This is a genomic window from Methylobacter sp. Wu1 (assembly GCF_036553575.1).
Lineage (GTDB): Bacteria > Pseudomonadota > Gammaproteobacteria > Methylococcales > Methylomonadaceae > Methylobacter.
In genome coordinates this window covers 57,672-115,125 of record NZ_JAZHOC010000078.1, presented here as the reverse complement: position 1 = coordinate 115,125, position 57,454 = coordinate 57,672, and the positions used below count along the sequence as shown (strand labels likewise).

Genomic DNA, 57,454 nt, shown 5'->3' with positions numbered 1-57,454 from the left:
CCGAGCTGCATGAGGTCTGCTCGATGGGCATCAACCTGTTCCGCATGCTGGCTGCTTATCTGAAACCGGTCATCCCGGCGCTGGCGTCCGAAGCCGAACAGTTCCTGAATATCGCCTCGCAAGCTTGGCCGGCCGATGCGCAGCCGCTGACAGACCATGTCATCAACGACTTCAAACCGCTCATGACGCGTATTGAGCCTGATAAAATCGCGGCCATCATCGAGGCTTCCAAGGAAAGCCTGGAAAAAACTATCGAAGCACCCAAAGCCCGTACCTGTGAGCCGATCGCCGACACGATCGAGTTCGATGATTTCGCCAAGCTGGATCTTCGCATTGCGCGCATTGTCAAAGCCGACCATGTCGAAGGGGCCGAGAAGCTGCTGCAATTGACCGTCGATATCGGCGATGAGACGCGCAACATCTTCGCCGGCATCAAATCGGCTTATGCTCCGGAAGACCTGGAAGGCAAATTGACGGTCGTGGTCGCCAACCTGGCCCCGCGCAAGATGCGTTTCGGCGTCTCGGAAGGCATGGTGCTGGCGGCAGGCCCCGGCGGCAAAGACATATGGGTGCTGCACCCCGACGCAGGCGCGCAGCCGGGCATGCGCGTCAAGTAATTGAGTAAGAGAGTTAGATTAGATATGTTTTGTTACCACTGTCAGGAAGCCAAAAAAAACGTTGCCTGTGACTCGGCCGGCATCTGCGGCAAGAAAGAGGATGTGGCCAGTCTCCAGGATTTGCTGGTGTATGTGCTGAAAGGCTTGTCGTTTTATGCGCATCACGCAGGGCAACTGGGCATACGCGATGCCAGAAACGACCGGTTCACGGCTCGAGCGCTGTATTCGACCGTAACCAATGTCAATTTCGATCCGGCCGTGTTCGTATCCTTGATACAGGAGACCGCACAGCGCAGAAACCACCTGCGCCATCAGTTCAACGCTGCGTTTGAAGAAAAGAACGGCGCGCCTTTCAGTGAGCCCGTGCCCGAAGAAGCGTCCTGGCACTATACGGACGTATCGGAAGCGGCTTTTGTGGCCCAAGGCGAAGCCGTCGGCGTCACGCAGATTCCTGCGCTGGATACCGACTGCCATGCCCTGCGTGAATTATTGGTATACGGCCTGAAGGGTCTGGCTTCCTTGATCGAACACGCCGAAGTGCTGGATGTTTCCGATGACGCATTGTATGCCTTCATGCACGAGGCGCTGGCTTTCAGCCTGAAAGCCGACAGTTCCTTCGATGAGCTCATGGCTATGAACCTGAAATGCGGCGAACTCGGCATGGCCGCTTTTGCCCTGCTCGACAAAGCCAATACCGCGCGCTTCGGCGATCCGGTCCCGACCAAGGTCTATTTCGACAGTTGGGACAAACCGGGCATCCTGGTTTCAGGCCACGATCTGCGCGATATCGAAGACCTGTTGGAACAAACTGCCGGCACCGGCATTGACGTTTACACGCACGGCGAAGCCATTGCCGCGCACGCCTATCCGGCTCTGAAGAAATACTTCAATCTGGCCGGCAATTTCGGCGATGCCTGGCAGGAACAACGGACCGATTTCCAGAAATTCAACGGACCGATCCTGATCACGACCAACAGCATCCAGCAACAGAAAGACAAGTACAAAGACAAGATCTACACGACCGGCATGGTCGGCTGGCCCGATATACCGCATATCGCCGACCGCAAGCCCGGCCAGCGCAAGGATTTCAGCGCCCTGATCGAGCAGGCCCGCCAGTGCGAGCCGCCCAGCCAGCTCAGCGACAACACGACCACGCTCGGCTATGCGCATCAATCGCTGCATAGCTATCTGGACCCGATTGCCGCCGGCATCAAGGACGGTTCCATCCGGCGCCTGGTCGTGCTGGCCGGCGCCGACGGCCGCCACAAGGAGCGCCGCTATTACGCGCAGATTGCCGAGTTACTGCCTCAGGATACATTGATCCTGACCGCGGGCGACACCAAATACCGCTTCAACACGCTGGCTTTCGGCGAAATCAACGGCATTCCGCGCCTGCTGGACGCCGGCCAGAGCAATGACTTTTATTCACTGGTCGTGTTCCTGAAAGATCTGCAGCAGGCTTTGGGCCTTGCCGACCTCAACGCGCTGCCGGTGTCTTTCAATATCGCCTGGTATGAACAAAAAACCATCCTGATGACGCTGGGCCTGCTGGCGCTGAATGTTAAAAACGTACGTCTGGGCCCGACCTTGCCGCCGTTTTTCACGGCCAGGATCAAGGACAGGCTGACCGAGCAATTTGCGCTGAAAGGCATAGATAAGGCCGAAAACGACGTCACGGCGATGGTGGAAAGTAACTGAACGAAAACACCGTGATTGACCAAATAAACGCTTTACTGCCGCAAACCCAATGCGGCCAATGCGGCTTCAAAGGCTGCCGGCCTTACGCCGAAGCCATCGCCAGCGGCCAGGCCGACATCAACCAATGCCCGCCCGGCGGCGACGAAGGCATTGTCGAGATCGCGCATTTGCTGGGCGTGCCGGCCAAGCCGCTCAATACGCAATTCGGCCGGCACAAGCCCAAACAGGTCGCATTCATTATCGAAGAAGACTGCATCGGCTGCACGAAATGCATCGCGGCCTGCCCGGTCGATGCGATTTTGGGCGCGGCAAAATTCATGCATACCGTCATCGCTTCGGAATGCACGGGTTGCGAACTGTGCATCGCGCCCTGCCCGGTCGACTGCATCGTCATGAAGCCTGTAGAGCCGCAGCCGATGCCGGCGCAAAAATCCGCACAAAGGCAAAGGGCCATGCGCCGCTACGAAGCGCGCTGCCTGCGTCTGGCCCTGGAAGAAGCCGAAAAAGCCGAACGCGCGCGCAAGAAAAAAGAAGCTCTGCTCAAACTGAAACCGGCCAAGCTATGAACGCTGAAAAACGCCGCGCCATTTTTGATCGTTTGGCCGAAGCCATCCCAGAGCCCAAGACCGAACTCCAGTATACGACGCCTTTCGAACTGCTGATCGCGGTTGTGCTGTCGGCCCAGGCGACCGATAAAGGCGTCAACAAAGCTACGGCCAAGCTGTTTCCCGTCGCCAATACACCTGAAACGATCCTGGCGCTGGGCGTGGAGGGACTGAAGGACTACATCAAGACCATCAACTTATACCGAACCAAAGCCGCCAATATCATCACGCTCTGCCAGCAGCTGCTCGAGAGGCATGAAGGCCAGGTGCCGCAAACGCGCGAAGAACTGGAAGCTTTGGCCGGCGTCGGCAGAAAAACAGCCAATGTCATGCTGAACACCGCGTTCGGCCAGCATGTCATTGCGGTCGACACGCACATCTTCCGCGTCGCCAACCGCACGGGCATTGCTCCCGGCAAAAACGTGCGGGAAGTCGAGCAAAAGCTCGAAAAATGGGTGCCCAGGCAGCATAAAAAAGATGCCCATCATTTATTGATACTGCACGGCCGTTATACCTGTATCGCCAGAAAACCGCTCTGCCCCAACTGTGTCATTCAGGATTTGTGCGAATACCCGCATAAAACGACTTATTAGCTAAAAACTCAGTGGCAGGAACTTAGATAAGACTGTATAGTCTCTAGATGTTCAAAATTTGGACAAGCAGATATTCATCATTTGTTCATTTGTGCTTGATATCATAAGCTGCACTCAATGCTTATGATTCATTTTTTATAATACACGGGAGTCAATATGAAAAAAATTAATAAATCACCTTTCGCAGCGGCTATGGGGACCGCAGTCCTGTCTACTCTGGCTGTCACTGCAGCCCATGCGGAAGCCAACCCTTTCGCCATGAACGACATGAACAGCGGCTACATGCAATTGGCTGCGGCTGACACTGCCAAATCCGGCATGAAAGAAGGCTCATGCGGCGAAGGCAAATGCGGCGGTTCCATGATGAAATCTGCGCCTAAAACTGTGGAAGGCGCCTGCGCCGGCAACAAGCCAGCGGCAAAGCCCGCCAATAAAGCAGCGGAAGGCAAATGCGGCGAAGGCATGTGCGGTGCCATGATGGAAGGCGGCAAAATGAAAAAAGGCATGGAAGGCATGTGCGGCGCCATGATGAAAGGCAAAGAAGGCTCTTGCGGCGCCATGCAGCAAGGTACGGACGCTAAAAAAGGCGCAGGCCAGCAAAAAGTCAGCCCTAAAGACGCAGCCGGCGAATAAGCCTTGAGGACAGGCATAACCTGTCCTGACTGCAGAAAGAGGGCATGACTATCGTGCCCTCCCGCTTTAATCCAAAACACAGGTGTTCTTATGGACACAACGCTAAATCTCGTGCATGGTGCCGGCCTGGGCCTGCGCCGATCCTTTTTAACTGAAATCGTCGAAAACCCGCCCGAAGCCGTCGACTTTTACGAAGTCGCGCCGGAAAACTGGATCACGATAGGCGGCAAGCTGGGCAAGCAGTTCCGGGCCATGACCGAGCGCTTTGACTTTGTCTGCCACGGCCTGTCCCTATCTATAGGCAGCACCGATCCGCTCGACGAGAAATTCGTGCGTGACGTCAAAAACTTCATGACCGAGCACAAAATCAAATTCTACAGCGAGCACTTGAGCTACTGCAGCAACGAAGGTCATCTGTACGACCTGATGCCCATGCCGTTCACATCGGAGGCCGTCTCGCACGTCGCCTCGCGCATCCGGCGCGTTCAGGACATTCTGGAGCAAAGAATCGCCATCGAGAACATCTCCTATTACGCCGCGCCCGGCCAGGAAATGTCTGAAATAGATTTCTTCAACGCCGTCGTCGAAGAAGCGGACTGCGACGTGTTGCTCGACATCAACAACATCTATGTGAACAGCGTCAACCACGGCTATGATGCCGAAGCCTTCCTGAAAGCGATTCCGGCCGACCGCATCGCCTACGCGCATATCGCCGGACACTATGTGGAAGCCGAGGATTTCCTGGTCGACACGCATGGCGCCGACATCATCGATCCGGTCTGGAAGCTGCTGGGCAAAGCCTACGAGCTTTACGGCGTATTCCCGACGCTGCTGGAGCGGGATTTCAACATTCCCCCTCTGGAAGAACTGGTAAAGGAAGTCCGCACCATCCGGTTGATACAAAACGCCTGGAAAAGTCAGCATGAAAAACAGTCAGCCTGAAACCGCCGGCCGCATCGACTTCAAAGCCAAACAACTGGAATTTGCCGCCTATATCAGGGACCCCGAAAACAATCCCGCGCCGGCCGATGTCAAGGCTCAGCGCATGGCCATGTACCGCGAGTTGTTCTTCAACAATGTCGAGAGCTTCCTGTCCAGCAGTTTTCCGGTACTGCATAGTATTCTCGACGACTCGCAATGGTTCAGGCTGGCGCAGGATTTCTTCGCCAGCCACCGCTGCCAATCGCCCTATTTTTCCGAGATCCCGGAAGAATTCCTCGATTACCTGCAGAACGAACGCAACAACCCTGAAGATTTGCCGTTTCTGCTCGAACTGGCGCATTACGAATGGGTGGAAACCGCCTTGGCGATAGCCAAAGTGGAGGTGGTCGGCAATAGCCGCTACGACATCGACAATCTGCTTCACAAGCGTATCGCCCTGTCTCCGCTGGCCTGGCCGCTGGCTTATCAATATCCGGTCCATCAGATATCGCCCGATTTCCTGCCGACGGTGCCGCCGGATCAGCCGACATTTCTGATCGTTTACCGCAATATCGATGATGAAGTGCATTTTTCCCAAATCACGGGCATCACTTACAGACTGCTGCAACTGATTCAGGAAAATGAGGGGCTGACGGCTGAAGATTACTTAAAACAAGTGGCTCAGGAAGCCAATCATCCCGATCCGGCCCTGATCATGGAAGGCGGCCTGACAATCCTGAAAGAATGGGCCGAAAAAACGATTATTACGATAATCGCCTAAAACATAGCATTAAAGGGGCGGATTGGTCCGCCCCATCAATATCAGCTTTTATTGTTTTCTATTAAACAACTGTGGTCCTTTAGGCTGGGCTTTCTCCTGCAAACAATGGTAAGCCGCATTTTCATACTTGATGACCAAAGACTGAGTGCTTTTATGCTCGGTAATAAACTTCTTGGCTTCATCGGCCGTCAAGTCTTTCATTAAGAAAGTCGCGATGCACATGCAGGCATCTTCGAGCCGTCCCTTGTCGGACTCTTTATTGATTGAATTTTTCAGCTCTCTCTCTACGCATTGGTCCGCAAACTGATGCTCGAAAGTATGTTTCTGAACATCGGTCACGACCACATCATGCGAATGGTCAAAAGGATTATGCACTTCGGCGCTGGCCGGCTTTTGTTCTTCCTTATCATCCGAACAGCCCGCCATAGACAATGCCAGAACAGTGCCGGTCAAAGCCGCAAAAAAGAGATTTCTTGTAAAGATAAACGTTTTCATAAATTTGAGTCGTAATAGTTAAAATTCTAATCGGCTATTCAGGCAACCGGAAAAACCTTAAGGCTGGCCACGATAAATCTTGAACTTTATCATTTTATGCAGCCTCGTTCTACTGATCATCGGTTAAAGAGTGCGATTCAGCCAATACTCAGGTAAATGCCGCCAAGTGTTATTGCACCGCCGGCCAAACGCATCGCTTTTTCCGTGCTGAGTTTTCTCAGAATAACGCCCATAGCCATGCCGCCAGCATGCAGTAATATCGTCGCCAGCACAAAACCCAGACCATAGGGAACCGCATTGGCTGCCGATGGCATTTCAACGCCATGCATATAACCGTGGCACAGCGCAAAAACACCGATCATGCCCGCACTGAACGCCAGAGGCATCTCAAAAGCACCGGCAACCAACGCGCCTAGAACCAGCACCGACATCAGAATACCCTGCTCAGCATAAGGCAGGGCCACGCCTGCAAGGCCAAGCATGCCGCCAGCCATCATCATGACTACAAAAGCGCAGGGCATGGCCCATAGCGAGCGCCCGCCCTGCTGCACGGCCCACAATCCCACCGCAACCATGGCAAGCACATGGTCGGCGCCGCTTATGGGATGACTGAAACCGGGAACGAATCCCATCACATCATGAGCGCCCGTATGCGCCCAGGCAGAAACCGGCGCAAGAACGCACGATATCGGAACAAACAACTGCAGGACTGATTTTTTCATGGCATTTACCTTGTCTTGTAAGCGGCAGTTTTTTTATCTTTCAAGGCTAATCCGAGGCATTTTAATCAGCCGATCGGCCGCATGCCAGATAAAAAAATATTGGCATAAGCTCGTTAGCGCACATAACTGCGCAAAATCGATACGTAAGCTGTTAAAGACACAAGCGATCAGGAGAATGACATGGCCACCACCAAAAAAGACCAGCCCGATAAAAATACGCCCCGTAAATGCGCCCATCCCGGCTGTAATTGTCCGGCGCGACCGGGTGAACAATACTGCAGCGACTTTTGCGAAAACATCGTCGGCGCCGATGTCTGCGGTTGCGGACATACCGACTGCAAACCCCATACCCATGCAGAGGCCGGAACATGAAAGAAAACGTCAGCGATTTTTTATTGCGGCGCCTGTCTGACTGGGGCGTCAAACGCATCTATGGTTATCCGGGCGACGGCATCAACGGGATTATGGGCGCACTGAACCGGGCTAACGATATGATCGACTTTGTTCAGGTGCGGCATGAGGAGATGGCGGCTTTTATGGCCTGCGCGCACGCCAAATTCACCGGCGAGGTCGGTGTGTGCCTTGCCACCTCAGGCCCTGGTGCGATCCATTTGCTGAACGGCTTATATGATGCCAAGCTCGACCATCAGCCCGTGGTCGCCATTGCCGGCCAGCAGAAGCGGATGGCATTGGGAGGCAACTACCAGCAGGAAGTCGACCTCACATCGTTGTTCAAGGATGTCGCGCATGAATATGTGCATATGGTGACTACGCCCGCCCAAATGCGCCATATGGTTGACCGGGCCATGCGCATTGCCCAAGCCGAGCGTAATGTGTGCTGCATCATCATACCGAACGATATTCAGGAAATGGATGCCGAAAAGCCGCCGCGCGAGCATGGCACCGTGCATTCGGGCCTCGGCTACGCGGCGCCGCGCAACGTACCCCATACCGAGGAGCTGCAGCGCGCCGCCGACATCCTGAACGCCGGCGAAAAAGTCGCGATGCTGGTCGGCGCCGGTGCGCTGCATGCCACGAACGAAGTTCTTGAGGTTGCCGAACTGCTCGGGGCCGGCATTGCCAAGGCATTGCTGGGCAAAGCCGCCGTGCCGGATGATCTCCCTTTTGTGACCGGCTCCATCGGCCTGTTGGGCACTAAGCCCAGCTACGAGATGATGACCGATTGCGACACGCTGCTGATGGTCGGATCGAGCTTTCCCTATTCCGAATTCCTGCCCGAAGAAGGCCAGGCGCGCGGCGTGCAGATCGACATCAATGCCCGCATGATCAGTATCCGCTATCCGATGGAAGTGAATCTGGTCGGCGACAGCGCCGAGACGCTCAGAATGCTGATTCCGCTGCTGCACAAGAAAGAAGACCGCTCCTGGCGGCACCGCATCGAAAGGCATGTAAAATATTGGTGGGAAAAGATGGAGGAACGCGCCATGGAATCGGCCGACCCGATCAATCCGCAGCGCGTCTTTTGGGAACTTTCGCCGCGGCTGCCCGATAACTGCATCGTAACCTGCGATTCCGGCTCGGCGGCCAACTGGTATGCGCGCGATGTGAAAATCCGCCAGGGCATGATGGCCTCGCTGTCCGGGGGACTCGCGACCATGGGGCCGGGCGTGCCTTACGCGATTGCGGCCAAGTTCGCCCATCCCGAGCGCGTGGCGATTGCCCTGATCGGCGACGGCGCCATGCAGATGAACGGCATGAACGAAATCATCACGATCAGCAAGTACTGGCAGCGCTGGAGCGACCCGCGGCTGGTCGTGATGGTCCTCAACAACCGCGACCTGAACCAGGTGACCTGGGAGCAGCGCGCGATGGAAGGCGACCCGAAGTTCGAGGCCTCGCAAGACCTGCCGGATTTCCCCTATGCGCGCTTCGCCGAACTGAGCGGACTGCTGGGCATACGCGTCGATCAGCCTGAACAACTGGGCGATGCCTGGGACCGGGCGCTGAACGCCGATCGTCCGGCCGTTCTTGAGGTTTATGTCGACCCTGACGTGCCGCCTTTGCCGCCGCACATCACCTTCAAGCAGGCGAAGGCTTATGCCTCGGCCATCCTCAAAGGCGATCCGGATTCGATCGATATCATCAAGGCGTCCATGAAACAAATCTTTTAACCGGGACGACCATGAGCCGCCCCCGCTTCAGTGGCCCATCCATCACCAGCCTGCAAGGCTCGGCCTTTCGGATTCCGACCGCCACGCCGGAGTCCGACGGCACGCTAGAATGGACTTCGACCACGCTGGTGCTGGTTGAAGCCCAGGCAGGCGGCAAGACCGGCATCGGCTTCAGTTACGCGGACACAGCCACGGCAAAGCTGATTAATGACCTGCTTGCCAACGTTGTGGTTGGCTGCGATGCGCTGTCCGTGGCTTATTGCTGGAAGGTGATGATTGCGGCGATCCGCAATCTGGGCCGGCCGGGCATCTGTTCAATGGCGATCGCGGCCGTCGACAACGCACTGTGGGATTTAAAAGCCAAACTTCTTGAGATGCCTTTGGTTGCTTTATTAGGGCAGGTGCGCCCCGGGGTTAGAGCCTATGGCAGCGGCGGCTTCACCTCGTATTCGACGGAGCAATTGCAGGCGCAGTTAGGCGGTTGGACGGACCAGGGCATGACCATGGTCAAAATGAAGATCGGTCGAGAGCCGGACCGGGACATTGCTCGTGTCGATGCCGCGCGGCAGGCGATCGGCCAGAACAATGCGCTGTTTGTCGACGCCAATGGCGCCTATTCGCGCAAACAGGCGCTGGCCATGGCGCAGGCTTTTGCCAAGTTAGATGTGTCATGGTTTGAGGAGCCTGTCTCCAGCGATGACCTGGAAGGGCTGCGGCTGATACGCGACAGCGGGTCGCCGGGCATGAATATCAGCGCCGGCGAATATGGCTATGACAGCGTGTATTTCCGCCGCATGCTGGAAGCCGGCGCCGTCGATGTGCTGCAGGCCGACGCCACCCGCTGCGCAGGCATTACCGGCTTCATGCAGGCCGCCGCGCTCTGCCAGGCCTTCAATGTGCCGCTTTCCAGTCACTGCGCGCCCTCGATCCATGTACATCCCTGCTGCGCGGCCATACCGGTCCGGCATCTGGAGTTTTTTTACGACCATGTGCGCATCGAAAAAATGCTGTTCGACGGCGCGCTGGAACCAGTAAAAGGAGAGCTTGTGCCCGATCTTTCCCGGCCGGGCTTGGGATTAACCTTCAAGCGTGCGGATGCGTTGCGTTACGAGGTTTGAATAAACACCGTATCCGTTTCAAAAATCACGATTTCGTCGGGAGTTAGCCATGACGACCTCCACACTTGATGCGACCGCCCTCGCCGCCGAGCTCAGCCGAAGCATTCAGGGCGAAGTCCGGTTTGACAACGGCAGCCGCGCGCTTTATGCCACCGATGCCTCGAACTACCGCCAAGTGCCCATAGGCGTCGTCATTCCCAAATCGGTCGAGGATATCATTGCGACGGTTGCCGCCTGTCGCAGGCACAACGCCCCCATCGTCTCGCGCGGCGGCGGCACCAGTCTGGCAGGGCAATGCTGCAACGTGGCCGTGGTCATGGATATGTCCAAATACCTCAATCGCATACTCGAACTCGACCCCGACAGGAAAATCGCCCGGGTCGAGCCCGGCTGCGTCCTGGACGACTTGCGCGATGCCGCGGAAAAACATCATTTGACGTTCGCGCCCGATCCCTCGACGCATACGCATAACACTTTAGGCGGCATGATCGGCAACAACTCCTGCGGCGTGCACTCGCAAATGGGCGGCAAAACCGTCGACAACGTCATCGAGCTCGATATATTGCTCTATGACGGCACGCGTATGAAAGTCGGCAAAACCGATGCGCAGGAATTTGAGCGTATTGTGGCCGAAGGCGGGCGGTGCGGCGATATCTATGCGCGACTGAAGACGCTGGTTGACCAGCAGGCCGACCGCATCAGGGCGCGCTACCCGAAAATCCCGCGCCGCGTCTCCGGCTATAACCTTGACGAACTGCTGCCGGAAAACGATTTTAATGTGGCGCGCGCCCTGGTCGGTACGGAAGGGGCCTGCATGGTCATCCTGGAAGCCACGTTGCGGCTGGTCGACAGCCCCCCGTCAAGGTCGCTGCTGGTGCTGGGCTATCCGGACGTGTTCAGCGCCGGCGATCACGTGCCCGACATACTCCAGCATAACCCCATCGGCCTTGAAGGGCTTGATGACCGTCTGATCGAGGATATGAAAGCCATCAACCTGCACCCCCAGGACGTGCAGCTGCTGCCGGACGGCAACGGCTGGCTGCTGGCCGAGTTCGGCGGCGACAATAAAAACGAATCCGACGCCAAAGCCAACGCCTGCATGGAAGCGCTCAAGCAGTCAGGCAACCCGCCGACCATGAAATTGTTCGACAATCCCGTGGAAGAGAAAATGATCTGGACGGTGCGCGAGTCCGGATTGGGGGCGACCGCGCATGTGCCGAATAAAGAGATCACCTGGGAAGGCTGGGAAGACGCGGCCGTACCGCCCGACAAAGTGGGCGACTATCTGCGCGATTTCCGCAAGCTGCTGGAAAAATTCGGCTATGCCTGTGACCTGTACGGTCACTTCGGCGAAGGCTGCATTCATACCCGCATCGATTTCAATCTTGAAACCGAGGCCGGGATACTGACCTTTCACGCCTTTCTGAATGAAGCGGCCGATCTGGTCTTGAGCTACGGCGGCTCGCTATCCGGGGAACATGGCGACGGCCAGTCCAAAGCCGAATTCCTGCCGAAAATGTTTGGCGATGAATTGGTGCAGGCGTTCCGGGAATTCAAATCGATCTGGGACCCGGACGGAAAAATGAATCCGGGCAAGATCGTCGATGCCTACCTGCCGACGGAGAATCTGCGCCTTGGCACCGATTACAAACCGGAACTGCCCGTTACCCATTTCCAGTATCCGAAAGACAGAGGGCTGTTCAGCCGGGTCACCCTGCGCTGCGTCGGCATCGGCAATTGCCGCCAGCATCATTCCCAGACCATGTGCCCCAGCTACCGGGTGACGCGCGAAGAAAAGCATTGCACCCGCGGCCGGGCCCGGCTGCTGTTTGAAACCATGCGCGGCGAAGTCATTACCGAACGCTGGCAAAGCGAAGCGATGAAAGATGCGCTCGATCTGTGCCTGGCCTGCAAAGGCTGCAAGGGCGACTGTCCGGTCCACGTCGATATGGCGACTTATAAGGCCGAGTTTCTGGCGCATTACTACCGGCACAAGCGGCGCCCGCGCCAGGCTTACGTGTTCGGCTGGATCAACCGCTGGGCCGAGCTGACCTCCTATGCGCCAGGACTGGTCAATTGGCTGGCGCAGGCGCCGGGCTTCAGCGGTCTGATAAAGAAAGTGGCCGGCGTGCATCCACAACGCCGGCTGCCGCAGTTTGCTCCGGAAACGTTCCGGCACTGGTTCCAGCAGCGGGAACCGCGCAATCTGGACAAGCCGCTCGTTATTCTCTGGCCGGATACGTTCAACAATCATTTTCATCCGGAAACCGCCAAAGCCGCAGTCATGGTGCTCGAAGCTGCAGGCTTTCAGGTGCGCATTCCCGAGCGCCAAATTTGCTGCGGCCGGCCGTTGTATGACTTCGGCATGCTGGACCAGGCCAAGAAGCAACTGCAGCAAATCCTTACCGATCTGAGCGAAGCCATTAACAGCGGCGTTCCCGTCATAGGACTGGAACCTGCATGCGTTGCCGTGTTCCGCGACGAGCTGGTGAATCTCTTCCCCAAGGATGAACTCGCGCAAAAGTTGAACCAGCAAACGTATTTTTTCAGTGAATTCCTGCTGACGAAAGCGCCGGAATTTCCATTCCCGAAGCTAACGCGCAAAGCCCTGCTGCACGGACACTGCCATCAAAAAGCCATCGTTAAAATGGATCACGAACGAACCCTGCTCAACAAGCTTGGCTTGGACTGGCGCTATCTCGACTCGGGCTGCTGCGGCATGGCCGGCTCGTTCGGCTTCGAAAAAGAGAAGTTTGAGGTATCGAGCCAGATAGGCGAGCTGGTCTTGCTGCCCGAGGTAAGAGCCGCTCCGCCTGATACCCTGATTGTGGCTGACGGCTACAGCTGCCGCGAGCAGATTGCCCAGATGACCGAGCGGCGCGGCCTGCATATAGCCGAAGTCATTCTCATGGCAATGCAGAATCAAAAGAACGCCGAGATTTGACGAACCGAAACCCGCTGAAATTACGATTTCCCAATGAGAGGCAAGGAGATTTCATCATGACCAATAAGCATCTGAAACGAACCGGCACGGATCAAAAAGGCCAGGTTGTCGTAATCACGGGTGCAGGTGCCGGCGTAGGCCGCGCGACCGTGCGGGAATTTGCCAGAACCGGCGCCCGCATCGGCTTGCTCGACCGCGATCAACCCCGTCTCGAGCAGGCGGCCGGCGAAGTGCGCAGCCTGGGCGGAGAAGCTGTGATTTGTAAAACGGACGTCGCCGAAGCAACCCAGGTCGAAGCGGCAGCTGCGCATGTGGAAGCGGCCTTCGGCCCGATCGATATCTGGATCAACAACGCCATGGCGACGATCTATTCGCCCTTCCAGGAAATCGCCGCAGACGATTACAAGCGCGCGACCGAAGTCACTTATCTGGGCGCCGTCTACGGCACGATGGCGGCGCTCCGGCGCATGAAACCCAGGAACTATGGCATCATCATTCAGGTCGGGTCGGCTCTGGCCTACCGGGCGATTCCGCTGCAATCGCCCTACTGCGGCGCCAAGTTCGCAATTCGCGGCTTCACGGATGCCGTGCGTAGCGAGCTGCTGCATGACCGCAGCAGGATCAGACTGACAATGGTGCAGATGCCGGCGCTCAACACGCCGCAGTTCGAATGGGGCAAGAACCGCATGCCGATGCGGCCGCAGCCGGTGCCGCCCATTTTCGAGCCGGAGATGGCGGCCAAAGCCATCTTCTGGGCCAGCCGCCACAAACGGCGCGAAGTTTATGTGGGCTGGCCGACTGTCAAAGCCATCTGGGCGAACAAGTTCATACCCGGCCTGATCGATCGCTATCTGGCGCGCACGGGTTACGAGGGTCAGCAGAGCGAGCAGCCGGCCGATACCGCCGCTCCGGATAATTTGTGGCAGCCAGTGGCAGGCGATTTCGCCGCCCATGGCCGCTTCGACCGGCGCGCCAGACCCGGCACGCTGCAGCTTTGGGCCAGCCTGTACCGTGAACCGATCGCCCTGGGCCTGCTCGTAACCGGCCTATGGACTTTCAAGCGCCTACGCGGCAGGCATGAAAAAATGCTGACACAGCTGCACTGATGCTGACGCAGGCGCCAGTATCGGCGTCCGATGAACCCGACGATGGCATCGGGCTGATGATCAAACCCGACGCACTTCGGCTCATTTCCATTGTCATAGAAAAAACAATGCAATTGCCTTAACGCTCTGCGGCCAAGCGCCTGAACCGGTTAGCTAACCTGAAAAGACAACAGTATCCTCCTGGCGGCAGGACATCGTGGATACAAGGAGAGCAACGCATGCACACCAAGTCTGTAAAGTTGTTTACAGTTGCGGCACTCGCATACTTGCCGCTGCCGGTATGTTTGGCGCCCTTTACATCGGCTTCGGGAAGAATCTCATGCTGGCTTGGATAACCCGGCATTGGCATTCTCTTCTGCTCTGGGGGCTCGGGCTTTTTGCCGCGGGCGTTGCGCTTGCCTTCATTATCGCTTATTCCGGGATTTTCAACATCGCGGCGAGCGCGGGCCATCCCGCCTGGATGGAATGGTTTCTGCAGTTTGGCAAGGAGCGTTCGGTCAAAGTCAACAGCAGACCTATTGTACCGCCAGAGCTGGACTTTGCCGAACTGGTGCCGCTGGGCGCGGCACACTTTCAAGGCACCTGCGCCATCTGCCATGGCGCGCCGGGGCAACCGGTCAACCCGGTTTTCGATCATATGCTGCCGTCGCCTCCCGATCTGCAAAAGCATGTGCGCTACTGGAACCGCGAACAACTGTTCTGGATCGCGCGCCATGGCCTTCAGTTCACCGGCATGCCGGCCTGGAGCGGCGGCGACCGCGATGATGAAGTCTGGGCGGTCGTCGCCTTCCTGGAAGCCATGCCGTCAATGACCAAAGCGGATTACCACCGCTACGCCAGCGGCCATAGCGAGATACCAGGCGCTTCCGCTCAGGAGTTTGTGCACGAGGGCCGGCCCAGGCTCGATCTCACTGCATGCAACCGCTGCCACGATACCGCTGACGCATCCCCTACCAGCCTGCATATACCGCGCCTCGGCGGCCAGGATGAAGCTTATCTGAAAAGGGCGCTGCAGGAATATCGGGACGATTCCCGGCAGAGCGGCTTCATGGAGCCGGTAGCGGACGATCTCGATGATGAGCAGATTGACCGGCTGGCCGCCTACTACGCCACCTTAAAGCCATTCCCTCACAAGCAGGCGGCACCCTCCTCACCGGAAACGCGTGAGCTAGGGCGACGTCTGGCCGAGCAAGGCGACCGGGAGCGCAGGATTCCGGCCTGTCTCTCGTGCCACGGCGGCAAGGGGCGGGAAGATTATCCGCGCCTGGTCGGCCAGTCCGAGCCGTATATCAGGCAGCAATTGCAGGTCTGGCGCCGGGGCGGCCGCAACCAGACGCCGCACGGCGCCATGATGTCCGTCGTGGCCAGACGGCTGACGGATCAGCAGGTTGAAGCCGCGGCGGCGTTCTTCGCGAACCAACCGCCGCAGGCCGGGCGCGCCTCGTCAGGCAAAGAGGAAGAGGCGGCGCGGCCATGAACATCTTAAAACCGTTTTTGCTTATAGTGTTGCCGACACTGGCAAGCTGCGCCGGCGAGCAGTCGGCCTTCGTCGGCCTCGGGCCGGTCGCATCGCGCATTTCACTGCTGATGTGGATCATGTTCATTGCCGCCGCACTGATCACGGTGCTCATGTGCGTGCTGGTCTTCGTTGCCATCACCGGCTCCGGCAGTTGGCGCCAAACGCTGACCCGGGAAAAAACCGTGGTGCTGGGCGGCATTGCCTTCCCGGTCGTGACCTTGAGCGCGCTGCTGATTTACGGCTTTTCGGTATTGCGCGTCGGGGAGGAGCTGGTCCAGGCCGAAAATCCGGTGCGCATCGCCATGGTCGGAGAGCAATGGTGGTGGCGTGTGATTTACCGGCACGACGATGGCCGCACGACGGAAAGCGCCAATGAAATCCGCATCCCTACAGGCCGTCCTGTTGAAATCGAATTGACGACGGCGGACGTAATCCACAGTTTCTGGCTGCCGGCCTATGCAGGCAAGGTCGATATGATCCCCGGCCATACCAACCACCTGCATTTCATCGCCGACAAGCCCGGCGTCGTGCGCGGCCAGTGCGCGGAATACTGCGGCGGCGCCCATGCGCTGATGGCTTTTTACGCCATGGCGATGGCGCCGGCCGATTATGATGCCTGGCTCGCCAAGGAAAAGGCCGATGCGAAGCCGGGGCCCGACAAGGCAGGCGAAAGGCTGTTCCTGGCCAGCGGCTGCGGCGGCTGCCATACCGTTCGCGGTACTCAAGCCAATGGCACGGTAGGGCCGGACCTGACGCATGTCGGCGGCCGGCTGTCGCTCGGCGCCGGCATTCTGCCGAAAACGCCGGAAAATTTTGCCCGCTGGATCGGCCGGCACCAGCGGCTTAAACCGGAAAACCTGATGCCGCCGTTCGGCTTTTTTTCCGAAGATGAGCTTCGGTCCTTGTCGGCTTATCTGAACGGTCTGGAGTAAGCGCCATGTTTAATTTCAGTAGCTACGACCTGACGACCAACCTGTGGATCTTCGCAGCGGCCGCCGGCGCGGTCTGGATCGCCGGCACCAAGCTCATCGTTTATGCCGATGAACTGGCCGAGCGCTTCAGCCTTAGCCGGGCAGTGCTCGGGCTGCTGCTGCTCGCCAGCATGACCTCGCTGCCGGAAATCGCCGCCGGCTTCACCGCCGCCCGCAGCGGCTACCCCGAACTGTCCGTCAACAACCTGCTCGGCGCCATCGCCTTGCAGATAGCGCTGCTGGCCGTGGCCGACATGATCATCGACGAACAAGCGCTGACATCGATCATCCCCAATCCCATGGTGATGCTGCAGGCCGCGTTTAACGTCTGCCTGCTGGCTTTGGTCACGATCACCGTGCTTGTCGGCGACGCGCCGTTTCTCGGCGCCGGCGTCGGGTCATGGTTGGTTTTTGCGGTGGCCGTCTACAGTTTTATCAAAGTCCGTGAAGCCGACAGGAACTATCCCTGGGTGGTCAATAATCCCGACACTAATCATCTCGACCGGGAATACAGCCCGAATGCCGGAGCGCACGAGCGCTCGCTCGAAGACGACAGCACGGCCTGGCTCATGGCCAAAACCCTGTTCAGCGCACTGACTATCCTGCTGGCAGGCTATGTCGTGGCAAACGTCGGGGATGCAATCGCCAAACAGACCGGTCTGGGAGACTCGTTCGTCGGCTTTACGCTGGTCTCTATCGCTACGTCGCTGCCGGAAGCGAGCACGGTATTCGCCAGTGTGCGCCGCCGCCTCTACACGATGGCCATTTCCGAAATCCTGGGCACCACCGCTTTCAATGTAGCGCTGCTGCTAGGCGTTGACGCGCTGGCGGACGGCGAGCCGGTGCTGTCGCGCGTCGGTAATTTTACCGCGGTCGGGGCGCTGCTGGGCTTGGCGGCCACCGGCATCCTGCTGGCAGGGCTCGTCGAACGGGCCAATCGCACCTTTTTGCGTATGGGCATAGACTCGTTGGCCATTCTTGTCGCTTATTCCTGCGGCATGTTTTTGCTCTATTCCATGAGGGGGAGTTAGTGGCAAATATCACTGAAGAACAACCTGCGCTGCCCAACCGCTCGCCGCGGCCGCCGGGCGAAAAGGAAGAACTGCTGCGCATCTGGGAAACCCCGCCCGGCTGGCGCTGGATTTCGGCGGTCAACAATACGGTCGTGGGGCTGCTTTATCTGGGCGCCGCCTTCGCTTTTTTCGTGCTGGCGGGGCTCCTGGCCCTGGTCATGCGCACGCAGCTGGCCCTGCCCGAGAATGAACTGGTCAGCCAGGACCTCTACAATCAGATGTTCACCGTGCACGGCACGACGATGATGTTTCTGTTCGCGGTGCCGGCCATGGAGGCGCTGGGCGTGCTGCTGCTGCCGCAGATGCTGGCCGCGCGCGACCTGCCGTTTCCGCGCCTGAGCGCGTTCGCGATCTGGGCCTATATCATCGGCGGCTCGGTGTTTTTTTCGACCGTTTTTTACGATCTGGCGCCCAAAGGCGGCTGGTTCATGTATCCGCCTTTGACGCTGACGGCCTTTTCGCCGGGCGACAATGCCGATTTCTGGCTGTTAGGCATCGGGTTCATCGAAATCTCGGCCATCGCGGGCGCCATCGAGATCATCGTCGGCACGCTGCGGACGCGGCCGCCCGGCATGTCGCTCGACAAACTGCCCATTTTCGGCTGGTCCATGCTGGTGTTTGCCGGCATGATCGTGCTGGCGTTCCCGGCCGTGATTCTGGCGACCATGTTCCTGGAAATCGAGCGCTCGTTCGGCTGGCCTTTTTTTACCGCCGCGCAGGGCGGCGATCCGCTGCTGTGGCAGCATCTGTTCTGGTTTTTCGGCCATCCGGAGGTGTACATCATTTTCCTGCCGGCGGCTGGATTGGTGTCGATGATCGTGCCGACCATGGCGCGCACGCCGCTGGTCGGCTACCGGCTGATCGTCGTGGCCCTGATCGCGACGGCCTTTTTCAGTTTCGGCCTGTGGGTGCATCATATGTTCGCCACCGGCATCCCTTCGTTGAGCCTGGCCTTTTTTTCGGCGGCCAGTATGGCCGTGGCCGTGCCGTCCGGCATCCAGGTGTTTTCCTGGATCGCCACGATCGCCTCGTCCAAAGGCCGGTTCCGGCTGGAGACGCCGGGGCTTTACGTGCTGGGCATGCTGTTTATTTTCACGGTCGGCGGACTGACCGGCGTCATGGTGGCCATGGTGCCGTTCGACTGGCAGGCGCACGACACTTATTTCATCGTCGCGCATCTGCATTATGTGCTGGTCGGCGGCATGGTCTTTCCGCTGTTTGCCACCTTTTACTACTGGGCTCCCATGGTCAGCAAGCGCAGGCTTTCCGAGCGGCTGGGGAAATGGTCCTTCTGGCTGTTCTTTATCGGCTTCAACGTCGCGTTCCTGCCCATGCACATTTCCGGCCTGCTGGGCATGCCTCGCCGCGTCTGGACCTATTCGGCAACGTCAGGCTGGGGAACTTACAATATGGTCTCCACGATAGGCGCTTATATGATCGCAGCGGGCGTACTGGTTTTCATCATCGATCTGATCCGCAACTTCCGGGTCGGACAGAGCGAGGAAACCAATCCCTGGCAGGCCGGCACGCTGGAGTGGCTGCCGACCGACCTGTATTCCACGCGCACCATTCCGCATGTGACCAGCCGCGAGCCCTTGTGGTCGCAGCCCAACCTGCCCGAGCAGGTCGAGGCGGGCGAGCATTATCTGCCCGATGCGCCAACCGGCTTCCGCGAAACCATTATCACTTCGACCATCGATGGCAAACCGCAATACATCATTCAAATGCCCGGCAACGGCTGGATGCATTTCTTTACCGCCATCTTTACTGCGGCCTGCTTTCTGTTGTTGACCATCAAGGTGGTGGTGCCGGCTCTCATCTGCGGTGCACTGGCCATCCTGTGCTGCCTGGCCTGGGTGTGGGAGCTGGACAAAGGACCAGGCAAGGGGCCGGTGCCTATCGGCGGCGGGATTGAGCTGCCCATCTACGTCACCGGCCCCATCGGCCACGGCTGGTGGGCCATGGTGATCCTGATGCTGGTCGCGGCCTCGCTTTACTTCGCTTATGTGTTTTCCTATCTGTATACCTGGAGCGCATCGCCCAAGGTCTGGCCCGCCAGCGTGCAGGCTATGCCCGATTTACAGTGGCCGGCCTTGAGCGCCGCGCTGTTCATAGCCAGCGCGGCCGTGTTTGCCATCGCGAACAGGACCTTGGCGGCACCGGGCGGCAAACATGTATGGACGCCGCTGCTGATACTGTCAGGCGCGCTGTTGAGCGTGCTGGCCGTATATCTGGAATTCTGGTGCCAGTGGCAGGCGGGCTTAAGGCCCGCGGCATCGAGCTATGGCGCCATGGTCTACATGGGAGGCATTTTAGACGGACAGTTGGTGTTTGCCGTGCTGGTTATGTCGCTGTTTGTGATCGCCAGGCATTTTACCGGCAAGCTCGACCGTGTGCGCGCAGCCACGCTGGAAAACACCAGTTTGATGCTCTATTACACGGTAGGGCAGGCGCTTGTAGGCCATCTGCTGATTCATGGTTTCCCGAGGATGATTTTATGACGGCATCGAAGCATCCTTTTTCCGGAGAGTCGGTCGGCATATTGCTGATCACGCTGGCCGGCCCCCTCATCTGGGGGGTGCATTTCGGCATGGTCTACGCCCTCCATCACTTCATTTGCCTGCTGACAGGCAACAGCGCGGCCTTTTGGGCGCAGTCGGCTATCATCGCGGCCACCCTTGCAGCCTTGCTGGCGTTACTGCTGGCCGTCTTCAAGCCCGAAATCATACAGCGTCTGGTCAGATACGAGACGGCGCAGAAAATCAGCCAGTCGTTTCTGACCGGCGTCATGCGGCTCATGGCGCTGTTGTCGGTTTTCGGCGTGTTGTGGGCCGGCAGCGCGGCCTTATTATTGCCGGCGTGTGAGTCGATTGTATGATCGGTTAAAGGGCCCGGCTTGCTTTTCTGCCATGCGTTTTTTTCCTCAGGGCAATTTCACCGGCTCGCCCAGCACGTCCCGCATATACAGCATCTGCACCAGCACCATGATTACGACTGCCAGGGGCGAGGCGAGCAACAGCCCCAGAATGCCGAAACCGGCCCCCAGCACGAGCTGGGCGATCAGCAGCAGGGCCGGCGGCAGATCGACGACCCGCTGCTCGATAAAAGGCGTGATCAGATAGCCTTCCAGAGACTGCACCACGAAATAGAGGATGGCGATATAGAGCACGGTCGTTCCGTCCTGAGTCAGCCCGACCATCAGCGCCGGGATGGCGGCGATCAGCGGCCCGATGTTAGGGATGAAATCCAAGATCGCGGCGACCAGGCCCAGGATAAAAGCAAAAGGCACGCCCAGCACCGCCAGCCCGATGCCGATCATTACGCCGACGATGAGCATGGCCGCGATCCGGCCGAGCAGCCACCAGCGCAGCGTATGCCCGAGCCGGTCGAAAGTCTCGTGGACGCATGCCCTGCGCGCCTGCGGAAACAGGCGCGCCGTGCCGTCGATGTAGGTTTTCGGATCAGCCGCAAAATAAAGGCCCAGCACGGCCACCACCACGGCGCTGCCGAGCGCCCCGAATGCGGTCGAGAAAATCCCGGCGATTTTTGCCAGCTGCTTGGAATCGACCATGGAACTGCCGGCCCGGGACAGGGTATCCATGAACGCCGGCCCCCATTCGTACTGTTCGAGCGCGCTGCGCAGCCGCTCCGGCGCCGACGGCAACTCCTTGAACAACCGGTAGAAGCCATCGGCGAGCTTGGGGCCGTATAGCGCCAGAATCAGCGCAAAAAGCCCCAGCAGCACCGCCACCACCAACGTTAGCGACCAGCCCTCGGACAAAGGCGTGCGGCGGCTGATGAAGTCGGCCAGAGTGCGCAGAAACAGCGCCAGCAACAGGCTCGCGAAAACCAGCAGCAGAATCTGGGCCACTTGCCAGAGCATCAGCAGCAACGCAACAACCGCCGCGCCGACAGCGGCAATGATTAAAGTCCGTCTGGTCAGAAATCCGCTTGTGCTGCGCGCCGCGGCGGCTGCTTTGTTATCTGTCGCTTGGCTTTCGGGTATCCTGGCTTCATCCCTAGAATTCATGCGCCCATCTTCCTAGCGAAGCCTATTTAGACAGTGGGTTTTTAAGTTGTAGATTATTGTCTACCGATTTGACGCCCTCAACGCGTTGCGCAACCTCTGCTGCCGCATTGATAGCCTCCTGAGAGTCTACAAAGCCGTTTAATTGCACGACGCCCTGATGTGTTTCGACATTGACGTCAAAAGCACTCAGTCTGGAGTCGCCGACTATAGCCGCTTTCACCTTAGAAGTAATCATGGCGTCATCCACATATTCGCCGGCAGTTTCCCCTCCTCCGGCTGCCATATCCATTCTTTCAGCCGCCATTGCCGTCCCATAACCGGCTATTGATGTCAATATCACAGCTAGAGCAAATGCTGAACAAGATTTGATTGATTTCATAACTAATCCTCCAGATGAAACGATTAATGATGAGAGTTGACCATGGTTTATACCCGAATCTTAGGTGGCACAGGCTTTTGGAATGAAACGGCAATGTATCGCCTGGCAAAGGCCATGCATCAATCTGATCTATCAGTTAGTGATGTATTGGCTAATGCTATTCAGACTTAAAAACAAGCCATATCCAAAAGAATCAATTATTCCGGCAGAAAAGCAAACCGGCTCGGCTACAGGCTGGGCTTAATACATGATCTAAAACAACTCTAGATCCGAAATCAGCTGTTGTCAGTTCGATGTCGAACATAAGCAACCTCGGCCAAGTAAAACTGCTCTCATAGAAGACTGTGTCCATCTTGGAACGCGAGAACCGCGTTGTGGTCATAGAACACAGATTGATGGCTTTAACAACGGAGTGATAGACATGAACAATCTTGCAGGTCCCCAGCGCCGTTTTGCCCAAAGACGACTGAAGCATTCAATATAAGCCGCGCCAGCCATGAGCCTCGCCCTGTCAGAGAAGGAAATCGCGCCGCTCAACTATTTCCTGCACAGCTACGGCCCTGCTTCAATGCCGACGCTGCATCTGGGCTGGGTATTCACATCCATCGTGGTCATGGTTTTTCTTATCGTTGCCGGACTCCTGGCAGGCGCTCTGGTTCATAAACGTCCGCAGAACAACGGCAAAATTGACGATGCCGACAAAGGGCTGCGGTGGGTTTATATCGGCACCGGCATTTCGACCTGTTTATTGCTCGCCATGGCTGTTTACGCGCTGATCACGCTGAATACAGCCGCCAGACCGCCGCAGGTGCCGGCCTTGACGCTGACCGTTACCGGCTACGACTGGTGGTGGAAAGTCGAGTACGAGCATGCTGATCCCACGCTTAATTTTGTAACGGCCAACGAGATACATATCCCGGTCGGCGTACCCGTTCTGGTTAAGCTGAAAAGCGCCGATGTGATACACGCCTTCTGGGTGCCCGTACTGGCCGGCAAGACGCAGATGATTCCGGGCCTGATCAACCGGCAGTGGCTGCAGGCCGATGTCCCCGGCATCTATCGCGGAGAATGCACGCAGTACTGCGGGCTTCAGCATGCGCATATGGCCTTGGAAGTGATTGCGCAGAACGCCGCCGAATTCCGGCAATGGCAAACCGCTCAACGTAAACGGCTAGTCCTGCCGCCTGAGAGCGATGCCGATGCCGGCCGGAAAGTTTTTATGGAGCATTGTTCGGGTTGCCATTCGATTCGCGGCACCGAAGCCATAGGCGCCCATGCGCCCGATCTGACGCATCTGAAATCGCGCCGTCTGATCGCCGCCGGCACCCTGACCAATACGCCCGAGCACCGGCAGCAATGGATCACCCACGCCCAGGAAATCAAGCCGGGAGCACGCATGCCCAGCATGGTCTTGTCGCCCGTCGAACTGACTGCGCTGTCGGCCTTTTTATCGACTCTTGATTAAGGATGCACGCCATGACAGACAGCGCCGCCAGCCCTTTAATCCGCGTACCCGAAATGGGCTGCGCCCCGCCCGGTTCGGACGCCGAAATACGCCTGGCCGGCCTGTGGGAAACCGAGCCCGGCTGGCGCGGCTGGCTGTCGACGGTGGACCATAAAACCATCGGCCTGCGCTATCTGGCCACGGCTTTCCTGTTTTTGCTGCTGGGCGGCATCGAGGCGCTGATCATGCGCCTGCAGCTGGCGCAGCCGGACCAGACTTTGCTGACGCCGGAGCAGTACAACCAGCTGTTCACGATGCACGGCGTGACGATGATTTTCCTGTACGCGCTGCCGGTACTGTCGGGCTTTTCCAACTATCTGTGGCCGCTCATGCTCGGTTCGCGGGACATGGCGTTCCCGCGCCTCAACGCCTTGTCGTACTGGCTGTTCCTGTTCGCCGGCATCTTCCTGTACGCCAGCTTTCCGCTGGGCCAGGCGCCGGATGGCGGCTGGTTCAATTACGTGCCACTGACCGACCGCCTGTACGACACCGGGCCCAACATCGATGTCTACGCACTGGGCATGGTGCTGCTGGGCATTTCGACGACGGTCGGCTCGATCAATTTCATCGTCACGCTGTTCCGGCTGCGCGCGCCCGGCATGTCGATCGATCGCTTGCCGATCATGGTCTGGGGTACGCTGACGGCGTCGGTCGCCAATGTCTTCGCCGTCCCGGTCGTCAGCCTGGCCTTTTTCATGCTCTGGCTGGACCGGCAGTTCGGCACGCACTTCTTCGATGTCGTGAACGGCGGCAAGCCGCTGCTGTGGCAGCACCTGTTCTGGATGTTCGGGCACCCCTGGGTTTATGTGGTCGTGCTGCCGGCCATGGGCATCGTCTCGGACGCGCTACCGACGTTCTGCCGCCGGCCGCTGGTCGGCTACGCGCCTGTCGCCTTATCCACGATGGCGACCATGCTGCTCGGCTTCGGGGTCTGGGTTCATCACATGTTCGCCACGGGACTGCCGACGCTGGCGCTGTCGTTTTTCGGCGCCACCAGCATGGTCATCTCGATCCCCAGCGCCGTTGCCGTGTTCGCGTGGATCGCGACGATCTGGCTGGGCCGCCCGGTCTTCAATACGCCGTTCCTGTTTTTCGCCGGTTTCGTGCTGCTGTTTGTGATCGGCGGGCTGTCAGGCGTCATGACCGCGGCCGTGCCGCTGGATTTCCAGCTCAACGAGACCTATTTCGTCGTCGCGCATCTGCATTATGTCCTGCTCGGCATCAATGTGTTTCCGGTCGTGGGCGGCATCTATTACTGGTTCCCCAAGTTCTTCGGCCGCATGATGAATGAAACGTTAGGCAAATGGAGCTTCTGGGTCATGTTTATCGGTTTCAATGCAGGCTTCTTCCCGATGCACATCGCCGGCCTGCTGGGCATGCCTCGCCGAATCTATACCTATGCGCCCAATATGGGCTGGAATACGGTCAACCTGATTACATCGGCAGGCTCGTTCGTGTTCGCCCTCGGCCTGCTGCTGTTTCTGATCAATGTCTTGGTCAGCCTGAGGCGCGGCGCGCCGGCGGCGGAAAATCCCTGGCAGGCGCCGACGCTGGAATGGGCCGTGCCTTCGCCGCCGCCGGCTTACAATTTCGCCGTCATCCCCATAGTCGCCAGCCGCCATCCTTTATGGGAGGACTGGCTGGACGAAGGCTACGGCCGCTCCAGTCTCGAGGCCGGCTATCTGCTCATGGAAGGGCGCGAAACGCTGGGCACGACGCCGCTCGATGCCAGGCCGGACGTCATTCTGAAAATGCCGGAAGACTCTTATGCGCCGTTCTTTCTCGGGCTGTTCAGCAGCCTGATCTTCGCCGGCTTTCTGTTGCACGCCTGGGATTTTACCGGCTTGATGATCATGGCGTCCGGTCTGTCGCTGATTGCCTGGCTGTGGCCGAGCAAGGCCCTGGTTCAGCGTGTGCCGGCCGTTAAACCGGAAAAAGGAGTCGCCCATGTCTGAAGTGATGCAACTGGACAGGCCGCTGCCGGTCGGCAGTGAAGGCAAGCGCGCCGGCGGCTGGTGGGGATTGCTGGCCCTGATCGTAACCGAAGGCGCGCTGTTCGGGTATCTGCTGTTTTCCTACTTCTATCTGGCCTCGCAAACGCAGCAGCACTGGCCGCCGGAAGGCCTGCCGCAACTGGGCATTGCCAGCCTGAACACGGCAATATTGCTGGCCAGCAGCGTTTTTGTCTGGGCCAGCGAGCGCTGCATCCGGCGCCGGCAATTACAGTCGAGTCTGGCGTCGATGGCCGTGGCCATTTTGCTGGGCGCAGGCTTTGTCATGATTCAATTCAGGGAGTGGAGGCACAAGCACTATGACATGACGGCGAATCTGTATGATTCGCTGTACTTCACGATCACGGGCTTTCACCTGTTGCATGTCGCCGTCGGGCTGGTGATCCTGCTGCTGTTGCTGCTCTGGACCGCGCTCGGCTATTTTGACGACCGGCGTTATGCCGCCGTCACGATCGGCGGCGTCTACTGGCATTTCGTCGACGTGGTCTGGCTGTTCGTCTTCACCACGCTGTATCTGACGCCCTACCTCTTTTAGGAGATGCCGTGTACGCCAATGCCCCTGCTTCATTTAAACAACCCGGCCGGGTAAGCGCTCTAAGCCTGCTGGCAGCGCTGTTCGGTGCACCGGCCGCCTGGATAGCGCAGCTGTCGTTAAGCGAACCGCTGGCCGCCCAGGCCTGTTACCCCTATCAGATGCCGCTGCCCGAACCGGTCTGGCAGGGGCTGCCGGCCACGTTGGCTTTGATCAGCGGCGCCTGCCTGGCAATGGCCCTGCTGTCGAGCTTCATGGCCTGGACTTTGTGCCGGCAGACACGTGCGCCGTTACTGGAAGAGCGGGACGACCGAACTCGGTTTCTAGCCAAATTGAGCGCCATGTCGAGCTTCATTTTCACTATGGCGGTGCTGTTCACGGCTTGCGCGGTCTTATTGGTGTCACCATGCAGTCCCTGGCATTGAATCGCATGGCAAGGCTATTAGTCTGTTTTTATGCGATGCTGCTGCCGGGCCTTGCCATGGCGCAGGCCGGCATGGCCATCAGCCGGGGCGCCTACCTGGCCCGGGTAGGCGATTGCGTGGCCTGCCATACGGCCGGAACGGAAGGTGCGCTTTTTGCCGGCGGTCTGCCGATCAACTCGCCTTTCGGCATCATCTATTCGACCAACATCACGCCGGACCCTGAAGCCGGCATCGGCCGTTACACGCTGGAGGATTTCAGCCGCGCGCTCAGGGACGGCGTCGCCAAGGGCGGCAAGCGCCTGTATCCGGCCATGCCCTATGCCTCGTTCGCGGCCATCACGGACGACGATGTCCGCGCCCTGTACGACTATTTCATGAAGGAAGTGAAACCGGTCAGGCACCGGCCGCCCGAAACCCGGCTGCCCTTCCCATTCAGCCAGCGCTGGACGCTGTTGTTCTGGGATATGCTCTTCGTCAGCCATGAGCGCTTTGAACCGAGCCCGGACCGCGACGCGGAATGGAACCGGGGCGCCTATCTGGTGCAGTCCCTGGGCCACTGCGGCGCCTGTCACACGCCGCGCGGCTTGGCCTTCCAGGAAAAAGGCTATACGGAAGCCTCGCCTTCCTATTTGACCGGCGCAGTCGTCGACAACTGGTTTGCGGCCAATCTGACCGGAGCGCCGGCCTCGGGCCTGGGCCGGTTCCCGGAAGAAGCCATCGCATCCTTCCTGGGAATCGGCCACAGCGATGTGGGCGTGGTTTTCGGCAACATGGTGGAAGTGATTGAGAACAGCACGAAGTATTTGCGCAAGCAGGACCTCAAGGCTATCGCCCACTATCTGAAGTCCTTGCCGGCCCGGGGCGAAAAAGCCTCCTACGAGCCCGATGCGCCGGCCGTCGCCGTAGAGCTGTCGGCGATCGTGACCGGCGAAATCGAGCGGCCGGGCGTCGGCATTTATCAGTCATTCTGCGCCAAGTGCCACAAGGCGGGCGGCGAGGGCGAAACGGGCAAATTTCCGAAGCTGGCCGGCAATCCGGCCGTGCTCGCCCGCAACCCTACCTCGCTGATCCACCTGACGCTGGAAGGCGGCGAGATTACCCAGACTCAAAGCGGCTCGAAATCCGAAAAGATGCCCGGCTTTGCCAAAAAACTGTCTGATCGCCAGATCGCCGAAGTCCTGAGCTTTATCCGCAACAGCTGGGGCAATGCCGCATCGCCGGTTACAACACGCGAGGTTTCGTTGCTGCGCGAGGCGTTGCGGCAGTGATCATTCAGACTTCAGCGTCAACTGCCGGAACCAGCGCAGACCGCACCAGGCGCCGGCGATCAGATACGGCAGTCCGCCCGGCACCCACATGATCAGGCCGGCGAGCTGCTGATCCTGAAGATCGAGCCTGTCGTCGTATAAGGGCATCTGCGCGAAAGTCAGCAGAGCGCCGAGCATGCCCATGTGCATAAACGTAAACAGCAGAGCCGGCAAGGCCGTTGCGTTGTGCCGGCCCAATACCGACCACCAGAAAAGGCCGGCGCCCAGCGCGAAGCCGGCATGTTCGACGAAATGCCATCCGGGATCAGCCAAGGCCAGGTTATAAAACTTTGGCGCATGCCAGAACCAGATCGCGACGCCCTGCAAGCCGCTTGCCCAGATCGGGTAACGGCTTAAATGCAAAAGCGGCCTGAAGAGCCAGCGGCCTGTCCGTCCCGTTGCCGCCAGCCATTGCGGCAACGGCCGCGCCAGCGCATAGAGCGGCGCGATCACGGCCATGATCAACAGATGCTGGATCATGTGCGCGGCCGAGCCGCTTCCGAGCCAGGGCTGCGATGGCCCGAACGTGGTCAAGGCCGCGATCAGGCTGGCGCCTTGAAATGCCAGCCATCGGCCTGTTGCGGACCGCACGCGCCGGGCTCCGATGCAATAGGCCAACCAGAGCGCAGCCAGCAACAGCCCGCTGGCTATGACCGGTAATCGTGCACGGCCTGCCTCTTCAATCAGCCCATGCGCTTGAGCCGGTCCCATCGTCATAAACATGACGGTTATCGGCAGCAAACCCCGCCGGCAGATCGCTTTTAGAATACGTGACAGCAAAAGCCTGCGCATGATTCTCCCTTTTCAATTGTTGAAGCCAGTCTTCATCGGTTTTAAAACCGAGCCTGTCTATCGGCAGCCGCTACCAGCCTAATTCAGGCAAAAAAACGGGTCTGTGCGGCAGCATACGCATCTTGATCGTGATAACCCCTTCCAATCCCGGTCAAGTTCCCCTATCCTTTACGCCATTCAAAATTAACTTTAACTGAAAAATTATGACTGAAGCAGCTGTTTTATTTTCCGATGCCAAACGCGTCATTCCGGGCGGCGTGAATTCGCCCGTGCGTTCTTTCAGCGGCGTGGGCGGCACGCCTGTTTTTATCGACCGGGCCAGCGGCGCTTATATTTACGACAGCCAGGACAATCGCTATATCGATTACGTCGGCTCGTGGGGCCCTATGGTGTTAGGCCATGCCCATCCTGAGGTGATTGCAGCGGTCAAGGCGGCTGCCGAGAGAGGCCTGAGCTTCGGCGCGCCGACCGAAATCGAGACGCGCATGGCCGAGCGAGTGACCGAACTGGTGCCGTCCATCGACCTGGTCAGAATGGTCAGCTCCGGCACCGAAGCGACCATGAGTGCGATCCGGCTGGCGCGCGGCTATACCGGCCGCGACAAGATCGTCAAATTCGAGGGCTGCTATCACGGCCATTCCGACTCCCTGCTGGTCAAGGCCGGCTCCGGCGCCTTGACGCTGGGCGTGCCGAGTTCGCCGGGCGTACCTGCTGCATTCGCCGAAAACACCATTACCCTGGCCTATAACGACAACGAGGCGGTCAAAGCGCTGTTTGCCGACATCGGCGAGCAGATCGCCTGCATTATCGTCGAGCCGGTCGCCGGCAACATGAACTGCATCCCGCCGGTGCCGGGCTTCCTGGAAACCTTGCGCCAGACCTGTGACCAGTACGGCAGCGTGCTGATCTTCGACGAGGTCATGACCGGCTTCCGGGTCGGCCTGCATGGCGCCCAGGGTCTGTACGACATCACGCCGGATCTGACGACGCTGGGCAAGGTCATAGGCGGCGGCATGCCGGTCGGCGCTTTCGGCGGCAAGCGCAAGATCATGGAAAGCCTGGCGCCGCTGGGCCCCGTCTATCAGGCCGGCACGCTGTCGGGCAACCCGGTCGCGATGGCCGCCGGCTTGAAGACGTTGGAACTGATCTCGCGCCCCGGCTTCTTTGAGGAACTGACGGCCAAAACCGAAAAACTGACAGCCGGCATGAAGCAGCGCGCCCAACAGGCCGGCATCGCACTGAGCACCAACGCCGTCGGCGGCATGTTCGGGCTGTTTTTCACCGAAGCCGAGCGGGTAACGAGCTTTGCCCAGGCCATGCAATGCGACCAGAACCTGTTCAAGCGCTTCTTCCATGCCATGCTGGAACAAGGCATTTACCTGGCGCCGTCGGCTTTTGAAGCCGGGTTTGTATCCATCGCGCATACGGACGAGGACCTGAACCAGACGCTCGATACCGCCGAGGCCATCTTCAAACGTTTATAATAGAATGATAACCGCTCGCGGTTCGTGCCCAGATCCGAGTACGAACCCGGCGCTATCTATCGCCCCGCTCTGAAATCCGAGATGTAATATGGATTTGCTCAATAGCATACCCCCCTGGGTATTTGCCTTAATCGGTACTTTAATAGGCGCAGTCGTGATGGGCCTGGCCAATGGCCGCAATAAAACGCTTATCGCGCGGCTGTCGACCGATCTGGCTGTCGCCGAAGAAAAATTAAAGCAACTGCAAGGCCGCGAAGCCGAATTAAAACAGTATCAGCAGCTCCTGATGCAGGCCCAGGCCCAAAATGCCAAACTGCAGGCGCGCATGGACGAGCAGGCCAGGCATGCGGCCGAAAAACTGGCGCTGCTGCAGGATGCCGAAGCCCGGCTGAAAACCCAGTTTGAAAACCTGGCCGGCAAAATCTTCGACGAGCGCAGCCGGCAGTTTACCGAAAACAACAAAGCCAGCCTCGATCACATCGTGACGCCGTTGCGCGAGCAGCTGGGCGAGTTCAAGCAGCGCATCGAAACGGTTTACGACAACGAAAACAAGGACCGCATTTCCCTGCGCGAGGAGATCATTTCATTGCGGCGCGATACGGCGCAGATGAACCAGGAAGCGCTGAACCTGACGCGCGCCCTGAAAGGCGACAAGAAATCCCAGGGCAACTGGGGCGAGATGGTCCTGGAAAAAGTGCTGGAACAGTCGGGTCTGCGCAAGGGCATCGAGTATGAGGCGCAAGGCGCGTTCAGGGATGAGGACAACCGGCTGTTCAAACCCGATATCATCATCCGCCTGCCCGAGGGCAAGGATATCATCATCGATTCCAAAGTGTCGCTGCTGGCCTATGAACGCTACTGTGCCAGCGAAGACGACCAGGAAAGGGCGCAGGCCCTGAAGCAGCATACGGAAGCCGTGCGCGAGCACATCAAGAGTCTGAGCCGGAAAGACTACGCCAGCCTGAAAGGCCTGCGGTCGCTGGATTTTGTCCTGCTGTTCATGCCGATCGAGCCGGCCTTCATCGCCGCCGTTCAGAGCGATGAGCGCCTGTTCACCGATGCCCTCGAGCACAAGATCGTGATCATCACGCCGACCACATTGCTGGCGACCTTGCGCACGATCGAGAATATCTGGCGTTATGAGCGCCAGAACGAGAATGCCCGGGCCATCGCCGACAAAGCCGGCATTCTCTATGACAAAATCCGCGGGTTTGTCGACGATCTCGACAGGCTGGGCAGGCAGCTGAGCACGGTCAACGCGACCTATGACAGCGTCATGAATAAACTGACGCGCGGCAACGGCAACCTGATCCGGCAGGCCAGCAGCTTTGTCGACCTGGGCGTCAAGGTCAAAAAGACGTTTCCTAAAAGCATTACCGAACAGGCGGGGCTGGAAAGCGACGAAGCCGGTCAGGATGCCACATTTGAAAACTTATAAAGGCGGCTAAAGTCGCCCTCACAGGCCGCGAAGCATTAGCTGAACGCTTCAGCCTCTCGCTTCGATTCCTTGATCGACCGCGCGCGCTGCCTGTTTTTCCATTCCCGGTGCTCGATCATGACCTGCAGCACTTCCTGCGGGTCATCGGTCACCTTGATTAAATCCAGATCTTGCGGCGAGATGGTTTCATACTTGATCAGGGTCGTTTTAATCCAGTCGATCAGGCCGCCCCAGAACTCGGTGCCGAACAGCACCAGGGGCATCGGATATATTTTGCGCGTCTGCATCAGCGTCAGCGCCTCAAAGAGCTCATCGAGCGTGCCGTAACCGCCGGGCATGCAGATATAGCCCATCGAATAGCGCACGAACATGACTTTACGCACGAAAAAATAACGAAAATCCAGCGTGACATTCTGATAAAGATTGGACCGCTGCTCCATCGGCAGATTGATGTTCAGGCCGATAGAGGATCGCTCCTGCAGATAAGCGCCTTTATTGGCCGCCTCCATGATGCCGGGACCGCCGCCGCTGATGATGGCGAAACCGTTTTGCGCCAGCAGTTCGGCGACTTCGACCGTTTTCTGGTAATAGGCGTGATCGCGGCCAAGCCGCGCCGAGCCGAAAATCGACACGGCTTCGCACAGGCCGGACAGCCTGTCGAAGCCCTCGGTAAATTCGCTGATGATTCTGAAGATGCGCCAGGACTGGTCGCCTTTCATATCCTCGATAATGCCCGAGGCGTCATAATGGTTCTTCCAGCAGTCCATCGCTTCACTCCCTCTGGCTGTGGTCCAGAACATATGCGCTGAGCGCGCGCATGTCCTGGTCTTTGATATTGGGGAATTTCGGCATCATCAGTGAACCGGCATGTACCTTGTGAGCGATATAAGTCGGCGTCGCCTTGTCGCTGTCCAGCACAAACAGCTTGCCTGGCACGCCTTCTATCCCTTTGTTGTGGCATTCGGCGCAGGCGGCCTTGAAGATCAGCTCGCCGCTGGCGCCGGATTCGGGCGTATAGTCTCTTGTGCAGCCCGCTATCAGCAGGGCCGCGACGATCAAGGCCAGCTTATTCTTCATGATAGGCTCCCTGCCCCAGCTCATGAATGATCCGGCCGCCCTGCAGGGTATGTGTCACGCGGCCTTTCAGGGTCTGGCCCCAGAACGGCGTGTTGACGCCCTGGCTTTTCCAGCTGTCCTGATTGACCTGCCAGTTCAGTTCCGGATCAAACACGCAGACATCGGCGGAAAATCCCGGCGTCAGCGCCCCGCTTCTCAGGCGCAGGATCTGCGCCGGTTTCTCGGCCAGGGCCGCAATGCCCTGCGTCAGCGTGATGGCCCGTTGCGCGACGAGCGTCAGCATCAAAGGCAGCAGCGTTTCCAGCGTCGACATGCCCGGCTCGGTTTCAGGGAAGGCGCCGAGCTTGGCGTCGAGATCGTGCGGCTGGTGATCGGAGCAGATGCTGTTGATCGTGCCGCCGGCCAGGCCCTGCCGCAGGTACTCCTTGTCCTCTTCGGTGCGCAAAGGCGGCAGGACATGATAGGCGCTGTCAAACGGCGCAATGTCGTTTTCGGTCAGATGCAGCTGATGCATGGCCACGTCGGCGCTGACATCGAGGCCGTATTTTTTCGCCTGATGAATCCGGATGACGGAGCGCTTGCCGCTAAGCTGGCCGAAATGCACGCGGCAGCCGGTCAGCTCGGCCAGTTCCAGGCATTGCGCCAGGGCGATGGTTTCGGCCGCTTCCGGGATGCTCGGCAGTCCGTAGCGCGTCGCGAACGCGCCCTCATGCGCGCAGCCTTTATGGCCCAGCCAGTAATCGTTGGGCCGGAACATCAGCAGCAGGTCGTGGCTGGCGGCATACTCCATGGCGCGGCGCAGAATCAGCAGGTTTTTGACCGGCTGATTGGCATTGCCGACCGCGATGCAGCCGGCCTGTTTCAGCGACAGCATGTTGCTCAGTTCGTTGCCTTCCAGTTTCTGGCTCAGCGCCGCGATCGGATAGATCTGGGCATAGCCGGCTTTTTCGGCGAGGTCCTTGACCAGTTCCGCGACCGCCGGCGTGTCGATGACCGGCACGGTATCGGGCTGCAGGCATAGAGTCGTGACGCCGGCGCTGGCGGCGGCCACGGTTTCGCTGGCGAACGTCGCCTTGCGGCTCTGCCCCGGCTCGCGCAGGCGCGTGCTCAGGTCGATGAAACCCGGACAGATGATCCGGTTGCTGGCATCGATAACCCGGTCGGGCCTGAAGCCGTCCGGTTCGTTGAGCACGGAAACGATCTTGCCGTCGGCAATATAGACGGAACCGACATGGTCGATTTTGTTGGCGGGATCGACGATGCGTCCCTGGCTGATTTGTATGCGGCTCATGATAAGGCTCCCTGTCTTTGCATGGCCATGGACATGACCGCCATGCGCACGGCGATGCCGTTGCTGACCTGTTTCAGAATCACGGATTGCGGGCCGTCGGCGACTTTGGAATCGATTTCGACGCCGCGGTTGATCGGTCCGGGATGCATGACGATGGCATCGGGTTTGGCGATTTTCAGCTTGTCTTCGGTCAGCCCGAAGCATTTGAAATATTCGCTCTCGCTGGGCAGCAACGCCGAAGTCATGCGTTCTTTCTGCAGGCGCAGCATGATGATGACGTCGATATCCTTCAAGCCTTCTTTCAAGTTGTGCGATACGGTCACGCCGAGCGTCTCCACATGCGCGGGCAGCAGCGTTTTGGGCGCGATGACGCGGACTTCGGCCGCGCCCAGGGTATTCAATGCCAGAATCTGCGAACGTGCGACCCGCGAATGCAGGATGTCGCCGATGATCGCCACGCGCAGCCGCGAGAAGTCCTGTTTGATCTGTCGGATCGTGAACATGTCCAGCATGGCCTGGGTCGGATGCGCGTGCTGGCCGTCGCCGGCATTGATCACGCTGATGTGCGGCGCCGTGTGCTGGGCAATGAAGTGGGCCGCGCCGCTGATGGCGTGGCGCACGACGAACATGTCCACGAACATCGATTCCAGGTTGCGTATGGTGTCGAGCAGGCTTTCGCCTTTCGAGGTTGCCGAAGTGGCGATGTTCATGCTCAGGACATCGGCGGACAGGCGCGTCGCGGCCAGTTCGAAGGTCGTGCGCGTGCGCGTGCTGTTTTCAAAGAACAGGTTGACGATGGTCTTGCCGCGCAGCAGCGGCACTTTTTTGACCTGTTGCTCGGACATGCCGGCAAAAGACTCGGCGGTGTCGAGAATTTCCGTCAGCAGGTTTTTGTTTAGCCCTTCAATGGTCAGGAAGTGTTTGAGCTTGCCTTCCGAATTTAACTGTAGATTATCAACCATGGATATTATGCCAATGCTTCCTCAATCGTTTGCACATGAATCGCCAGGGGCTCGGGGCCGGTCAGTTTGATGCGCTCATTGGCATTGAGCTTGATAACGGCGCCGGCGCAATCGGGGCTCAATGGAATCTGCCGGCCGTCGCGCTGGATCAGCACGGCCAGGACGACCTGGTTGGGCCGGCCGTAGTCGAAAATTTCGTTCAATGCGGCACGGATCGTGCGCCCGGTACAAAACACATCATCCACCAGGATAATATCGCGGCCTTCGATAGTGGGCGGCAGATGGCTGGGCTTGACGTTCGGATTGACGCCGATTTGCGAGAAATCATCGCGGTAAAACGAGATGTCCAGCAGCCCCAGCGGCTCGCTCAGCCCCAGGCGCTGATGCATGCGTTCGGCCACCCAGACGCCGCCGGTACGGATACCGATCATCAAAGGATTTTCAAGCCGGCGTTCGATGATGACGCTTTTCAGCTCGGCTTCCAGTTTATTCAGTAATGCGGGAATTTCCAGATTATGCGTAGTCATGTTTTATTTATAGGGTCATTGAGCCAGGTTTGCAGGATAAGCTGGGCGGCCAGTTGATCCTGTACTTCCCAGAGTTTGGTCGCATTGACGCCGACATCATCGAACAGCATCTGTTTGGCTTCGAATGTCGACAGGCTTTCATCCTGCTGGTAAACAGGCAGGTGATAACGCCCCTCCAGCTGCCGGCAGAATTTTAGCATGCGCGGCGTGACCGGATTATCCGAACCGTCAGCCTGCCTGGAGATGCCGACCACGAGCCCGGCAGGCTGCCATTGCTGAATCAGCTTGCCGATGACGTCCCAGTTGGGCGTTTGATTGATGGAGCGGATGGTTTGCAGCGGGCTTGCCGTCCCCGTAGTGGTTTGCCCGACGGCGACACCGATCTTCTTATTGCCGAAGTCGAAGCCCAGATAGGTATCGGACCCCGATTTCGCTAACAGCGGATCTTGTTTAGCCATGCCCGGCCGGCGTCGTCAGCAAATTGATGTTGATGCCGATCTGGCTGGCTGCGGCGCTCCAGCGCTGCTCGATAGGCGTGTCGAATAAGACTTCTTTGCCGCAGGGCGTGTTCAGCCAGGCGTTGTCCATCATTTCGCTTTCCAGCTGGCCTTCGCCCCAACCCGCATAGCCTAAGGCAATCAGATACTGTTCAGGACCTTTATCGATGGCGATGGCCTCCAGAATGTCGCGCGAAGTCGTCAGCGAAATGGTCTCGGATACCGCCAGGCTCGAATCCCAATTGCCGCCGGGGCTATGGATCACGAAGCCGCGCTCGGTCTGCACCGGGCCGCCGATAAAAACAGGCGCATCGGCCGCTGTCCCGGATGAGATACGGATTTGCATTTGCTTAAAAATCTCGCTCAGCTTCATATCCGCCGGCCGGTTGATGACGATCCCCAAAGCGCCTTCTTCATTATGCTGGCACAAGTAAGTCACCGTATGAAAAAAGTTGGGATCGGCCAGATTGGGCATGGCGATAATGAATTGATTGGTTAGATAGGTTGCTCCGTTCATGTGCCGTAGTATCCCGGGTTATGGTTGGCGCTGCAAATATTTATTGTGAAGTCATGCCGGATTCATCGGAGAATTTCCAGACTCTGGGAATCACCAGTACTTTGGTTTCCTTGAGCACTTCCGCCGGCAATGGCGGAAAAGGCGCGCTCATTTTGACGATGTTTTTGGCGGCCTCGTCAAGCGCGGGATTGCCCGAGGACCGGTTGATGCGCATGCTGTAGATGCTGCCGTCGGCGCTGATGCCGACATCCATCGTCAACGTCGCCGAGAAATTTTTCTTGGCGGCTACTTCCGGATAGTTGAGGTTGCCGGTCCGCTCCACTTTGTTTTCCCAGTCTTTCATGTATTGCATGCCGATCGCTTTGTGAGCGCTCAATTGATTGACAAACTTTATCCCTGCATTATCGGCGCTTTCCTGCTTTTGCCTTATTTCGGTGCCTAATTGGGCGATTTGCTGCTGCAGGTCTGCGGCCGACAAACGCGGGCGCGGCTGCTGTTCCTGTTCGCCTTCCTCAGGCTTGCTGGCTGCGACCACTTTTTTCTCGGCGACCTTTTGGACGACCATCTTCTTCTCTGCCTTGGGCTTGCTCTCGACCTCGGCTACTTTTTTGGCGACTGGCTTGGCTTCGCTCGCACCCTGGCTGGGCAGTTGCTGCTGGGGCGGCTCGGGCTTTCTGGTTTCTTCGCCGGCGCCTATCTGATTTTCCTGCGCCAGAAATTTTGCCTCTTTTGGGGCCTTTTTCGCCGGCGCATTGACCAGAACGATATCAATGGACCGGTGCACTTTTTCCGGTTTAGGCATGTCGAAACTAATGCCTAAAATAAGGACAATGTGCACGACAGCCGCCAGAAACAGCGTTATCAATAGTGAGTCGTTATTGGACAGGGAGGGTGGAGGATCGAACATGGCTACCGCATTCATCGTTGTATCTTACCTTCAATATGATCCATCAACAGACCGGCAATATTAAGCCCAAACTGCCGGTCCAGTTCCTGCACGCAAGTTGGGCTGGTGACATTGATCTCGGTCAGCGTATCGCCGATCACATCAATGCCCGCAAAAACAAGGCCTTTTTCCCGCAGCGTCGGCCCGACCTGATTGGCAATCCACAAGTCCCTTTCCGTCAGTTTGCGTCCCTCGGCAGTGCCGCCGGCCGCCAGATTTCCGCGCGTCTCGCCCTGGGCAGGAATACGCGCCAGCGCATAAGGCACAGCTTCGCCGTTAACCAGTAGAATACGCTTATCGCCGTCTTTAATCTCCGGCAGATACTTCTGAGCCATCACATAGCGGCTGTTATAGCGCGTCATGGTTTCCAGGATCACGCTGAGATTGGGATCGTTCTGGCGCAAATGGAAAATGGACGTCCCGCCCATGCCGTCCAGCGGCTTTAAAATGATTTCCCCCTGCTCCTGCAGAAAGTGCCGGATTCTGGCAGGCTCGCGCGCTACCAGCGTCGGTGCGCAGCATTGCGGAAACCAGGCCGTAAACAGCTTCTCGTTGGCATCGCGCAGCGACTGCGGCTTGTTGACGACATAAACCCCCATGTTTTCCGCGCGTTCCAATAGATAAGTCGCATAGATGTATTCCTGGTCGAAAGGCGGATCCTTGCGCATCAGGATCACGTCCAGCGCATCCAGGGCAATATCCTGCTCCGCCAGGAATTGATACCACTGCTTTTCGTCGCGCTGAACGCTCAGCGTTCGCGTTCTGGCATAAGCCCTGCCGTCTCTCAGGTACAGATCGTTGAGTTCCATGTAGTGCAGTTCCCAGCCTCTGGACTGGGCTTCAAGCAGCATGGCAAAACTGGTGTCTTTCTTTATATTGATATGGCCGATGGAATCCATGACCATGCCGAGTTTGATAGGCATGTGGGTCCTGTTGTAATTACTTGAAAAACAAATGGTGGATGGTTTTACGTCAGTCATTTTATCGATTGTTGTTTACCTTGAAAAGATTTTTTGGTATAAAGCTCGGCTAACTTTTGAATTTAAAGGCACACTAAGAGGTTAATCATGTCCAGAGTATGTCAAGTAACAGGCAAACGCCCCGTTACCGGAAATAACGTATCGCACGCCAACAACAAAACCAGAAGACGCTTCAGCCCGAACCTGCAACACCACAGATTCTGGGTAGAAAGCGAAAACCGCTGGGTTCGTCTCAGAGTTTCTGCTAAAGGCATGCGTGTCATCGATAAAAAAGGCATTGACGCTGTTCTGGCTGATTTGCGTAAACGCGGCGAAAACGCTTAAGGAGTTAGAAAATGCGCGATAAAATCAAACTGGTTTCTACCGAAGGCACTGGTCATTTCTATACCACAACCAAAAACAAACGTACAATGCCTGAAAAAATGGAGATCAAAAAATTTGATCCTGTTGTTCGCAAGCACGTTATCTATAAAGAAGCCAAAATCAAGTAATCGTTGGTTTGACAACTTCTTTCAAGTCGCCCGGCTGACCACAGCTGACCCAGCTGTGGTTTTGCTGGCGCCTCAGGCGACGCCCTGATTACCTTTGGCTTTATCCAGCATCTGCATCAGCTTTTCCGTCTGCTTCTGCAGGATATGGTATTGCCTTAACGCCTCCTCCCTCTCAACCTCCAGCTTCAGACATTTATCATTGAGCTGAAGATTTACTCTCCTGAGCGCCTCATTTTCCGACTTCATCAGTCTGAGCTGATCTTCCAGCGTACCGCTGGCTGCAAAGGATGAGATCTGATCGGATTGTTCCTGCTTATTTTGCGGATGAGGCTCATCAACAAGATTAATCAATGTCTCAACACCATCATCTATAGCGAAATGGGCTGCTTCATGCTCCGGCTCCGGCGCTTTCGCTTCCGGCCTGGATGCAGGGCCATTCATGCCGCCTTTCAGGATCAGGGCATTAAATCTGTGCCTGAGCAATAAAAAAGCAGCCGCCTCGCTGATCCTGCCGTTGCCGCAGACCACAACGACAGGCTGTTCGCGATTAAAGGTTTTAAGCTGCATCCTTAATGAGAAAAAAGGCGCGTTGATGCTGCCTGGCAAGTGCCCGGCTTTATAGTCATCCTGGGAACGAACATCGAGCAGCACGGCCCCTTGCCTCAGAACGTCCTGCATCTGTTCCTGATCAATAAATTTCAGAGAAGGCTCTCTGATCAAGGACAAAAAGTGCTGTTCATCCAGTCGCAGCAAGACCATATCCGTCAGCGCTGTTATGGTAACGTTTCTTGGCTCGCCGGAAAGCAATGCATCCTCTCCGAAAGCCTCGCCTTTGCCGAGTTGCGCCAGTTTAATATCTTTCGCATGGGACGAAGGCTTGCGTGAAACCAGGCAATGACCGCTTTTTATCAGATAATAGTAATCACCAATATCACCCTGCCTGATAATGATTTCACCTTTTTCAAAAGAGACCTCTTCCAGCGTTATCAGGATTTTCTGTAAATTGGCAGGAGGCAGGCGCTGAAAAACAGGTGACTTCAATAATGCTGTCATCCAGTCATTTGGATCGTCTTCAGGTTCTTCAATTACCATATAACTATTGTCCTCTTTGCATACCAAGGGCGTCGGATTATTAACGATATCGGCATCCAGCCGCAGAAAACGCACGGCGCCATTCGCGACGGCGTCAATTTTCCGCGGTATCTGGTGAGCCAACGCGAATCTGGCGGCTTCGCTTTCGGCGGCTATCACTTCAATAATGAGCCCTTCCGACTGAAGCGTAACCTCGCCACTTAACAGATAAATGAGACGCGGGTCCATGTCTCCTTTTTTAAATAATGTCCCGCCCCGAATTTCTTCGATGGTTATGCTTTCGCATAAGGCATTGAATTGAGCGCCCGGCCATGTTCCCAGCGGGATCAATTTGCGAATGATCAGTCCATCTTCAGAATTGACGTCTATAGCCATCAGGATATCCTTAAGTGGGATTCATATGAAGAATAGTCCATTTTTCAAACTTGACTTGTCAGTCCTGATTTTAACAGGCAGGCAATTTCCAAAAAATGAACCGGTCCTCAAAAATCAGAAAAAGCACCTCCTGTTTTTCGCAAAATAGCCATCGATTAATTATTATTGAACCGCTCAACCTTGTATTAAACATTTTTGGACCTATATTGTCTATGGCACACGATTAACCCATACCCGGAAATCCATGATGAATAATAAATTAGTAAAACAGTTGTTATTGATGACTCTTTTGCCTGTTTACCTGACAGCGCCATCGATCGCGCACGCTGCACTGCCGGGCTACGCAGAAGGACAACCATTACCGTCATTGGCCCCGATGCTGGAGCGCAGCATGCCGGCCGTAGTCAACATTTCTACGACCACCAACATCCAGACCAGGGAAAACCCGCTCATGCAGGATCCGTTTTTCCGCTATTTCTTCGAATTGCCTAATCAACCGCCGCGGCAGCAGCAAAAGAACAGTCTGGGTTCCGGCGTAATCATTGACAGCGAGCACGGTTATGTCCTCACCAACAACCATGTCATCGACAAAGCGGACAAGATCGTGGTGACTTTGAACGACGGCCGCCAGCTCAACGCGCAATTAGTCGGCACAGACCCGGAAGCCGATGTCGCCGTCATCCAGATTCCGGCCGACAATTTAACGGAGCTGCCCATTGCCGATTCCAGCCAGCTCAAAGTCGGCGATTTCGTCGTGGCTATCGGCAACCCGTTCGGCTTGGGGCAGACCGTCACATCGGGCATTATCAGCGCCTTGGGCCGATCAGGCCTAGGCATAGAAGGCTATGAGGACTTTATCCAGACCGACGCCTCCATCAACCCCGGCAATTCTGGCGGCGCACTGGTCAATCTGCGCGGCGAATTTATCGGCATGAACACAGCCATTCTGGCGCCTTCCGGCGGCAACGTCGGCATCGGCTTTGCGATTCCGGCCAATATGGTCATGACGATCAAGGATTCGCTGGTTAAACATGGCGAAGTCAGACGCGGCCTGCTGGGCGTAACGACCCAGGATCTGAGCGGGGACCTGGTCAAGGCATTTAATCTTGAAAGCAAAAACGGCGCCGTGGTCAGCCGGGTCGAAAACAATTCGCCAGCAGCCAGAGCCGGCCTGGAGCCGGGCGATATTATCGTGTCAGTCAATGGCCGATCCGTTAAAAACAGCCATGACATCCGCAACATCATCGGCCTGATGCAAATTGGCGACAATGTAGACATACAATATTTCCGAGGCAGCGAGAAAAGAGAAACGACGGCCACGATCGGCAAGCCGCAAAGACCGCAATTGGCGGGCGACAAGCTGCACCCGGCCCTGCAGGGGACGATATTAAGCACCACGCAAAAGGATCAGGTCGAGGGGGTTTTAATCGAAAAGATCGACACATCGTCAAAAGCATGGCACGTAGGCTTGCGCCCCGGCGATGTCATTGTGACGGCGAACCGCTACCGCATTCATAATCTTGACGAGTTTAACCAGGTCATTGATCCGAGAGGCCCGCTGCTGATTAATATTCAGCGCGGACAGGAAGCATTCTTTCTGGTATTGCAGTAATATAAGACCAAAGTCTAATTGAGGGCGGCCGACAGGCCGCCCTTTTTACCACGCGCAAAAGCGCTGCCTGAGCGGCTAAACGACCGCTTCTGCCTTTTTTAAATTATGACAGCTGAAAAACACTTTATACCGTTGAATATTGCCGTACTGACGGTCTCTGACACCCGCACCGACAGCGATGACCTATCCGGCAAAACGCTGGTGGAACGTGCCCAGGAAGCAGGGCACCAGGTTATTGAAAAGAAAATAGTCCCTGACAATATCTATCAAATCCGGGCCGCTGTTTCGGCATGGATTGCCGATGACGGCATTAATGTCGTCCTGACCACGGGCGGCACCGGCGTGACGGGCCGGGACGGCACGCCGGAAGCGGTACAGCCTTTGCTGGACAAGGTTCTGGACGGTTTCGGCGAGGTCTTCAGGATGCTGTCGTACCAGGACATTAAAACGTCGACGATCCAGTCCAGAGCGATTGCCGGCGTCGCCAATGCCACCTACGTCTTTTGCCTGCCCGGCTCATCGGGCGCCTGCCGTACGGCCTGGGATGATTTAATCAAGGAGCAGCTTGATTTCCGCACCCGCCCGTGCAATCTCGTACAACTCATGCCCAGGCTGCTGGAAAAATAATATGAACTCACTATTTCTGTGCCTTGGGGCGCTCAGCGCCTTTCTGGGCGTCAGCATGGGCGCATTCGGCGCTCACGCCTTAAAAAATGTCCTGAGCCCCGAAATGCTCGAAGTCTACAAAACCGCGGTCAGCTACCAGATGTGGCATGCGCTGGGCCTGGTCGCCATCGCCTTCATACCGAGTGCGTCGGCGCTGGTGCACTGGGCCGGCTGGCTCATGTTCGCCGGCATACTGCTGTTTTCCGGCAGCCTGTATCTGCTGACGATCCTGAATCTGAAATGGTTGGGCATGATTACGCCGATAGGCGGCGTTGCTTTTTTAAGCGCATGGTTACTTATCGCCATTTTTGCTGTCAAAACCCAATCCTGACCTTAATCAATAAATATTCCCGAAAATACTATGCGTGATGCCAATCCACAAACCATCTATTTAAAAGATTACACTGTCCCTGACTACCTGATCGACAGCGTTGAATTGAATTTCACGCTCGATGACGAGAACACCCAAGTCATCTCCCGGCTTACCATGCGCCGCAATCCGGCCAGCCAATCCGCCGGCAAATCGCTGACTTTATCCGGCGAAAACCTGAAACTTCTGCGCGTCAACCTGAATGACGGCGATGATTTAACCGCAGTTGACTACCAGCAGACGGCCGATTCCCTGGTTATCCATGAAGTACCGCAAGATCAACGCTTTGTGCTGACCATCGAAAACCTGATCAATCCGAAAGCCAATACCGCCTTGGAAGGTCTCTATCTTTCCAACGGCATGCTGTGCACGCAATGCGAAGCGGAAGGCTTCAGGAAAATCACTTACTATCTCGACCGCCCCGACGTCATGGCGCGGTTCAGGACCACCATCATCGCCGACAAAAACCGCTATCCGGTACTGCTGTCGAACGGCAATAAAGTCGGTCATGGCGAACTGTCCGAAAATCGTCATTGGGTCACCTGGGAAGACCCGTTCGACAAGCCCTGCTATTTATTCGCGCTGGTCGCCGGCCAGCTGCACTGCGTCGAAGGCAACTTCACCACGCAATCAGGCCGGAACATCAGCCTGCAAGTCTTCGTCGAGCCGCATGACCTGGACAAATGTGACCACGCGCTGCAGTCCCTGAAAAACGCGATGCGCTGGGATGAGGAAGTCTATGGCCGCGAGTATGATCTGGATCTGTACATGATCGTTGCGGTCAGCCACTTCAACATGGGCGCGATGGAAAACAAGGGGCTCAACGTATTCAACACCAAATATGTGCTGGCGCGTCCCGACACGGCCACCGACTCTGATTACGAGCATATCGAAGGCGTCATCGGCCATGAATATTTCCACAACTGGACCGGCAACCGCATCACCTGCCGCGACTGGTTCCAGCTCAGCCTGAAGGAAGGCTTCACCGTATTCCGCGACCAGGAATTTACCGGCGACCGGACTTCCAAGGCCGTCAAGCGCATCGAAGACGTCAACATGCTGCGCACGCGCCAGTTTGCCGAGGATGCAGGCCCGCTGGCGCACCCGATCCGGCCTGACTCCTATATGGAAATCAACAATTTCTATACTTTGACCGTGTATGAAAAAGGCGCCGAAGTCGTACGCATGATTCACACCTTGCTGGGCGCCGAAGGCTTCAGAAAAGGCAGCGATCTGTATTTTGAACGCCATGACGGCCAGGCCGTCACTTGCGACGATTTCGTCAAGGCCATGGAAGACGCCAATGGCACCGACCTGGCCCAGTTCCGGCGCTGGTATTCCCAGGCCGGCACGCCGGTATTGAAAGTACGGCAGCACTATGCGCCAGCCGGTCGAACACTGACCTTGACCATCGCCCAAAGCTGCCCGCCGACACCGGGCCAGCCCGTCAAAGAACCGCTGCATATTCCCGTCAAAGTCGGGCTGATCAACCGCGACGGTTCTGTTGCTTCATGCAAACTGAAAGACAGCGATCAAGCCGGCGATGAAGTGACTTTATCTGTCACCGAAACAGAACAGTCGTTTACTTTTGAGGGTCTGGCGCAGCAGCCTGTCGTCTCCTTGCTGAGAGGTTTCTCGGCGCCGGTCAAGCTGGCCATGGATTACAGCCTTGAAGAACTGGCGTTTTTATTAAGCCATGACAGCGACACCTTCAATCGCTGGGAGGCCGGGCAACAACTGGCCGGCGCCATTATCATGAGGCTCATCGAAGACTGCCGAAACGGCCGGGACATGCATCTTGACCCGATTATCGTCGAGGCTTTCAAAAAAGTGCTGGAACAGCCCTGGGATGATCTGTCCTATTTCTCCCTGCTGCTGGACCTGCCGTCGGAGACTTATCTGGCCGAACAGATGCAAGTGGTCGATGTGGAAGCCATCCACAAGGCGCGGGAATTCGTTAAACGAACGCTGGCCCAGCAGTTGCAGCCGCAGTTCCAGGCGTTATACCAGACCAATCATCGCGACGAGTCAGGCCAGTTCGATGCCGGCGCCATAGGCCGCAGACGCATCAAAAACACCAGTCTGAGCTATTTGAGCAAGCTTGAAAATGCGGACATTCAAAGCTGGGCCGAGCAGCAGTTCAAATCGGCCCGCAACATGACCGACCAGATGGCCGCCTTAGCAACTATTGTTAACAATCCGCACCCGGCCACCCAGCAGTGCCTGACGGATTTTTACCAACAATGGCGGAATGAGGCGCTGGTGATTGATAAATGGTTCGCGCTGCAGGCATCCAGTCCGATGCCCGGCACGTTTGCCACGGTCCAGGCCTTGATGACCCATGGCGCTTTTGATCTGAAAAATCCGAACCGCGTCAGATCCCTGATCGGCGCCTTCAGCCAGGCCAATCAGCTGCATTTTCATGCCGCCAACGGCCAGGGCTATCAATTCCTGGCCGATCAGATCATCGCGCTGAACACGATCAACCCGCAGGTCGCATCACGCATGCTCAGCGCCTTGACGCAATGGCGGCGCTATGACGAAAGCCGGCAGGCGCTCATGAAAGCGCAGCTCGAAAGAATCATGGGCACCGAAAACATCTCCAAGGACGTTTACGAAGTAGCGAGCAAAAGCCTGGCTTAACCAGCTCCACGACCAAGAGCGCGAACCTCATAGGCTCGCGCTCTCCACCGCCGAAAAAATTCTTTCTCAAATTCCCCAATGAACCTGCGCCGTCTTATCTGGAACAGCCGCTGGCTGACCGACAAGCAACGCATAAAATGGTATCCGGCCTTCTGGCTGATGCGCCTGAAAGTGCTGGAAATTTCACCGGATTGGCGTACGGTAAGAATCCTGCTGCGGCACAGTTGGATCGCGACCAATACTGGAGGCAGCCTGTTTGGCGGTTTCCAGGCCTGCCTGGCCGATCCGATTGCCGCCATGTGTTGTGTCAAGGTGTTTCCCGGCTATTCCGTCTGGACCCGTTCCCTACATCTGGACTTCAGGCATGAAGGGCGCACCGACCTGGAACTGCGCTTCACCCTGTCCGCCGACCAGGAGCAGCAAATCCGCGAGGAGCTTGAACGCAAAGGCCGCAGCACGCCTGAGTTTACCTATGCTTTTTATCAAAGCGAAGGGACTTTGTGCACGGAAGTCAAAGCCCGCATTGCCATCAGGCCCAAAGGCTACCAAGCCTCGAAGAGGAGCAATAAATAAGCGCCTGAATCGCTACGAACCTCTATTGGGTGCTAGAATAAAGTCATTCATGCAGACATTAAGCAAATAATGGCCGATGCCTGCAAATTAAGCATTGTCAAAAGCATAATCTATAAAAAAGAGGACACTATGCGGAATTGGAAGCTTTTACTCGCCTCGATAGGAGTGATCCTGGTCGTCGCAGGCATTGTGTATGCCGCCTTTTATTTCATCTTTCTCGATCTGATCGTCGATTTCTGGTGGTTTCGGGAATTAAAATTCGAGGCCTACTTCTGGTTAAGGCTGCTCTATAAATTCTTTCTGTCCGGCGGCGTTACGCTGGTTTTCTTTGCAATTTTCTTTTTCCACTTCTGGATTGCCTCGCGTTACCTGGGCCTGAATCCGCCCGACGAGGTTTTTAATAATATAGACAAAAGCCGCCGCTTTCAGCGCTTCGCCGACATGTTCATGAGCGGCTCGATGAGAATCTATACATTGATCTCACTGTTGCTGGCCATTCTTATTGCGATACCGTTCTATCAGCAGTGGGAAACCGCATTACTGTATTTTTTCGGCAGTGATTCAGGCGTAACCGAGCCGGTCTACGGCAACGATGTCAGCTTTTACATGCTGTCCTATCCGATTTATATCCTGATCCAGAAGGAATTGCTGCTAACGGCCATTTTACTGTTTTTCTCGGTCGGAGCGCTGTATTGGCTCGAGCATGTGTTTGTGCCTGACCAGAGCAAGGAATTCCCGCTGGGCGCGAAGATTCACTTAGGCGTTCTGATCGGTTTCGTCGTGTTGTTCGTCATTTGGGGCTTCATGCTGGAGCGGTTTTCGCTGCTTTACAATACATCGCACGAGCCAGTGTTCTATGGTCCCGGCTTTGTAGAAATCCGTTACCGGTTGCCCTTCATCTGGCTCAGCATCATCACTTTTCTGGCAACAGCCATTACGGCCAGCCTGTTTATTTTCTCGGAAAAACATCGCATTAAAACGCCGTTCCTGATCTCGCTCGGCGCTTTTCTGTTGGTTATGTTCATTCCAACCATTGCTTCGATCCCGGCCGCCATACAAAAATTCATTGTCAATCCGAATCCGGTCAGGACTGAAAAAACATTCATGCAGAACAACATTGAAGCGACGCTGGACGCGTATGATTTAAAACGTATCAATGTCGTTGAACTGCCGATTAAGCTTGATGCCACGGATGACATTAATGCCTGGAGCACGCAGAAATTTTTCGAGAATATTCCGGTCTGGGACCGAGAACTGCTGATAGACGGCTACCGCCAGTTGCAGGGCATCCGGCCTTATTACAGCTTTCCGCATGTCGATGAAGACCGCTATTTCATCCTGGACCATACCCGCCAGGTCAATCTGGCGGCCCGCGAACTCAACTTTTCCAAGCTACCGGAATCTGCACAGACGTGGGAAAACATGCACCTGCGCTATACGCACGGCTATGGCGCCGTCGTTTCGCCGGCCGCACAGGATGCAGGCAAGCCGCTGGTCTGGTATTTGCGCGACTTGAACATGTATTCGCCGGTCGGCTTAAGCGTCAAATACCCGGATATTTACTATGGCCAGGAAGACTACACTTATGCCGTCATACCTAACAGACTGAACGTTGTCGGCATTTCCGGCTCTCTGACTGATCCGGGGGTGGAAGCTGAATATAAGGGCAAGGGCGGCATTCCGATCCCGTCGCTTTTCAGAAAAGCATTATTCGCCTTTTATTTCAAAGACGAAAAAATATTCTTCTCTACCAATATTACCGACCAGAGCAAGCTTCTGATACGCCGCAATATCGTGGAGCGTATCCGTAAGCTGACGCCGTTCCTGCATCTGGACAAGGATCCTTATCTGGTGATCGGCAAGGACCGTTTTTTCTGGATACAGGACGCCTATACCTTATCAAAGTGGTATCCGGTTTCCAAACCGGCGGCCGATGATTTTCTCGGCGGCACGCAAGACTTCAACTATATCCGAAACTCGGTCAAGATCGTCGTCGACGCCCTTGACGGCGAAGTGGCTTATTACGTTTCCGATCCATCGGATGCGCTCATTCGCGCCTACAGCAACGCTTATCCGAGTGTGTTTAAGAATATCGAGGAAATGCCGGCTGAATTACGCACTCATTTGCGTTATCCGCGCGATCTGTACTACGCGCAGATGAAAATTTTTGCCCGCTATCACCAGCGCAGCCCGGAGCTGTTCTACGAGCAGGCCGAAACCTGGCAATTTGCCAATGTGCGTGAAGAACCGGTCATGCCGTACTATCAGACCATGGATTTCGGCTACTGCAACCATAAGGAAGAATTGGTCCTGATCAACCCGATGACGCCTGTCAACAGAACCAATCTGAGCATGATCGGGGTTGCCAGCATACTGGATAAAGCCGGCTGCGGCCTGAACTATAAGCCTAACATTACCGTCTTCAAGTTCCTGAAGGACATCCAGGTTAACGGCCCTGCACAGGTTGAAGCCTTGATTTCCCAAAATCCGGACATTGCCGCACAGTTCACGTTATGGGATCAGCGGGGTTCACAAATTGCCTTGGGCCGCATGGTGATCCTGCCGATGGGCAATACCGTGCTGTATGTCGAACCGGTATATATGTTGTCTACCCGAAACAGAATTCCGGAACTGGCCCGCGTTATCGTTTCAATCGGCAACCATACCGTCATGGATACGACCTTATGGGGCGCCTTCAGCCGCCTGAAAAATCTCTACTATAAGGAAGCCAGCGAAGTCGGCGGCACCGGTACGGCCAAGCCGCCGGAACGAGCGCCGACCACGGCGCCGTAACAGGCGCTTGTTCCGGAAGGGCTTTAGTTACGGCTAAAGCCCTTCCCCACTGCCGGCTATCTGTCCTTAGCCGCCCCAAGACTCCGCTTTATGAATCAAGCCAACCAATACAAAACTTTTATCTACACCGCTCTGCCTTGCGAAGCGAAACCGCTGACCGCCCATTTTAAACTGAAGAAAGATACGGCTGTTGAGCCGTTTGCCGTGTATCTGAACCAGGACATCTGCCTGACTGTGACCGGCCCCGGCAAAAGCGCCATGGCAGCCGGCGTGGCCTACACGCAAGCCTTGCTGGCCTCGGCAGAAAATCCGGTCATGCTCAATATCGGCATCGCCGGACATAAAGACCATGCCTTAGGGACGCTGCTTCTAATTGACAAAATCATCGATCTCGACAGCGGAAAGCATTATTACCCGCCGCTAGTGTGTAATCAGAATTGCCTCACCGATAGCTTGCAAACCGCTTCAAGGCCACAACTTCAGTACGACCTTCCACACCTGTACGACATGGAAGCCTCGGCATTTTACGAGACCGCAACGCGCTTTTCCTGTGCGGAATTGACTCAGTGCCTGAAAGTGGTCTCGGACAACAAACAAATGCCAGCGGAAAACATTGAGCCTAAGCAGGTTTCGGCCTTGATAGCGGCTCATATTCCGGCTGTTGAAGCCTTGCTGGCCGACATGACCGCCCTGGCCAAGCTGATCACATCGCCCGAACCGCACCTGTTCAGCCGATTGGTTCAACAATACCACTTCACCGCCAGCGAGCGTATCCAGCTAAAAAACCTGCTATGCCGTTGGGATGTATTGACGGATCATCGAGAACTGGAGTTTGACGGAACCGACCTAAAGCGCGGGAAGGACGTTTTGCGCCGACTGGATCAACAGATCGGCAAAATAGATTTTTGTTTATAACCAAGGGCAGGAAGAAAAATATAAAACTTCGTGCCCTTCGGCTTTTATAGGCTTATAAAAAGAACCACGCATCCTTGGTCACCGCGACCATGCCGATATAGGCAAAGCAGGCCAGCGCGCCGGCAAACGCCAGCCAGCGGGTAGTGCCCTGATTATGCAGTACCATTATGCCTAAACCGATGTAGCCCAACAGGCCTATTAGCTTGCCGATAATCCAGCCGTACTCCATTGACAGCCATGATCCTTGAAACACCAGAATGATACCGCTGAGCAACAATATTGTATTGATGACATGGGGGCCGATATTAAAGGCTTTCTGTTTCAGCATTTCGGGATTGACTTCTGACAGCACGACTCTGCCGATAAAACTGAAAAGCGACAGCGCCACAAAGGCAAGGTGAATTGTTTTCATTATAAATATCCTCAGGTAGTAGTTGGAGCTGCCGCTCCGCTTAATCTTCAGGCTGAGAAACAAGCCCGCTCATGCGCGGCATTGTAAGCGATGATGCCCGCGCAAAATAGCTGAATTTTACTGAGGAATTGATCTTGACGGATCGCCCGCGGACGGCCGCACCGCGAAAGCAAGACCTGTTTGCCGATCAAATCTATAAAACAGGCTGCCTGTATGCCTGGCAATAAACAGAATCTGCCGGGTCATGCGCAGTATTTAACATCGGGAAAACTGATCCTTCCCTGGATCAAGAATGAGTTAGATTGTCCTTGCAGGCATTACTTCTGTTTTTCCATGCCCCTCTTGCTTTTCCATTGTTCATGATGGCGTTTTTTGATTTCATCCATCTTTTGCATCTGTTCAGGCGTCAGGATTTCTTTCAGACGCGTGCGGGTTTCTTCATGAATTGTTTTATATTTCTCATGCTGCTCCTTGAACAACGCATCCATTTTGGTTTTTTGCTCTTCATTTAAATTCAGCTCCTTGGCCATACGCTCCATTTTCTCGCCATGCCGATATCCGCCTTCAAAACCCTCTTTCTCGGCGCCGGCCCCAGCCGATGCGGCGAAAGGAAGAGCCAGGGCCATTGCGATCATTATGATTTTCTTGTTCATAGTTATTCTCTCATCTCTTAAGGTTATGGTTTTCGAACGGTCCATCTCCGTTCTTGGGTCTTACTATATCGATAAAAAAGGCAAACAATTTGCAGCGATTGTGTAAAGAATAAGGAAATTTAATCGCTGTTTCTATCCGGCGCCTCATAGCGATAACCGGCGCCGTAAACAGAATGGATCAGCTCCTGGCCGGGCAACAGATCGGCCAGTTTTTTGCGCAGTTTTTTAATATGGCTGTCAATGGTCCGGTCGGATACGATACGCTGATCCTGATACATCAGATCCATGAGCCTGGCGCGGGAAAAAATGCGCCCCGGCTGCTGATACATCGTTTGCAGCAACTGGAATTCGACCGCGGTTAATTCCGTTTCCAGTTTGCCGACAGAAATCCTGAAACTCTGCGGGTCCAGCTTCAATAGATTAGAGACCGGCTCCATCGCCAAAGGTTGCATTCTTCGCAGCACGGCCTTGACGCGCGCGGTCATCTCACGCGGACTGAACGGCTTGCAGATATAGTCGTCGGCCCCGAGTTCCAATCCCAGAAGGCGGTCGACTTCCTCTATGCGCGCGGTCACCATGATGATCGGCACGCTGCTGAATCGGCGTATATCCCGGCACAGGTCCAGGCCGTCGCGGCCCGGCAGCATCAGATCCAGCAGTATCAGATCCACTGAGTTTTCCTTCAGCCACGGCACGACAGCCAGCCCATCGGCCAGACAGAAGGTTTCAAAGCCGGCATTACGCAGATAGTCGGCTTCCAGACGCGCCAGTTTTTCTTCGTCTTCTACAATCAGGATACGGTTCATGAGTCAATCGGTAGTTCAATATGAATGGCAAGGCCGCCCAGCGGCGAGGCTTGCGCCTTTATCGCGCCGTTATGGGCCTGCACGATATTGCTGCAAATCGCCAGCCCCAACCCTGCGCCGCCATGATGCCGGCTGCGCGAGCTTTCCACGCGATAAAAGCGGTCAAACAGGTGCGGCAGCTCCTGCTCCGCCACGCCCGGCCCGCTGTCGGCAAAAACCATGATCAGCCTGTTCCCCTGCCGGGAAACGGTAATAGCGAGCTGGCCGCCGCGGTCCGTATAGTTAAGACTGTTGTTAAGCAGGTTCCGGTAGAGCTGCGACAGGCGGTCCGGGTCGGCGTGAATTTTGGCGGCTGCCGCCAGCTTGTCCGCCAGATGCACGCGGAGCTGCTTGCTGTCGAATTCAGGCGCCAGCGCGGCAATATCCTGTTTCAAGACCGCGACCGGATCGACCAGCGTTTTACGATAACTCAATGCGCCCTGATCGGACAACGATAATTGATACAGATCGTCAGTCAGGCGATGCAGCCGCATGACATCGTTCATCAGCGAATCGACGGCATTCCGCGTCAATGGCCTGATGCCGTCCTGCAGCGCTTCCAGCTCGCCGCGCAAAACAGCCAGCGGCGTACGCAATTCGTGCGAAATGTCGGCCACCCAGCGCCGCCGCGTCTGCTCCGATTGCTCCAGCGCCGCCGCCATCTCGTTAAAGTCCCGCGCCAGCTGGCCTAGCTCATCGCTGGACTCGACCGGCAGGCGCGTATCATAACCACCCACCGCCAGCGCCTTGGCCGCGGCCGTAATGCGCTTGAGCGGACGCCCCAGCGTGTAAGCCAACAGCAGAGCCAGTCCTGCCGACAACAACACCATAAATACGGCAATCCAGATAAAGGCCTGCGACTGGCGCTCCATAAACTGCAGCTCCAGCGGCTGATTGACCGGCTTGCCGGGCAGCACGCCCAGGAAGCCGACCGTCTGCTGCTGATGGCGTATGGGATAGAGAGTCAACTGCTGCAGCGATTCCCGGCGGCCGAAGATGATCGATTTGTCGGCGCGCAACAGCATCACGCTCAGCTCCAGCGGCTTGAAGCGCCAGCGGGCTTGCGATTCGGGCAACGCCGGCGGCCAGACGTCGGGCGGCTCGCTCAATGCCTGCTTGAACCACTGCGCCGGCCGGTAATGCCGATGCTCGTTGGCTTGCCACAACAGTTCCATCCACTTCCGCTTGTTGCCGGTCAATGCGCGCCAATCCTGATTGCCGGCATAGTATTCGCCCAGCCCCTCGACCAGCGCGCCGATGCGTTCCTGCTGGCGTTTTTCGATGAACGCGTTAAACCCGCGATCCAGCGACCAGCGCATGAACACATACATGCCCGAGACGATAAGGCTCGTCGTCAGCAAAAAAGTCAAAAAGAGTTTGAACCGGATTGATTTATGCACAAAGATACCCGTTAAGCTGTTGCCGTATTATTGTCAGCGAATGTGCAAAAATTATGAACCACTATGCAGGGAGATTTCAGTGAAAGCCACGTTGAATTTTATAATTGATGTCGTCGCGTTTATCGGGTTTCTTTTTCTGACTGTGACCGGCGTGCTGATGCGCTATATCCTGCCGCCGGGCAGCGGCCGTTTTTCGAGCCTATGGGGCTTGAACCGGCATGAATGGGGAACGATACATTTCTGGATATCGGCGGCCTTCCTTGGCGTGCTTGCCGTTCACCTGCTGCTGCACTGGCGCTGGATTGTTCATACGCTTACTGGCCGCCCGAGCGAAAACTCAGGGCTTAGAGCCGGGCTCGGCCTAGTTGGCCTGCTGGCGCTGATTGCGCTGTCTTTCGCGCCGGTCATAACGCCTGTCGAAGTGTCCGAAGACGCCCTGACCAGAGGCAAGGACATCCAGATCACAGGATCAATGACGCTGGCGGAGCTGGAGCAGCAAACCGGCGTACCGGCCGAGCATATTCTTAAGGCGCTGAATCTGCCGGCTTCAATCAGTAAAGACCAGCGTCTCGGCATTCTGAAAAGGACTTACGGATTTGAAATGGGCGATGTCCGGCGCATCATCCGCGAATATAAAGGCGAGCCTGACGGTGCTGCCGAGCATTAGGCCGGCCCCCATGCAGGTTATCGAATTTATTAGCTGCCAAGCGACTTTCTGGCTATGATTAGGACCACCAAGCAGCCTATATGAATCACCTTTAACTATTCTGCCATGCCCATACCCAGCGACATCCAACAACTCCACGACGAAATGCGCCAGTGGCGCCGGCATCTGCATCAGTTTCCGGAAACCGCGTTTGAAGAAACCGGAACGGCCCGGTTCATTGCCAACAAGCTGTCCGGTTTCGGCCTGGACGTGCATGAGGGCCTGGGCAGAACCGGCGTAGTCGCCACCTTGTCGGCCGGAAACAGTGATAAGAAGATTGCCCTGCGCGCCGACATGGATGCGCTGTTCATACAGGAGCGGAATACGTTTGAGCACAAATCCCGCCATGAAGGCAAAATGCACGCCTGCGGCCATGATGGGCATTGCGCCATGCTGTTGGGTGCGGCCAGCCATCTGGCTCACAACCGCAATTTCAACGGCACTGTCTATTTTATTTTTCAACCGGCCGAAGAAGGCCGCGCCGGCGCCAAACAAATGATTCAGGACGGCCTGTTTGAAAAATTTCCGGCCGACCGCGTATTCGGCCTGCATAATTTTCCCGACGTTCCGCTCGGCCATTTTGCCGTCAAACAGGGACCGATGATGGCTTCGTTCGATTGTTTCGAGATTGTGCTGACGGGCCAGGCTACACATGCCGCGATGCCGCATTTGGGCAGTGACGCCATCGTCGCGGCTGCCCAATTGATCACTGTCTTGCAGACGATCATCAGCCGAACTGTCGATCCAGCTGAACAGGCCGTCGTCAGCATTACCCAGATCCATGCCGGCCAGACCTGGAACGCCTTGCCGGAATCGGTCGTGCTGCGAGGCACGTTCCGTTGTTTCAGTGATAGTGCGCAAAAAACCATTGCCGACAAGATCAGTCAGCTAACCCATGCCCTCTGCCAGGGCTTCAATGTAACGGCAGAGATTAAATTCAATCCGGAAAATCCCGGTTATCCGATCACGTTCAATACGGAAGAAGAAACACGGATGGCGCTGAACGCTGCCATTGCAGTGGTCGGCGAGGATTGCATCGACCTTCAGCCGACACCCAGCATGGGCTCGGAAGACTTTGCCTTTATGCTGCAGGAAAAGCCGGGCTGTTATCTCTGGCTGGGCAACGGCCCCGCCGAAAACGGCTGTCTGCTGCATAACCCGCACTATGATTTTAAAGATGAGATCCTGCCGATTGGTACGGCTTATTGGGTCAAGCTGGTTGAGACGGTGTTGCCGGGATAGTTAACGCGCTGAGGGATCGATTTTTTCAATTAATTGTAAAAATTTGATCTTGATCTAACAGTCCTGAATACTGGTTTAGATTGAACCCGACAGTGACTGTCTCAGTACGCCCCCCTCGCAGACTGTCACATAAATTTTCCGAATGACAGCAAGTTGGCGAGGAGCAGCCATTTAAAGGAACTCAAACATTTAGATGGAGATTGCGCTAACAATCACTCAAGTCTACAAGATATGCATACATAACTCTTTCCTGCGACTGTGATTATGAGGGTGATGGCCAGAAGTAATATGCCTATTCAACGCTTCGAGAGGGTTGCTTCACAGCTATATCGCCGAGGGCGCGCGATTTTTTTGATCGGAGACACAATAAATCTGTAATTATTGATCAATAAAGAGGTAGCAATTCACCAGATAGAGAGTAAACTTAATCTCGTCTAGCAACTTATTTCACAAGTAGATGGTAAAACGTTGTTCAAGGCCTAAATCAAAGATAGGGAGGCAACGTCGGTGGTGGCAAATACCTTTGAATGCCCGTAGAGGTTCCCGTTATACACAATTTATCCAGTACAGATAATTCAAAGGCTTGTCGATAAGAAAAACGGCTGTAGTGGTAAGGGAGTTAGGCAAGATTAATGAGTTGCAACTTTTTTGATTCTTATCTGACCGACTTGAATATAACACGATGTATTACGCCGATTTCGAATTACCACACTTAGAATCGTGAACAATAAAACTTTTCAATGTGATAGATGTGGATTGTGCTGTCAAAATCTCCACTTGAATCCACTTTACCAAGAATTACATAATGGAAATGGCGTTTGCTTTAACTACAATGAAAGCTTAAAAATATGCAATATTTACGAAAACCGTCCGCTAATTTGTAATATTGAAAAAGGCTATCAATTTTTCAAAAATGTTTTGAACAAAAAACAATACTACGATTTAAATTACCAGTTTTGCCAACAGCTTAAAAAGGAGAATTAAAATGCCTCTTCCAATTGTTTTAGGTGGTCTTGCTGTCGGTGCTGCGCTGTTGGGTATAGGCGCACACGCAAGCGCAAGTGATAAACGCAAAGAAGCACAAGAAACTTACGATAGAAGCAACAGCAAACAAAAGCATATAGGTAAGTCATTAGAAAATGAGAAAAAAATAACGACGAAAATTTCTGCTGATTTAGGCTTGCTAAAACTCAACATTCAAAAAAATGAAATTGCGAAGTTTTTAACGCTGTATAAGAAGTTGAAATCACTAAACATAAAAGGATTTCAACACGAAAATATCGCATTTAACTTTACTCCTGAACAAATCATAGCCATGGAGAAAGTTTCAATGTCTGCATCAGAAATTTTAAATTCTGGTGCAGCATCGGTTACAAGTGGTGTGTTAGCTGGCGCAGGTATTTATGGGAGTGTTATGACATTCGGAGCAGCCAGCACAGGAACAGCAATTGGTACGTTAAGCGGTGCTGCGGCAACAAATGCAACATTAGCTTGGTTAGGCGGAGGTTCGATTGCTGCTGGTGGAGGAGGTATGGCACTAGGTAGTGTTGTTTTAGGTGGTTTGGTAGTTGGACCAGCAATTTTAGTTTCTGGGGCGTTTGCAGACAGCAAAGCAGAAAAAGCCCTCACCGAAGCTAAAGAATTTGAAGCAAAAGTTGATATTGCCTGTGAAAAAATGGAAACACAAATTTCACTCTTAACAGCAGTTCAAGTTCGATGTGGCGAATTCAAAAATGTTCTGGATCAATTATGTGAACGCATAAACCCTCAGTTGATTATATTAGAAAATATTGTAAAAGAACTGAGCACTACTAAAGTTGCCGAACCAACTGAAAAACAAATGGCTGAAATTCACTTGTCGTTTTTAATGGCAAAAACATTAAAAGATATTTTGGATTTGAATATCTTAGGAAAAAATGGCGAACTCACTTCTGAAAGTAAAGACGTAAAACAAAAATTGATTGCAGCAGGAATATAAAATGGCAAAAGATTTAGAAAATGTCGCCTTTAAGCAGCTAGCTATACAAGGGACAAAGCA

Annotated in this window: 56 protein-coding genes (2 of these 56 only partly in view); 36 read left to right on the top strand and 20 right to left on the bottom strand. The window is 56.0% G+C overall.

The features are described from left to right. From metG to V2P20_RS18665, 7 genes are all read left to right on the top strand, one after another. Positions 1–617 carry the 3' end of a methionine--tRNA ligase gene (metG, locus tag V2P20_RS18695; RefSeq protein ID WP_331821013.1) on the top strand. Its footprint begins 1,402 nt before the window's first position, so the window shows 617 of its 2,019 coding nt (coding positions 1,403–2,019); its start codon lies off the left edge, out of view; it ends in the stop codon at positions 615–617. A 24-nt stretch (positions 618–641) separates the two neighbouring features. Beyond that, on the top strand, positions 642–2,315 hold the full coding sequence (gene hcp, locus V2P20_RS18690) for a hydroxylamine reductase (protein WP_331821011.1): 1,674 nt from the start codon (positions 642–644) through the stop codon (positions 2,313–2,315). 11 nt (positions 2,316–2,326) lie between these two features. Further along, a complete protein-coding gene (gene rsxB / locus V2P20_RS18685) occupies positions 2,327–2,881 on the top strand; it encodes an electron transport complex subunit RsxB (RefSeq protein ID WP_331821009.1) in 555 nt (184 codons plus the stop codon). Further along, positions 2,878–3,513, top strand: a complete 636-nt coding sequence (nth, locus tag V2P20_RS18680; RefSeq protein ID WP_331821007.1) for an endonuclease III — start codon at positions 2,878–2,880, stop codon at positions 3,511–3,513. Before rsxB ends, nth begins: the two co-directional genes overlap by 4 nt. A 156-nt stretch (positions 3,514–3,669) precedes the next feature. Continuing rightward, on the top strand, positions 3,670–4,146 hold the full coding sequence (locus V2P20_RS18675) for a hypothetical protein (protein ID WP_331821005.1): 477 nt from the start codon (positions 3,670–3,672) through the stop codon (positions 4,144–4,146). 90 nt (positions 4,147–4,236) lie between these two features. Next, on the top strand, positions 4,237–5,088 hold the full coding sequence (locus V2P20_RS18670; RefSeq protein WP_331821003.1) for a DUF692 domain-containing protein: 852 nt from the start codon (positions 4,237–4,239) through the stop codon (positions 5,086–5,088). Continuing rightward, positions 5,069–5,848, top strand: coding sequence for a putative DNA-binding domain-containing protein (locus V2P20_RS18665; protein ID WP_331821001.1), 780 nt, complete (start codon positions 5,069–5,071; stop codon positions 5,846–5,848). The genes V2P20_RS18670 and V2P20_RS18665 overlap by 20 nt, the downstream gene beginning before the upstream one ends. 48 nt (positions 5,849–5,896) lie before the next feature. On the opposite strand, the gene V2P20_RS18660 is transcribed toward V2P20_RS18665, so the two are convergent. From V2P20_RS18660 to V2P20_RS18650, 3 genes are all read right to left on the bottom strand, one after another. Next, the gene (locus V2P20_RS18660) at positions 5,897–6,343 is read right to left on the bottom strand and encodes a hypothetical protein (protein WP_331820999.1); all 447 of its coding nucleotides are present in this window, start codon (positions 6,341–6,343) and stop codon (positions 5,897–5,899) included. 137 nt (positions 6,344–6,480) lie between these two features. Then, positions 6,481–7,065 (bottom strand): HupE/UreJ family protein, encoded by a 585-nt coding sequence (locus V2P20_RS18655; RefSeq protein WP_331820997.1) that lies wholly within the window; start codon positions 7,063–7,065, stop codon positions 6,481–6,483. Between the two features lie 33 nt (positions 7,066–7,098). Continuing rightward, positions 7,099–7,395, bottom strand: coding sequence for a hypothetical protein (locus V2P20_RS18650; protein ID WP_331820995.1), 297 nt, complete (start codon positions 7,393–7,395; stop codon positions 7,099–7,101). 38 nt (positions 7,396–7,433) lie between these two features. Between V2P20_RS18650 and V2P20_RS18645 the strand changes: the two genes are divergently transcribed. The 9 genes from V2P20_RS18645 (at position 7,434) to V2P20_RS18605 (ending at position 20,806) form a co-directional block, all read left to right on the top strand. Then, complete coding sequence (locus V2P20_RS18645; protein ID WP_331820993.1) at positions 7,434–9,197, top strand: thiamine pyrophosphate-requiring protein; 1,764 nt, start codon at positions 7,434–7,436, stop codon at positions 9,195–9,197. Between the two features lie 11 nt (positions 9,198–9,208). After that, entirely contained in the window at positions 9,209–10,315 is a 1,107-nt protein-coding gene (locus V2P20_RS18640; protein ID WP_331820991.1) for an enolase C-terminal domain-like protein, read from the top strand. A 49-nt stretch (positions 10,316–10,364) separates the two neighbouring features. After that, positions 10,365–13,259 (top strand): FAD-linked oxidase C-terminal domain-containing protein, encoded by a 2,895-nt coding sequence (locus V2P20_RS18635; protein ID WP_331820989.1) that lies wholly within the window; start codon positions 10,365–10,367, stop codon positions 13,257–13,259. 56 nt (positions 13,260–13,315) lie between these two features. Next, positions 13,316–14,365 carry an SDR family oxidoreductase gene (locus tag V2P20_RS18630; RefSeq protein ID WP_331820987.1) on the top strand — a complete coding sequence of 350 codons (1,050 nt, stop codon included), beginning with the start codon at positions 13,316–13,318 and terminating at the stop codon, positions 14,363–14,365. Between the two features lie 319 nt (positions 14,366–14,684). Further along, positions 14,685–15,842: a c-type cytochrome gene (locus tag V2P20_RS18625; RefSeq protein ID WP_331820985.1), complete on the top strand. Its 1,158-nt coding sequence runs from the start codon at positions 14,685–14,687 to the stop codon at positions 15,840–15,842. Continuing rightward, on the top strand, positions 15,839–16,816 hold the full coding sequence (gene coxB / locus V2P20_RS18620; RefSeq protein WP_331820983.1) for a cytochrome c oxidase subunit II: 978 nt from the start codon (positions 15,839–15,841) through the stop codon (positions 16,814–16,816). The genes V2P20_RS18625 and coxB overlap by 4 nt, the downstream gene beginning before the upstream one ends. 5 nt (positions 16,817–16,821) lie before the next feature. Further along, on the top strand, positions 16,822–17,886 hold the full coding sequence (locus tag V2P20_RS18615) for a sodium:calcium antiporter (protein WP_331820981.1): 1,065 nt from the start codon (positions 16,822–16,824) through the stop codon (positions 17,884–17,886). Further along, the gene (ctaD, locus tag V2P20_RS18610; protein WP_331820979.1) at positions 17,886–20,429 is read left to right on the top strand and encodes a cytochrome c oxidase subunit I; all 2,544 of its coding nucleotides are present in this window, start codon (positions 17,886–17,888) and stop codon (positions 20,427–20,429) included. Before V2P20_RS18615 ends, ctaD (V2P20_RS18610) begins: the two co-directional genes overlap by 1 nt. Continuing rightward, entirely contained in the window at positions 20,426–20,806 is a 381-nt protein-coding gene (locus V2P20_RS18605; protein ID WP_331820977.1) for a hypothetical protein, read from the top strand. The genes ctaD (V2P20_RS18610) and V2P20_RS18605 overlap by 4 nt, the downstream gene beginning before the upstream one ends. A gap of 45 nt (positions 20,807–20,851) precedes the next feature. On the opposite strand, the gene V2P20_RS18600 is transcribed toward V2P20_RS18605, so the two are convergent. Together V2P20_RS18600 and V2P20_RS18595 are read right to left on the bottom strand one after the other, a co-directional pair. Continuing rightward, positions 20,852–21,958 (bottom strand): AI-2E family transporter, encoded by a 1,107-nt coding sequence (locus V2P20_RS18600; RefSeq protein ID WP_331820975.1) that lies wholly within the window; start codon positions 21,956–21,958, stop codon positions 20,852–20,854. Between the two features lie 22 nt (positions 21,959–21,980). Further along, positions 21,981–22,337, bottom strand: a complete 357-nt coding sequence (locus V2P20_RS18595) for a BON domain-containing protein (RefSeq protein WP_331820973.1) — start codon at positions 22,335–22,337, stop codon at positions 21,981–21,983. A 496-nt stretch (positions 22,338–22,833) separates the two neighbouring features. Here V2P20_RS18595 and V2P20_RS18590 point away from each other — a divergent pair, with 496 nt between their 5' ends. From V2P20_RS18590 to V2P20_RS18570, 5 genes are read left to right on the top strand one after another with little or no spacing between them, the layout of a single operon-like run. Continuing rightward, complete coding sequence (locus V2P20_RS18590; RefSeq protein ID WP_331820971.1) at positions 22,834–23,802, top strand: c-type cytochrome; 969 nt, start codon at positions 22,834–22,836, stop codon at positions 23,800–23,802. Positions 23,803–23,813: 11 nt separating this feature from the next. After that, positions 23,814–25,796 (top strand): cytochrome c oxidase subunit I, encoded by a 1,983-nt coding sequence (gene ctaD / locus V2P20_RS18585; protein ID WP_331820969.1) that lies wholly within the window; start codon positions 23,814–23,816, stop codon positions 25,794–25,796. Beyond that, positions 25,789–26,388, top strand: coding sequence for a cytochrome c oxidase subunit 3 (locus V2P20_RS18580; RefSeq protein ID WP_331820967.1), 600 nt, complete (start codon positions 25,789–25,791; stop codon positions 26,386–26,388). Before ctaD (V2P20_RS18585) ends, V2P20_RS18580 begins: the two co-directional genes overlap by 8 nt. Positions 26,389–26,396: 8 nt before the next feature. Next, on the top strand, positions 26,397–26,810 hold the full coding sequence (locus tag V2P20_RS18575; protein ID WP_331820965.1) for a hypothetical protein: 414 nt from the start codon (positions 26,397–26,399) through the stop codon (positions 26,808–26,810). A 5-nt stretch (positions 26,811–26,815) separates the two neighbouring features. Beyond that, on the top strand, positions 26,816–28,078 hold the full coding sequence (locus tag V2P20_RS18570; RefSeq protein WP_331820963.1) for a cytochrome c: 1,263 nt from the start codon (positions 26,816–26,818) through the stop codon (positions 28,076–28,078). Here V2P20_RS18570 and V2P20_RS18565 read toward each other — a convergent pair whose 3' ends face one another. Further along, positions 28,079–28,909 (bottom strand): cytochrome c oxidase assembly protein, encoded by an 831-nt coding sequence (locus V2P20_RS18565; RefSeq protein ID WP_331820961.1) that lies wholly within the window; start codon positions 28,907–28,909, stop codon positions 28,079–28,081. A gap of 203 nt (positions 28,910–29,112) precedes the next feature. Between V2P20_RS18565 and hemL the strand changes: the two genes are divergently transcribed. Continuing rightward, the gene (hemL, locus tag V2P20_RS18560) at positions 29,113–30,393 is read left to right on the top strand and encodes a glutamate-1-semialdehyde 2,1-aminomutase (protein WP_331820959.1); all 1,281 of its coding nucleotides are present in this window, start codon (positions 29,113–29,115) and stop codon (positions 30,391–30,393) included. Between the two features lie 88 nt (positions 30,394–30,481). Continuing rightward, the gene (gene rmuC / locus V2P20_RS18555) at positions 30,482–31,831 is read left to right on the top strand and encodes a DNA recombination protein RmuC (protein WP_331820957.1); all 1,350 of its coding nucleotides are present in this window, start codon (positions 30,482–30,484) and stop codon (positions 31,829–31,831) included. A gap of 35 nt (positions 31,832–31,866) precedes the next feature. Here rmuC and V2P20_RS18550 read toward each other — a convergent pair whose 3' ends face one another. The 9 genes from V2P20_RS18550 to gshB are packed head-to-tail and all read right to left on the bottom strand — an operon-like array spanning position 31,867 to position 38,571. Beyond that, positions 31,867–32,598, bottom strand: coding sequence for a TIGR00730 family Rossman fold protein (locus V2P20_RS18550; RefSeq protein ID WP_331820955.1), 732 nt, complete (start codon positions 32,596–32,598; stop codon positions 31,867–31,869). Between the two features lie 4 nt (positions 32,599–32,602). Further along, a complete protein-coding gene (locus tag V2P20_RS18545; RefSeq protein WP_331820954.1) occupies positions 32,603–32,908 on the bottom strand; it encodes a cytochrome c in 306 nt (101 codons plus the stop codon). After that, positions 32,898–34,199 carry a dihydroorotase gene (locus V2P20_RS18540; RefSeq protein WP_331820952.1) on the bottom strand — a complete coding sequence of 434 codons (1,302 nt, stop codon included), beginning with the start codon at positions 34,197–34,199 and terminating at the stop codon, positions 32,898–32,900. The genes V2P20_RS18545 and V2P20_RS18540 overlap by 11 nt, the downstream gene beginning before the upstream one ends. Beyond that, entirely contained in the window at positions 34,196–35,161 is a 966-nt protein-coding gene (locus V2P20_RS18535; protein WP_331820950.1) for an aspartate carbamoyltransferase catalytic subunit, read from the bottom strand. The genes V2P20_RS18540 and V2P20_RS18535 overlap by 4 nt, the downstream gene beginning before the upstream one ends. A 5-nt stretch (positions 35,162–35,166) precedes the next feature. Continuing rightward, positions 35,167–35,688 carry a bifunctional pyr operon transcriptional regulator/uracil phosphoribosyltransferase PyrR gene (gene pyrR / locus V2P20_RS18530; RefSeq protein WP_331820948.1) on the bottom strand — a complete coding sequence of 174 codons (522 nt, stop codon included), beginning with the start codon at positions 35,686–35,688 and terminating at the stop codon, positions 35,167–35,169. Further along, on the bottom strand, positions 35,685–36,146 hold the full coding sequence (gene ruvX, locus V2P20_RS18525; protein WP_331820946.1) for a Holliday junction resolvase RuvX: 462 nt from the start codon (positions 36,144–36,146) through the stop codon (positions 35,685–35,687). Before ruvX ends, pyrR begins: the two co-directional genes overlap by 4 nt. Continuing rightward, positions 36,139–36,702 carry a YqgE/AlgH family protein gene (locus V2P20_RS18520; protein WP_331820944.1) on the bottom strand — a complete coding sequence of 188 codons (564 nt, stop codon included), beginning with the start codon at positions 36,700–36,702 and terminating at the stop codon, positions 36,139–36,141. Before V2P20_RS18520 ends, ruvX begins: the two co-directional genes overlap by 8 nt. Before the next feature lie 40 nt (positions 36,703–36,742). Further along, on the bottom strand, positions 36,743–37,624 hold the full coding sequence (locus V2P20_RS18515; protein WP_331820942.1) for a TonB family protein: 882 nt from the start codon (positions 37,622–37,624) through the stop codon (positions 36,743–36,745). Then, entirely contained in the window at positions 37,621–38,571 is a 951-nt protein-coding gene (gshB, locus tag V2P20_RS18510) for a glutathione synthase (RefSeq protein ID WP_331820940.1), read from the bottom strand. Before gshB ends, V2P20_RS18515 begins: the two co-directional genes overlap by 4 nt. 144 nt (positions 38,572–38,715) lie before the next feature. On the opposite strand from gshB, the gene rpmB reads away from it, so the two are divergent. After that, positions 38,716–38,952 carry a 50S ribosomal protein L28 gene (gene rpmB, locus V2P20_RS18505; RefSeq protein WP_194968092.1) on the top strand — a complete coding sequence of 79 codons (237 nt, stop codon included), beginning with the start codon at positions 38,716–38,718 and terminating at the stop codon, positions 38,950–38,952. A gap of 11 nt (positions 38,953–38,963) precedes the next feature. After that, a complete protein-coding gene (gene rpmG, locus V2P20_RS18500; RefSeq protein WP_005370539.1) occupies positions 38,964–39,119 on the top strand; it encodes a 50S ribosomal protein L33 in 156 nt (51 codons plus the stop codon). A gap of 72 nt (positions 39,120–39,191) precedes the next feature. On the opposite strand, the gene V2P20_RS18495 is transcribed toward rpmG, so the two are convergent. Next, positions 39,192–40,586 (bottom strand): cyclic nucleotide-binding domain-containing protein, encoded by a 1,395-nt coding sequence (locus V2P20_RS18495; RefSeq protein ID WP_331820927.1) that lies wholly within the window; start codon positions 40,584–40,586, stop codon positions 39,192–39,194. A 247-nt stretch (positions 40,587–40,833) separates the two neighbouring features. Here V2P20_RS18495 and V2P20_RS18490 point away from each other — a divergent pair, with 247 nt between their 5' ends. From V2P20_RS18490 to V2P20_RS18460, 7 genes are all read left to right on the top strand, one after another. After that, on the top strand, positions 40,834–42,198 hold the full coding sequence (locus V2P20_RS18490) for a DegQ family serine endoprotease (protein ID WP_331821042.1): 1,365 nt from the start codon (positions 40,834–40,836) through the stop codon (positions 42,196–42,198). A gap of 105 nt (positions 42,199–42,303) precedes the next feature. Then, entirely contained in the window at positions 42,304–42,825 is a 522-nt protein-coding gene (gene moaB / locus V2P20_RS18485) for a molybdenum cofactor biosynthesis protein B (protein WP_331820925.1), read from the top strand. Position 42,826: 1 nt separating this feature from the next. Beyond that, complete coding sequence (locus tag V2P20_RS18480) at positions 42,827–43,195, top strand: DUF423 domain-containing protein (protein ID WP_194968089.1); 369 nt, start codon at positions 42,827–42,829, stop codon at positions 43,193–43,195. Positions 43,196–43,225: 30 nt separating this feature from the next. After that, positions 43,226–45,877, top strand: a complete 2,652-nt coding sequence (pepN, locus tag V2P20_RS18475) for an aminopeptidase N (RefSeq protein WP_331820922.1) — start codon at positions 43,226–43,228, stop codon at positions 45,875–45,877. 78 nt (positions 45,878–45,955) lie between these two features. After that, positions 45,956–46,450: a DUF4442 domain-containing protein gene (locus V2P20_RS18470; RefSeq protein ID WP_331820920.1), complete on the top strand. Its 495-nt coding sequence runs from the start codon at positions 45,956–45,958 to the stop codon at positions 46,448–46,450. A 129-nt stretch (positions 46,451–46,579) separates the two neighbouring features. Next, positions 46,580–49,243 (top strand): UPF0182 family protein, encoded by a 2,664-nt coding sequence (locus V2P20_RS18465; protein ID WP_331820918.1) that lies wholly within the window; start codon positions 46,580–46,582, stop codon positions 49,241–49,243. Positions 49,244–49,333: 90 nt separating this feature from the next. Next, a complete protein-coding gene (locus tag V2P20_RS18460; protein WP_331820916.1) occupies positions 49,334–50,158 on the top strand; it encodes a hypothetical protein in 825 nt (274 codons plus the stop codon). Between the two features lie 52 nt (positions 50,159–50,210). Here the strand turns inward: V2P20_RS18460 and V2P20_RS18455 are convergent, their stop codons facing one another. From V2P20_RS18455 to V2P20_RS18440, 4 genes are all read right to left on the bottom strand, one after another. Continuing rightward, positions 50,211–50,570 (bottom strand): SirB2 family protein, encoded by a 360-nt coding sequence (locus V2P20_RS18455; RefSeq protein WP_331820914.1) that lies wholly within the window; start codon positions 50,568–50,570, stop codon positions 50,211–50,213. Positions 50,571–50,887: 317 nt separating this feature from the next. Continuing rightward, on the bottom strand, positions 50,888–51,223 hold the full coding sequence (locus V2P20_RS18450) for a hypothetical protein (protein WP_331820912.1): 336 nt from the start codon (positions 51,221–51,223) through the stop codon (positions 50,888–50,890). Between the two features lie 119 nt (positions 51,224–51,342). Further along, positions 51,343–52,029: a response regulator gene (locus V2P20_RS18445; protein ID WP_331820910.1), complete on the bottom strand. Its 687-nt coding sequence runs from the start codon at positions 52,027–52,029 to the stop codon at positions 51,343–51,345. Beyond that, positions 52,026–53,468: an ATP-binding protein gene (locus V2P20_RS18440; RefSeq protein ID WP_331820908.1), complete on the bottom strand. Its 1,443-nt coding sequence runs from the start codon at positions 53,466–53,468 to the stop codon at positions 52,026–52,028. The genes V2P20_RS18445 and V2P20_RS18440 overlap by 4 nt, the downstream gene beginning before the upstream one ends. 79 nt (positions 53,469–53,547) lie before the next feature. Between V2P20_RS18440 and V2P20_RS18435 the strand changes: the two genes are divergently transcribed. The 4 genes from V2P20_RS18435 to V2P20_RS18420 form a co-directional block, all read left to right on the top strand. Then, entirely contained in the window at positions 53,548–54,135 is a 588-nt protein-coding gene (locus V2P20_RS18435) for a DUF4405 domain-containing protein (RefSeq protein WP_331820906.1), read from the top strand. Between the two features lie 105 nt (positions 54,136–54,240). Next, positions 54,241–55,416 carry a M20 aminoacylase family protein gene (locus V2P20_RS18430; RefSeq protein WP_331820904.1) on the top strand — a complete coding sequence of 392 codons (1,176 nt, stop codon included), beginning with the start codon at positions 54,241–54,243 and terminating at the stop codon, positions 55,414–55,416. 985 nt (positions 55,417–56,401) lie between these two features. Next, positions 56,402–57,394, top strand: a complete 993-nt coding sequence (locus V2P20_RS18425) for a hypothetical protein (RefSeq protein WP_331820902.1) — start codon at positions 56,402–56,404, stop codon at positions 57,392–57,394. A 1-nt stretch (position 57,395) separates the two neighbouring features. Then, positions 57,396–57,454: the beginning of a hypothetical protein gene (locus V2P20_RS18420; RefSeq protein WP_331820900.1), read on the top strand. It continues 367 nt past the right edge of the window; only the first 59 of its 426 coding nucleotides appear in the window; the start codon lies at positions 57,396–57,398; its stop codon lies beyond the right edge, outside the window.

Coding starts and splice junctions, on each gene's coding strand:
- hcp (WP_331821011.1), top strand. CDS start 642: ATGTTTTGTTACCACTGTCAGGAAGCCAAAAAAAACGTTGCCTGTGAC.
- nth (WP_331821007.1), top strand. CDS start 2,878: ATGAACGCTGAAAAACGCCGCGCCATTTTTGATCGTTTGGCCGAAGCC.
- V2P20_RS18675 (WP_331821005.1), top strand. CDS start 3,670: ATGAAAAAAATTAATAAATCACCTTTCGCAGCGGCTATGGGGACCGCA.
- V2P20_RS18670 (WP_331821003.1), top strand. CDS start 4,237: ATGGACACAACGCTAAATCTCGTGCATGGTGCCGGCCTGGGCCTGCGC.
- V2P20_RS18665 (WP_331821001.1), top strand. CDS start 5,069: ATGAAAAACAGTCAGCCTGAAACCGCCGGCCGCATCGACTTCAAAGCC.
- V2P20_RS18660 (WP_331820999.1), bottom strand. CDS start 6,343: ATGAAAACGTTTATCTTTACAAGAAATCTCTTTTTTGCGGCTTTGACC.
- V2P20_RS18655 (WP_331820997.1), bottom strand. CDS start 7,065: ATGAAAAAATCAGTCCTGCAGTTGTTTGTTCCGATATCGTGCGTTCTT.
- V2P20_RS18650 (WP_331820995.1), bottom strand. CDS start 7,395: ATGTCCGCAACCGCAGACATCGGCGCCGACGATGTTTTCGCAAAAGTC.
- V2P20_RS18645 (WP_331820993.1), top strand. CDS start 7,434: ATGAAAGAAAACGTCAGCGATTTTTTATTGCGGCGCCTGTCTGACTGG.
- V2P20_RS18640 (WP_331820991.1), top strand. CDS start 9,209: ATGAGCCGCCCCCGCTTCAGTGGCCCATCCATCACCAGCCTGCAAGGC.
- V2P20_RS18635 (WP_331820989.1), top strand. CDS start 10,365: ATGACGACCTCCACACTTGATGCGACCGCCCTCGCCGCCGAGCTCAGC.
- V2P20_RS18630 (WP_331820987.1), top strand. CDS start 13,316: ATGACCAATAAGCATCTGAAACGAACCGGCACGGATCAAAAAGGCCAG.
- V2P20_RS18625 (WP_331820985.1), top strand. CDS start 14,685: ATGCTGGCTTGGATAACCCGGCATTGGCATTCTCTTCTGCTCTGGGGG.
- coxB (WP_331820983.1), top strand. CDS start 15,839: ATGAACATCTTAAAACCGTTTTTGCTTATAGTGTTGCCGACACTGGCA.
- V2P20_RS18615 (WP_331820981.1), top strand. CDS start 16,822: ATGTTTAATTTCAGTAGCTACGACCTGACGACCAACCTGTGGATCTTC.
- V2P20_RS18605 (WP_331820977.1), top strand. CDS start 20,426: ATGACGGCATCGAAGCATCCTTTTTCCGGAGAGTCGGTCGGCATATTG.
- V2P20_RS18600 (WP_331820975.1), bottom strand. CDS start 21,958: ATGAATTCTAGGGATGAAGCCAGGATACCCGAAAGCCAAGCGACAGAT.
- V2P20_RS18595 (WP_331820973.1), bottom strand. CDS start 22,337: ATGAAATCAATCAAATCTTGTTCAGCATTTGCTCTAGCTGTGATATTG.
- V2P20_RS18590 (WP_331820971.1), top strand. CDS start 22,834: ATGAGCCTCGCCCTGTCAGAGAAGGAAATCGCGCCGCTCAACTATTTC.
- ctaD (WP_331820969.1), top strand. CDS start 23,814: ATGACAGACAGCGCCGCCAGCCCTTTAATCCGCGTACCCGAAATGGGC.
- V2P20_RS18580 (WP_331820967.1), top strand. CDS start 25,789: ATGTCTGAAGTGATGCAACTGGACAGGCCGCTGCCGGTCGGCAGTGAA.
- V2P20_RS18570 (WP_331820963.1), top strand. CDS start 26,816: ATGGCAAGGCTATTAGTCTGTTTTTATGCGATGCTGCTGCCGGGCCTT.
- V2P20_RS18565 (WP_331820961.1), bottom strand. CDS start 28,909: ATGCGCAGGCTTTTGCTGTCACGTATTCTAAAAGCGATCTGCCGGCGG.
- hemL (WP_331820959.1), top strand. CDS start 29,113: ATGACTGAAGCAGCTGTTTTATTTTCCGATGCCAAACGCGTCATTCCG.
- rmuC (WP_331820957.1), top strand. CDS start 30,482: ATGGATTTGCTCAATAGCATACCCCCCTGGGTATTTGCCTTAATCGGT.
- V2P20_RS18550 (WP_331820955.1), bottom strand. CDS start 32,598: ATGGACTGCTGGAAGAACCATTATGACGCCTCGGGCATTATCGAGGAT.
- V2P20_RS18545 (WP_331820954.1), bottom strand. CDS start 32,908: ATGAAGAATAAGCTGGCCTTGATCGTCGCGGCCCTGCTGATAGCGGGC.
- V2P20_RS18540 (WP_331820952.1), bottom strand. CDS start 34,199: ATGAGCCGCATACAAATCAGCCAGGGACGCATCGTCGATCCCGCCAAC.
- V2P20_RS18535 (WP_331820950.1), bottom strand. CDS start 35,161: ATGGTTGATAATCTACAGTTAAATTCGGAAGGCAAGCTCAAACACTTC.
- pyrR (WP_331820948.1), bottom strand. CDS start 35,688: ATGACTACGCATAATCTGGAAATTCCCGCATTACTGAATAAACTGGAA.
- ruvX (WP_331820946.1), bottom strand. CDS start 36,146: ATGGCTAAACAAGATCCGCTGTTAGCGAAATCGGGGTCCGATACCTAT.
- V2P20_RS18520 (WP_331820944.1), bottom strand. CDS start 36,702: ATGAACGGAGCAACCTATCTAACCAATCAATTCATTATCGCCATGCCC.
- V2P20_RS18515 (WP_331820942.1), bottom strand. CDS start 37,624: ATGAATGCGGTAGCCATGTTCGATCCTCCACCCTCCCTGTCCAATAAC.
- gshB (WP_331820940.1), bottom strand. CDS start 38,571: ATGCCTATCAAACTCGGCATGGTCATGGATTCCATCGGCCATATCAAT.
- rpmB (WP_194968092.1), top strand. CDS start 38,716: ATGTCCAGAGTATGTCAAGTAACAGGCAAACGCCCCGTTACCGGAAAT.
- rpmG (WP_005370539.1), top strand. CDS start 38,964: ATGCGCGATAAAATCAAACTGGTTTCTACCGAAGGCACTGGTCATTTC.
- V2P20_RS18495 (WP_331820927.1), bottom strand. CDS start 40,586: ATGGCTATAGACGTCAATTCTGAAGATGGACTGATCATTCGCAAATTG.
- V2P20_RS18490 (WP_331821042.1), top strand. CDS start 40,834: ATGAATAATAAATTAGTAAAACAGTTGTTATTGATGACTCTTTTGCCT.
- moaB (WP_331820925.1), top strand. CDS start 42,304: ATGACAGCTGAAAAACACTTTATACCGTTGAATATTGCCGTACTGACG.
- V2P20_RS18480 (WP_194968089.1), top strand. CDS start 42,827: ATGAACTCACTATTTCTGTGCCTTGGGGCGCTCAGCGCCTTTCTGGGC.
- pepN (WP_331820922.1), top strand. CDS start 43,226: ATGCGTGATGCCAATCCACAAACCATCTATTTAAAAGATTACACTGTC.
- V2P20_RS18470 (WP_331820920.1), top strand. CDS start 45,956: ATGAACCTGCGCCGTCTTATCTGGAACAGCCGCTGGCTGACCGACAAG.
- V2P20_RS18465 (WP_331820918.1), top strand. CDS start 46,580: ATGCGGAATTGGAAGCTTTTACTCGCCTCGATAGGAGTGATCCTGGTC.
- V2P20_RS18460 (WP_331820916.1), top strand. CDS start 49,334: ATGAATCAAGCCAACCAATACAAAACTTTTATCTACACCGCTCTGCCT.
- V2P20_RS18455 (WP_331820914.1), bottom strand. CDS start 50,570: ATGAAAACAATTCACCTTGCCTTTGTGGCGCTGTCGCTTTTCAGTTTT.
- V2P20_RS18450 (WP_331820912.1), bottom strand. CDS start 51,223: ATGAACAAGAAAATCATAATGATCGCAATGGCCCTGGCTCTTCCTTTC.
- V2P20_RS18445 (WP_331820910.1), bottom strand. CDS start 52,029: ATGAACCGTATCCTGATTGTAGAAGACGAAGAAAAACTGGCGCGTCTG.
- V2P20_RS18430 (WP_331820904.1), top strand. CDS start 54,241: ATGCCCATACCCAGCGACATCCAACAACTCCACGACGAAATGCGCCAG.
- V2P20_RS18425 (WP_331820902.1), top strand. CDS start 56,402: ATGCCTCTTCCAATTGTTTTAGGTGGTCTTGCTGTCGGTGCTGCGCTG.